Raw genomic sequence first — 54438 nt, 5'->3', positions numbered from 1 at the left:
TTCTGCCCCGATGCCAGTCCTTGGAACGACAGATCAGGCTGACAAGATCGACCTTGCCGCCCAAATGCAACGGGTCCGCAACGCGGGCGGTCCGGGCCCCTGGGGCCAGCTGGTTCAAATACTTCGGGCCCGGATCGGCATACGCGGGTTCAACCTTGTTGACTATTACATCAACGATTTCTGGGCCCACGGCCGCGACCGCAGTTTTCGGCGGGAATATCTGTCGAACGGGTACAAGACCCGCTACAACCACGCCCTGATCGAACCGAAGTCTGCGGATCAGACCGCCCTGATTGAAGACAAGCTGGCGACCGAGGCCCTGTTCCGGCAAAGCGGGCTGCCCGTGGTGGAAACCCGCGCCGTGATCGGCCCGGTTCCGGATGGGATGGACCTGCAAGCGCTTACCAGTGTCGAGGAGGTCGCCGACTTCCTTCTCGATCCCCGTAACCTGCCCCTATTCGCCAAGCCACGTACCGACAGTTTTGCGCGCGGCGCGGCCTCTATCCTGTCCGCGGACCCGAAAACCGGGGAACTGACGCTGGGTGACGGGACGACCTGTCAGGCCGCGGTGCTCGCGGGTGAAATGCAACAAACGGCCGGCGGTTACCTGCTGCAAACCCTTTATCGCTGCGAGGCGGGATTGCAGAAACACGCGGGCATCGCCACCCCTGCGCCGCGCATCTGCACGATCCGCACCAGTGTGGGCGTCCGTCCCTTCTATGCGGTTGTGCGCCTGCCAGCGGCGACCGCGATGCATGACGGCGGGTCAAAAGAGGAACGGGCCTGGGCCAAGATTGACACTGATACCGGGGAGGTGGGGCATCTCTACAAGCTGCTTGACCCGGTTGCGCCGACACGGACCCACTGGTGCGACCCCGACAGAGCCTTGACCGGGACCTGCCTGCCCCATTGGTCCGAGGCGGTGGCCGCCTGCGTCGCCGGGCACGACCTGTTTCCCGCGCATGGTATCCTTGGCTGGGATGTCTTCCTGACCGAAACCGGGGCCGTCCTGAACGAGGTGAATGCAAACCCGGCCCCGATCTACCAACTGGCCGCCCGCCGGGGCCTGCGGAACCCCGAGATGGAAGCAACCTATCAGGATGCCCTGAAACTCGCACGGGGGCGGGCACGTGGCACGGCATGACCTATCTTACGGCGGCTGAAACGGCCGGGAAATTCGACGCATTGAAAGAGGCGCAATTGGTGATCGCCAACGGCGGCCCATCCGTTTGGGGTCAATTGCGGCAATTGCTGCGCATGGCTTTACCACCCAAGAAATTCGAAGCACGGGACTACTACAAATACGCCCTGTATCGTCACGCGCGAAATGCGCAGGTCCTTGGCGAATACCTGTCGACCCCGCGCACACTCGCCTTCAATCTCAGCCTGCATCGCGACCCTGACGACAGCTGCCGGAAACTGGTGAATGACAAACTGGCGACCGAGCTATTCCTGAGGGAGAAGGGGATACCCACGACGCGAACCTTGGCTCTGTTTTCATTGACGGACCGCCCTGACGGGGTCCTTCACCTCGGCGACCGCCAAGCCTTGCGCAGCTACCTCTCGGACCCGGAAAACTATCCCCTGTTCTGCAAACCTCGCGAATCCTCGCATTCGATCGGCGCAGCGCGGCTGGATGGAATCGAGCCCGCGACCGGCAAGGTGACATTCGGCACAGGCGTGGTCGGAGATCTGGACACCTTGGTCGACGAGATCGTCGGCACATGGGGCGCGGGCTATCTGTTTCAAGAGGTCGCCCGGAACCATCCAGTGATTCAGCGTGTGGTCGGCAACCCCACTGCAACTTTCCGCGTGGTGACGGTCCAGTCCGAAGGCGGCCCCCGTCATTTCTATTCCGCGCATAAACTTCCGTCGCCAACAGCGATGTTCGATGCAATCTCGAAAAACAAGCGGGCCATCGGCTCCCTCGACCCCGCGACCGGCCGTTTCAATGTTGTCCGACACCTGCCCGCCAAGGGAAGCGCCCCGCTGACCCACTGGCGGGACATCCCGGAACCCTTGTCGGAAATTGCTTTCCCCTTCGTGCAGGAGGGGATCGACCTTGCCATTCAGGCGCATGCCCTGCTGCCACGGCTTGGGATCATCGGTGCCGATGTCTATCTGACCGAGGATGGGCCAATCCTGAACGAACTGAATGGGAACCCGGATCACATCGTTTACCAGACCGTAAATGATCGTGGCATCCTGAACCCGGACATGACCCCCCTCATAGAAGAAACGCGCCGCTATATGCAGGCGCGTTTCGGGAATTCATAGAACCGGGCAGCGCCCGTTTCGGCTGTGGTTCAGGAACTCAGCCGTGCGATCTCTTCCTTGAGGTGCAGCTTTTCCTTCTTCATCTTCGCGACTTCGAGGTCGTCGATGCCGGGGCTGCGCTGGGCGGCCTCCACCGCGTCGGACAGGGTTTGGTGCTTCTTCTTCAGTTCCTCGATATGCGAGCTTACGGTCATGGCATTCCTCCTGTCTTGCGTTGCGATAAGTTCAGTCGATCACAGTTCCAGCCAACTGTCACGCTGCAAGGCAGCAACAATCGGGCCCGCTAGGGTTGCCGGCCATTCCTTGCCAAGCCGTTAATCCCGGATCGGCAATTGGCCGGCGTTGCGCAGGATATCTTGCACCGCGGCGCTGTAGTCCTCGCCATCCTTCATATGTTCGGGACCATCATGCAAAATCAGCGGTGCCGACAGGTGAAAGGCAGCGCGCCCGCCCTGCCGCGCCTGTAGCAGAAACAAGCCCGGCGCGCGCCCGTTCCGCGCGGCAATCGGGCGCACCACCACCGAGCCAAGCCGTGCGGTGACGGCGGTCAGAACCTCGGGCAGGCGTTCGATTCGCTGGATCACAGAGAGATATCCCCGCGGGGCCAGCCGACGCGCCCCAACCTCGATCCAATCCGAGAGCGGGGTATCACCGCCAAGCGCGACGTCCCGTCCATCGTCTTCCGCCCGTGTGCTGGCCTGCCTGTCGAAATACGGCGGGTTCATCATCACGTGGTCGAACCGCTGCTGGCGCAGGTCAGGCGGCAGGGCGCGCAGGTCCGACTCGATCACGGTCAGGTTTGCGCCATTCTCCGCACCATTCCGGCGGGCAAGTCCGGCATAGAAAGGCTGCACCTCGACCCCGGTCAGGGTCAGCCCCGACACCCGCGCCGACAGGCACATGCTTGCCGCCCCTGCGCCGCATCCCAGCTCCAGAACCGACTGACCGGGGTGTGCGGGGATACTCGCAGCCAGAAGGACCGGATCAACGCCTGCGCGATATCCTTTGCGGGGTTGCCACAACCGGACCTTTCCCCCAAGGAAATCATCCTGCGTCAACGCGAGATCGGTCATAACCCAAGGTCAATCTGATTGTCCGTCATCACCGCCCGCGCCATGAACAGATCCGCATCCCGAACCATGATCCGGCGCGGCAATATGCCAAGGCTTCCGTCAAGGACGCTCATGTTTACGTCGAATTCGAAGCAGTCTATACCCTCCCCGTCCAGAAGGGCCTTGGCGAAGGCGATGACCGTTGGGTCCGTTGTGCGCAGAAGTTCCTTCATGGACAAAGACCTAAGGCGCACCCCCGCCTTTGTCCATCCAGATGACGGAGCCGTGCATGAGCCTTGATGTCGCCGCCACCAAGCCCCACGAGAGGCTGGCCGCCGCCCTTTCGGCGGAAATGGACGCGGTCAATGTCATGATCCGCGAACGGATGGCATCCGAACATGCCCCGCGCATCCCCGAGGTCACGGCCCATCTGGTCGAGGCTGGGGGCAAGCGCCTGCGCCCGATGCTGACGCTCGCCGCCGCCAAGATGTGCGGCTATGACGGGCCGTTTCACATTCATCTCGCCGCGACCGTCGAGTTCATCCACACCGCCACGCTGCTGCATGACGACGTGGTGGATGAAAGCGCCCAGCGGCGCGGCCGGCCAACGGCGAATCTTTTGTGGGACAATACCTCGTCGGTTCTGGTCGGCGATTATCTGTTCGCCCGGTCGTTCCTCCTGATGGTCGAGACCGGGTCGATGCGGGTGCTGGAAATCCTTGCCGGGGCCTCTGCCACGATTGCCGAGGGCGAGGTGCTGCAATTGACCGCCGCCCGCGATCTGCGCACGAGTGAGGAAACCTACCTGAAAGTAGTGCGCGGCAAGACCGCCGCCCTGTTCTCGGCCGCGACCGAGGTGGGCGGCGTCATCGCAAGTGCGCCCGAGGCGCATGTGCGTGCGCTTTATGACTATGGCGATGCGCTAGGCGTGGCCTTCCAGATGGTCGACGACCTGTTGGACTACGGCGGGACAAGTGCCACAGGTAAAAACATCGGCGACGACTTCCGCGAACGGAAACTAACCCTGCCGGTGATCAAGGCCGTGGCCAAGGCCGACGCCGAGGAACGCGCGTTCTGGCAGCGCACGATCGAGAAGGGCAAACAGGAAGAGGGCGACCTTGAAACGGCGCTGTCGCTTCTGGCCCGCCACAACGCGCTGGATGAGGTGCGGGACGAGGCCCTTCTCTGGATCGCCCATGCCAAGGCACAGTTGCAGCTTTTGCCGGAACACGACATCCGCGACATGCTGTCGGACCTTGCCGACTACGTCGTGGCGCGGATCAGCTAAGCACCGGGGCAGGCACCACCCACCAGCTCATTTCCTGCACCTGAATCGCGCGGGCCACCTGGCGGGCCGCGCCCATATCCTTGACCAGCGCCACGCAGGTCGCGCCAGACCCGCTCATCCCTGCCCATTTCACGGCAGGCATCCGGCGCAGCTTGGCCAGGGCGGTTTCAACTTCGGGCGCGATCTTGATCGCGGCGGCCTGAAGATCGTTGCGTTGCCGCGACAGCCAGGCGCAGAAGGTTTCGAAATCCGCGCCCTCGGGCATTGGTTCCATCGGCGGGTTTTGCTTGTTCGGCAGGGCGGTAAAGACTTGCCCGGTAGGCACTTCGACCCGCGGGTTCACCAGAACCATGGCACAGCGGGGCAGGCGCGGGGCCGGGCGCACGATCTCTCCGATTCCCTGCATGATCGCGGGGGCCGGGGCATGGGTGCAAACCGGCACATCCGCGCCAAGGGTCAGAACCTCGGGCGCGTTTGGCGGAAAGGGGGGGACGTTCCAGACCTCAGGCAGCATCCGCAAGACGGCCGCCGCATCCGCGGACGCGCTGCCCAGACCGGCGGCATGTGGCAGGTGCTTGTCCAGCGTGATCTGCGCCCCAAGGGTCACACCCCGGACAAAGCCCAAAAGCGCGGCGGCCTGCAGCGCGAGGTTCTTTTCATTCGTGGGCACGCCAGGAGCAAACGGGCCGGTCACCGTCAGCGACAGCCCTTCGGGGGCAACGTTGACAGTGATCACATCGGCCAGTTCTGTGAAGACAACAAGACTATCCAGCAGGTGATAGCCATCTTCCCGCTGCCCTGTGACGTGCAGGGTCAGGTTGACCTTCGCGTATGCAGGGCCCTTAACGGTCGTCACGAGCAACGGAAAGGGGCGCGGCCCCTTCTTCCTCCAGTACGATGTCCAGACCGACTTCCAGCTTGCGGCGGATACGTTCGGCCTCTGCCTCTTCGGGGTTGAAGGACAGGGCGCGGCGCCATTGGAACCGGGCTTCGATCTCGCGCCCGACCGCCCAAAGGACATCGCCCAGATGGTCGTTGATCACCGGGTCCAGCGGCTCCAGCGCGGCTGCGTGTTCCATGTGCACGATCGCGTCATCATAGCGCCCCAGCCGATACAGGACCCATCCCAGACTATCGACGATCGCCCCATTGTCAGGTTGGGCATCGACGGCCTGTTCGATCATCGACAGGGCCTCGTCCAGTTTGATCTGCTTTTCGACCAGCGAATACCCCAGATAGTTCAATACGGAGGGATGGCCGGGGTTGAGGGCCAGTGAGGCGCGGAAATCGGCTTCTGCCTCGTCCCAGCGGTCCATCCGTTCAAAGGTAATCGCGCGGGTATAAAGGACGAACCAGCGGGCCGGATCATTGTCAGACTGCAAATCCAGCGCACGCGTATAGGCGTCGTTCGCAGCAGCATAGTCTTGCGTCTGGCGCAGGAAGTCGCCCAGCGTTGCATGGACAAGCGACACCTCCCCATGACTGCGGGTCAGGGCCTGAAGAACCTCAATGGCGGCATCGACCTTGCCGCCGCTGCGCAAGGCATCAGCGCGTCCCATCTCGGCGGCGAAAAAGGCGGGGTCCTGCGGGCTGATCCGCGAAAACGCCTCGTTGGCCAACTCGTGGCGACCCAACCGGTCCAGCAGCCTGCCGGTCAGGATCAGCGCCTCTGCATGATCCGGGCGTAGCAGTTCCGCCGCGCGGGTATATAGCAGCAGAAAGCTCTCGTCGGCCTCTTCGACAAAGGCGCTGGCGACGGTAAAGAACACCTCGGCCACGCCGTCCTGCGGGGTCCGGACGAAACTGTAGGGGACAGGTTCGCCAGCCGCCAGACGGGCCCGCAGGGCGGACACCGTCGGCTCCGGATCACGGCCAAAGGTCGCGTCCAGCATCGCCACGGCATCGGGGTTGCGGCCCAGCTGGCTCAGCACCTCGGCATGGGCCAGCGCAGACCGTTTGGTGCGCTGCATCCCTTCGGTTGGCGGCATCGAGAAAATCGCGTCAGCCCCTTCGAAATCCCCGACCGAGGCAAGGGCAAGTGCCTTGTGGTACAGGCCAAAGGCGATCAGCCCTTGTGTGTCCGCGACTTCGTCAAAACTATCGAGCGCCCGGCTGACCTTGCCTTCCCCAAGGAAGGCCCAGCCCTGAATCAGCCCATCGACCAGCGGGCCAATGGATTGCCCGGATTCAAGCTGGCCGAACACGCCTTCCCAATCTTCATCCCGGACAAGCGCGGTCATCACCGCGACGCGGGCATAGACGCTTTCATGACCCAGTTCGTTCATCCGCCGCGCGGCGGGAAGGGCGCCGTCCAGATCGCCAAGGGCCATCCGCGCGATCACCAGGCTGTCCAGCAGGCCAGCATTGTCCGGGTCTCCGCGCAGGCTCTGTTCGAAATAACGGGCGGCGGCGGCGAAATCGCGGTCCATCCCGGCCTGTCGCGCCGCAAGGTAGGAACCCGCGTCCGCTTCGGCCTGAAGGGCAAGCGGGGGCAGGGCGGCGGCAAGCGTTGCGGCAAGGAGAAGCGTCCGGGCGGTCTTGAGGGGCAAGGGGCGGTCCTTCGGAAGGGGCGGGGCACTGTTCCCCCAATACCTAGTCCGCCCGCCGGGGCGCTGCAATCGCAGGGGACGGAAAAGGGCGGTTTCCCGCACATGAAACGGGGCCCCGCAGGGCCCCGATCCGGTCTGGTCTACATGTTGGGGTAATTCGGCCCGTCGCCACCCTGCGGAACTGTCCAGGTGATGTTCTGGCTGGGGTCCTTGATATCGCAGGTCTTGCAGTGGACGCAGTTCTGGAAGTTGATGACAAACTTGTCATCCACCACTTCGTAGACCCCGGCAGGGCAGTAGCGCTGTGCCGGTTCCGCGAATTTCGGCATGTTGACCGACATCGGGATGTTGTCATCGGCCAGACGCAGGTGGGCGGGCTGGCTTTCCTCGTGGTTGGTCATCGAGAAACTGACGTTGGTCAGACGGTCGAAGGACAGCGTGCCGTCGGGCTTGGGATAGTCGATCGGCTTGTGCTTGCTGGCCTCTTCGGTCGCGGCTGCGTCCGATTTGCCGTGCTTCAGCGTGCCGAGCAGCGACAGGCCGAACAGGTTGTTCGTCCACATGTCGAACCCGCCGATCCCAAGCGACGCCACCAACCCGTATTTCGACCACAGCGGCTTGACGTTGCGCACCTTCTTGAGGTCCTTGCCGACGGGGCCGGATTTCAGCGCGGTATCGTATTCGGTCAGCGTATCGCTGGCGCGGCCGGCCTTGATCGCGGCATGGGCGGCCTCTGCGGCATGGATGCCCGAGAACATGGCGTTGTGGTTGCCCTTGATCCGCGGCACGTTCACCAGCCCCGCGGAACAGCCCAGAAGACAGCCGCCGGGGAAAGCGGTCTGCGGGATCGACTGGAACCCGCCTTCGGAAATGGCGCGGGCGCCATAGGCGACGCGCTTGCCGCCCTTAAGCAGCTCCGCGACCATCGGGTGATGCTTGAACCGCTGGAATTCCATGTAGGGGAACAGGTGCGGGTTCTTGTAGTTCAGGTGAACCACGAAGCCGACGTAGACCTGGTTGTTGTCGAGGTGGTAGATGAACGACCCGCCCCCGGCATTGCTGCCCAGCGGCCAGCCCATTGTGTGGGTCACGGTGCCTTCGCGGTGCTTGGCGGGGTCGATTTCCCAGATTTCCTTCATGCCGACGCCGAATTTCTGGACGTCGGAATCCTTGGCCAGATCGTATTTCGCGATCACTTCCTTGGACAGCGATCCGCGCACGCCCTCGGACAGGAAGACATATTTGCCGTGAAGTTCCATGCCGGGTTCATAATGCGGGCCGGGGGTGCCATCGGCGTTCTTGCCAAACTCGCCCGCGACAACGCCCTTCACCTCGCCATTGTCGCCGAACACCAGTTCGGAACAGGACATGCCGGGGAAAATCTCGACGCCCATTTCCTCGGCCTGTTCCGCCATCCAGCGGCAGACATTGCCCATCGAAACGATGTAGTTGCCGTGGTTGTTCATCAGGGGCGGCATCGCGAAGTTGGGCAGGCGCATCTTGCCCGCTTCGCCAAGGACGTAGAAATTGTCTTCCTTCACCGGGACGGTGATCGGCGCGCCCTTTTCCTTCCAGTCGGGGATCAGAGCATTCAGGCCCGACGGATCCAGAACGGCACCCGACAGGATGTGCGCGCCCACTTCGGACCCTTTTTCGAGCACCACGACATTCAGGTCGGCATCAAGTTGTTTCAGACGGATCGCAGCGCTCAGGCCCGCGGGGCCCGCGCCGACGATGACGACGTCGTATTCCATTGCTTCGCGTTCGATCTCGGCCATGGCCATTCCCTTTGTTTGTCGACTGGGGCGCGCCCCGAAACATTCTTTCGTGACGGGTTACAGCACCTGTATTTCAAGGGCAATCACGACACGACGTTAAATGTCTCTGACGCGACCTTGTGACTGGCTTGCATGGGTGGGCCGGTTTTTCCGGGTTGCGGGGGGCAAAGGCCGCCCATCACCCTTGACTTTGATCCCGCCCGGCGGGTTATGAACGCCAGATTGTATCACAACGGTTCATTCGAAACGGGAAGGCGACATGGAAAAGATTCCGCTGACGCGCGCAGGCTATGACAAGCTCGACGCAGAGCTGAAACAGCTCAAGTCGGTCGAACGGCCGGCCATCATCAAGGCCATCGCCGAAGCCCGCGAACACGGCGACCTGTCCGAGAATGCCGAATACCATTCCGCCAAGGAAAAGCAGTCGTTCATCGAAGGCCGCATCAAGGAACTCGAAGGCGTCATTTCGCTGGCGGATGTGATCGACCCGACGAAACTATCGGGCACGGTCAAGTTCGGGGCCACCGTGGAGTTGGTCGACGAAGACACCGACGAGGAACGGACCTTTCAGATCGTCGGCGAATACGAGGCCGATATCGAGGCGGGCAAGCTTAACATCAAATCGCCTCTGGCCCGCGCGCTGATCGGCAAGGATGTTGGCGACAGTGTCGAGGTGCGGACCCCCGGCGGCGAGAAGAGTTACGAAATCCTTCAGATTTCCTATAACTAGTTTGAATGACCCGGCCCGAGGGGACACATGGCAGCGCGCGATGACAAGGCTGAAAGCGATCTGACCGCCGCAACCCGGCCCGAAGAACCGCGCTTTACCGGCACCGAGGTGATCGCCTTGGTGCTGAGCCTTGGCTGGCTGGCCGCGGCCGGGGCGTTCTTCATGTTCGTGCCATCGGAGCCGTTGGAAGGAGGCAGCGCCGGTTTTGATAGCCTGCGCTTTGTCATGACCCTGATGGCGGTCTTTCTGCCCGTCGCAATGATCTGGGTTGCGGCGGCCGCCGCCCGGTCCGCCCGGATTGTGCGCGAAGAATCGCGCCGCCTTCAGGTTGCCATCGACGCGATGCGCAAAACCTATGTGGCCGACCGGCAGGCGCGCGGCAGCGCGGTTCCCTCGCAAAGCTCGGTCGAGCGGAAACTGAACGAAATCGCCCGCTCTGCCCAAAAGACGGAATCGGCGCTGGCGACCTTTGCCACCAGCCGCACCGCCGTGGCGCGGCCCCCCGCAAACCCGCCCAGCCCGCCGACCGCTGCGGCTGACGACCAGCCGACCCTTGCGCTGGGCACCCCGGTTGAAGATTCGATCCCGCCCATCGACCGATCGGTCCTGATCCGGGCGCTGAACTTCCCCGACACCGACAAGGACGAAGAAGGGTTTGCCGCGCTGCGCCGCGCCCTGCGCGACCGCAAGGCCAAGCTGTTGATTCAGGCAGCTCAGGACATCCTGACCCTGCTGAGCCATGATGGCATCTACATGGACGACATGCGTCCCGACCGCGCCCGACCCGAGGTTTGGCGCCGCTTTGCCAAAGGCGAGCGGGGCCGGTCCGTCGCCGCGATGGGCGGCATCCGCGACCGGTCGTCGCTTGCCCTGACCGCCGGGCGGATGCGCGAAGACACGATTTTTCGGGATGCGGCACACCACTTCCTGCGCAAGTTCGACCAGATGCTGGTGGAATTCGAAACCGATGCAACGGACGAGGAAATCGACGATCTGGCAAAGACCCGGACCGCCCGGGCCTTCATGCTTCTGGGTCGTGTGACTGGCGCCTTCGACTAGGGCCCCGAGACAGGCCAGACCATCGTCGTGGCCCCGCGAAATCCGAACACATGGCGAAGCGCCCCGGTTCCGGTCCATCCGATGTCACGGAACCCCAGACGATCATACAGCGCCCGCGCCCCGTCGTTACCGTCCGCGACCTCAAGGCGCAGTTCATGGTATCCGCGACGGCCTGCCTCTTGCCGCATGGCGTGCAAAAGGGCGGTGCCCACGCCGCGCCCCCGCGCATGTGGCGCGACAATCAGCCCGTCGATCAGAAAGCGCTGGTTCTCGATGTCGGACTGAAGCCGCCAGATCAGCGCCACGCGCAGCACCGCCCCGACGATTCCGTAGACAGCAATGAAATCCCGGAACGATCCTCCGACAAAGGCGCCGTTGGGGGATTTGAACCCGATCACGCCCAGCAGGTCCCCGTCGGCGCCAATGGCGCACAGGGCATGATCCGGGTCCAACACCCGCGAGATGAACCCGGTTGCCCGCTGATCCGGGCCCATGACCCGCCCCAGCTTGCCCCGGAAGGCGGCCCAGTACAGCGCCGCGGCCTGAGCGCGAAGCTCGTCCGGCAGCCCGTGCCGGATTTCGAAGGAAAGAGCACTGTCATTCATTCCCAGAGTTTGCCGCCTCTTGCCCGGATTGCCAATGCCAGCGGACGCGGATACGGGTTGGCCGGAGCATGTTTGGGGGGCGAATGACTTCGCGCAAGGCATTCTGGCAAGGTGTAGGCCGATCCCTGCCTTTTCTTCTGGTCGTCGCGCCGTTCTCGACCCTGTTCGGTGTGGTCGCCACCGACGCGGGTCTGTCTTTGGCGCAGGCGATGGGCTTTTCTGTCCTTGTGATCGCGGGGGCGTCGCAATTCGCCGCCCTGCAAATGATGGTCGACAATGCACCTGTGGCGATGGTGCTTCTCGCTTCGCTTGCGGTAAACTTGCGGATGGCCATGTATTCCGCCTCGCTGGCACCCTACCTGGGCAAGGCGCCGCTGTGGCAACGGGCCTTGGTCGCCTACCTCAATTTCGACCAAAGCTATGCGGTCGGAGTGTCCCGCTACGAAGATGAGCCGGACATGCCGGTCCCGGCGCGGGTCGGGTTCTTTTTCGGGATCGCGCTGCCCATTGCGACGCTGTGGTGCATCATGTCGTTCGTCGGGATTGTTCTGGGCGCCGCCATTCCGGCGTCCTTCGGGTTGGACTTCGCACTGCCGATCGCCTTTCTGGCCCTGATCGCGCCAATGCTGCGGACTGTCGCCCATCTCGTGGCGGCAATGGTGTCGATCGTGGCGGCGCTGGTGCTGGCGTGGCTGCCATCGGGTGTAGGGCTCTTGATCGCTGCGGCACTGGCGATGTGTGCAGGCGCGGCCGTTGAAAGCTGGATGGAAAGGCGGGGCGCATGACCTATTCAGACGCGTCCATCTGGGGGATCATCGCGGCGCTGGCGCTGGGCACATACTTGATCCGGTTTTCCTTCCTCGGGTTGATCGGTGACCGGCCCCTGCCGCCCGTGATCCTGAGGCTTCTGCGCTACACGCCCGTGGCTGTCCTGCCGGGAATGGTTGCGCCGCTGGTGTTGTGGCCGGCGGCGACAGGCGGGCAGACCGATCCGGTGCGCCTGATCGCGGCACTGGTGACCTTCGGTGTCGGGTATTGGCGCAAGAATGTGCTTCTTGCGATGCTGGCCGGGGCGCTGGTGCTGACTGTGGGGCTTGCGCTTACTGCGCCTCGGTAAGGGCCGCGTTGATCGTCTGGGCGGCTTCTGTCCGATCGTCGCTGTCGTTTTCGCGGTATTCGCGGGTGCGGACACCGGGATAGGTCGCAAACTGGTCGGCAAGATTGTTCGGGAACAGGGTGACTTTGATGCCACCGAACCCCGGCAATCCCTGCATGATCTGGCTGGTGGCGCGGGTGCAGTTGGCCTTGGGCACGGCCCCATAGGCCATGACCGACCGAAGCGCGGCTTCGGCCACCTCGGGCGACACGTCCAATTCCTGGATCACCGTGTAGTACGTCACGCGTGAGTGGTAGGAGATGTAGAACTGCTCCACCAACGGCGTGATCCCGAACAGCACGTCGTTCCGTTCGGGAATTGAATCGCTCTTGAAAGTACCGGCCGGGTCCCAAAGAACCCGCTGGCTGGCATTGATCATCAACGCCGTATGGGCGCCGCTGTCCGATCCGGTGTTCTTCATCGTGATCAGGGTCAGGCGCGGCGGCCCGTCATGGCGATAGGCCTTGGCCGTCACGATCTCATCCGGGGCCCAAACCCGTTCGGCGCCACAGGCGGCAACGAATACGGGCAAACCAGCTATGAATGCGCGGCGTTTCATGATGACCCCTTCACCAGTCGGATCAGGCGTTGATCAGCGCCAGAAGAACCACAGCCACAAGGATCACGATGACCGAGCGAACGGTGAAGGTGATGAAGCCGTTAAAGGTCTTTTCCTGAACAGTGATGTCCATGCTGCCGTGCTTGTGTTCGGCCATTGTCGTGTTCCTTCGCAAGACAAGTTGTTTCGGGGTGAATAGACGATTCAGAGCGGCCTGTCACGCCCACCTTGCGGGTCAGCCTGTCGCATCCGGCCCGTCTTCCAGATCACGCGCAAGGCGGAACCCGATCCGATTGGGTTCCTGCTGCTCCTCCTCCGCCGGAAGCGCCATCAACATGACGTTGAGCTGAGACACATGCTGCACAAGCTGGGTCTTCATACCGTCGTCGGTGCTGCCATAGAAGGTCAGGATATCCGGGTCGAAATAGCCCATCCCTTCGATCCGGATGACCCCGGCATCGCCGCCGGTGAACCCCATCGCCACCTCCTGATCCGCGTCCAGTTGCTTTTCAAAGTTCTGGATATAGAGGATCAGCCGTTCATAGGCCCATTGGGCCGGGCTTTTCGCCTCGACCGGGGCCTGCATGGTGTTGGGCAGATCATCGGTGCAGGCGGGTTTCTTGTCGGGATCGGTATGCACCTCGTGAACCCGTGGCAGGATGGCATTCTCGACCGCCTCGGCCGAGGTTTCGATGGACAGGGTCGTTCGTTTCGGATCGGTCATCAGGGCTCCCCGGCGGTTTGGGGTATCCAATACCCTATGGGGTGCGCTGTCCAGTGACGGGCGCGACGTTCACCGGAATGTCAGTCCGACGCCGCCTGCCAAAGATAGGCCCCGTCGTCTGACAGCCAGCGGCGCGCGCGCCCGGTCTGGTGCAGATGGTTCAGGTGGGCCACGGATTCGACAAGGGCAAGGCCGTATTCACCACCGCCGATTTCCCGTTTGAACAGGGGCAGGAAGCAGTCACCGCCACGACGGGGTGTTTCGAGATGCTGTTCAAGCCGGTCAAGCGCCCCGTGATGGTTGTCGATCAACTGGCGCATCCGTGTCGGTAGGCCCGTGAAGGGCAGTTTGTGCCCACCCAGAACCAACTGCCCCTCGGTCGCAAAGGCGGACAGCCGTTCGCAGGCTTCCAGCCATTCGGCGACGGGATCGGCCTCGGGTTCGGTGGGGTAGACGCCAAGGTTGGGGCTGATCGACGGCAGGATCTGGTCGCCCCCGATGACAAGATCGCCGTCGACACTCCAGAAGGTTGCATGTTCCGGCGCGTGGCCGTTGCCCATGCGGATCACCCAGTCGCGGCCACCCATGTGGATCGTTCCACCCTCTTGCAGGCGGGTATAGCCCAAGGGCAACGGATGCACGCAGTCGGCAAAGTTGAAGGGGCGCTCGGTCTGCCGCTTTTCCAGAACCTCGGCGGCCATGCCCGACCGACGGTAAAAATCGACGGTCTCGGGCGGATAGGCGGGTTGTTCGTCCAGCGTCAGCATCCGCGCCATCAGCCAGCCGGTGCGCGGCATGACCAGTTCCGCGCCCCGCGCCACGAACCACCCGGCAAGCCCGACATGATCGGGGTGATGATGGGTGACGACAACCCGGTTCACGGGTTTGCCCGATAGCGGGCCGGACAGGGCCGCTTCCCAGATCGCGCGGCTCTTGCGGCTGTCAAACCCGGTGTCGATCACGGTCCAACTGTCGCCATCGTCCAGCGCATAGACATTCACGTGGTCCAGCGCCATCGGCAGCGGCAGGCGCAGCCACAGGACGCCTTCGGCCACTTCAACCGCCGTGCCCTGGTCCGGCGGTGTATCGAAGGGATAGCGGATGCCCGCGCCCGACATCAGGCCGACAGGTCGTCAGGGGTGATTGCCATAAGGTCCGCCGCGCCTTCGCGCACATGCGCCAGAAGCCCCGCATGTTCCGGCAGCAACCGGCGAATGTAGAAGGTGGCAAGCCGGTCCCGCGCACCGTCCGGTTCGGCCATGGCCGCGGTCAGGTGGTAGTGTCCGCCCAGAACCCGCGCGAAGGCACGAAGGTAGGGAACCGACCCGGCCAGCCGGTCCCCCATATCCTGCTCCACCAGCCACTCGGTCGTCTCACGTAGGGATTCGGTTGCCTGCCAGACTGCTTCGGCGAGGGCGCCGTGGGTGGTACGGGCGGCTTCCGCCCCGGCCTCGATCTCGTCAAGCAGGCGGCTTGCGGCCTCGCCCCCGTCCATCATCTTGCGGCCCACAAGGTCGATCGACTGGATGCCGTTCGTGCCTTCATAGATCGCGGTCACGCGCGCATCGCGCAGGTATTGGGCGGCGCCGGTTTCCTCGATAAACCCCATTCCGCCGTGAACCTGAATGCCCATGCTCGCGACCTCGCAGCCAATATCGGTGCCGAAGGCCTTGGAAATCGGGGTCAGCAGGGCGGCGCGGGCGGTCCAGCTGCCATCGCCCGTGGCATGGGCCATGTCGATGGCCACGGCGTTGGCCAGCGCGATGGATCGGGCGGTGAAAATCTCGGCCTTCATGGTGGCCAGCATCCGACGCACGTCTGGGTGTTCGATAATGGCGCCGGTGCCGCCGACGCGGCCCTGCTTGCGGTCCAACGCATAGGCCAGCGCGTGTTGATAGGCCCCTTCGGCGGCGCCAATCCCTTGAGTCCCGACGCCCAGCCGGGCGTTGTTCATCATGGTGAACATCGCGGCCATGCCGGCGTGGGGTTCGCCCACCAGCCAGCCGGTCGCGCCGGAATATTCCATCACCGCGGTTGGCGACCCCTGCAGACCCATCTTGTGTTCAAGGCTGACCACGCGCAGGGAGTTGCGCTCGCCCGGGTTGCCCTCTGCATCGGGGATCAGTTTCGGCACCATGAAAAGGCTGATCCCCTTGGTGCCGGGCACCCCGTCGGGCAGGCGGGCAAGGACAAGGTGGCAGACGTTTTCCGAAAAATCGTTGTCCGCCCAGCTGATGAAAATCTTCTGCCCGGTGATGGCATAGGTGCCGTCGCCGTTCGGCTCTGCCTTGGTACGCAGCGCGCCCACGTCCGACCCCGCCTGCGGTTCGGTCAGGTTCATCGTGCCGCACCACTCGCCCGATATCATCTTTGGCAGATACAGCGCCTTGATCTCGTCGCTGGCGTGGTGTTCCAGCGCTTCGATCTGCCCCTGACTCATCAACGGGTTCAGTTGCAGGGCAAGACAGGCGCCCGACATCATGTCGTTGACCGCCGTGGTCAGGGCCATGGGCAGGCCCATGCCGCCGTGATCGGGGCTGGCGGCCATGCCGATCCAGCCGCCTTCGGCGATGGCGCGATAGCCTTCCGCAAACCCGGGCGAGGTGCGCACGACCCCGTTCTCCAGAACCGCGCCCTGCTGGTCGCCATTGCGTTGCAGCGGGGCCAGAACCTCATCGCACATGCGGCCTGCCTCGGTCAGGATCGCATCGGCCATGTCCTCCCCGGCTTCGGCAAACCGGTCGGTCGCGGTGACCTGCCCGTATCCGGCAACATGGTTCAGGATAAAGCGATAGTCGTCGATCGGTGAACGGAACGGCATGGCGGTAATGTCCTGCGAATGGTTGCAAGTCTCTGGTGTGGAAACGGCTTTGAAGGTAACAACCCGGCCTGAGCCCGCAACAGGAACGCCACGTCATGACTTTGAAAGCAACCGAACATCTTGCCGCGGACGCGGCCGGGTTGGCGCGGGCGGCGGCGCTGCTTGGGTCAGGGGGCCTTGTGTCCTTTCCGACCGAAACGGTCTACGGGCTGGGCGCAGACGCACGGAATGATCGCGCGGTCGCCGGAATTTACGCCGCCAAGGGGCGGCCCAGTTTCAACCCGCTGATCGTGCATGTGCCGGATCTCGACGCCGCAGAACGCTTTGTCATCTTCAACCGCGAGGCGCGGATGCTGGCACAGGCTTTCTGGCCGGGCGCCCTGACCATCGTTCTGCCGGTGCGCGACAGCGCGGGCATCTCGAAACTGGTCACCGCGGGGCTTGATACCCTTGCGATCCGGGTGCCGGATCATCCGGTGGCCCAGGGGGTGCTGCGGGCCTTTGGCGGGCCTGTCGCGGCCCCCTCTGCAAATCCTTCGGGACGGGTCAGCCCGACCACGGCGGCCCATGTCCTGTCCGGCCTGTCCGGGCGGATCGACGCGGTGGTCGATGGCGGGGCCTGCGCCGTGGGGGTCGAAAGCACCATCGTCGATTGCGCCGGGTCGCCCCGCCTGTTGCGGGCGGGCGGTCTCCCGTCCGAGGCGATCGAGGCCTGCCTTGGAAAAGCGTTGGAGGCCGGGCCGATCAGCGACGATCACGCGCCCAAGGCGCCGGGGCTGCTCACGTCGCATTACGCCCCGCGCGGCGCGATTCGGCTGAACGCGACGGTGCCTGAACAGAGAGAGGTGATGCTGGGGTTCGGCCCCGTCGCGGGCGACCTGAGCCTGTCTGAGAGCGGCGACCTGACCGAGGCGGCGGCCCATCTATTCGATTGCCTGCACCGGCTGGATGCAATGGGGGCAGAGCGGATTGCTGTGGCCCCGATCCCCGACCACGGGCTGGGGCGGGCAATCAACGATCGGCTGAAACGGGCGGCGGCGCCGCGCCCGGCCTAGCCCATGTTGTTGCGTTCGATATAGCTGCGCAGTTCTTCGGCTTCATGCCGTGCGTCCCGCAAACCATCCATCGCGGCACGAAGTTCGGCCTCGGTCTGGGTCAGCTGGTTGGTGATCTCTGCCTCGCGCTGTTGCAGGTAGATGATCGCCTGATCGCGGGTTTCCTCGGCCTCGTGCAGAGATTGGGCCATGCGGTCCAATTCACCAATCTCGGCCTTTGTGACGCGGGTAAAGCGGTTCACCAGCCAGCTGGCAAACCACCCAAGGCAAAAGGCCACGAATAGGATGATGGCCATCGCAAAGATCGTTTCGGCTCTGTTCACGTCCCGTCGTCCCTTGTGTTATTCCGCCGTGCTTTCCGCATCTTGCGGGGCGTCTTCGCTGCTGTCCTCGGCTGGTGCGTCTTCCGCCGCTTCCAGCGCGGTCTGTTCTTCCGGGGTCGGCTCTGGCTGGATCAGGCGGAATTCAATCCGCCTGTTCGCCTCGCGGCCCTCTTCGGTTTCATTATCCGCAATCGGGTCCGCTTCGCCATAGCCATTGGCCACAAAGCCGCCGGTTGGCACGCGGCGCGCGCGCAGCGCGGTCAGCACCGCCTCGGCCCGGTTCTTGGACAGGGCAAGGTTCATTTCCTCGCGGCCCTGGCTGTCGGTATAGCCTGCGATCTCCATCGGGATGTCCAGACAGGCCCGCAACACCTCTGCAATATCGTCGATCACCGGCTGGGTGTCGGCTGTCAGCGAATCCGATCCCGGATCAAACAGGATCTTCCGTTCCGCCGTCACGATGCCGATCTGGGCGATACATTCTTCCGGCGTTGGCAAGGCAGCGATGGGGTCCAGCGCCTCGACATAGGTGACATCGACACTGAATTGCGCGGCTTCGCCCAGTTTCTCGATTAGCAGACGCGACACCTCGGCGCTGGCGTCCGGGTCGCCGGTATTGCCGCGCAGGGTCAGGTTTTCAGGGGATACCACGACCGATCCATTCGACAGGTAGGACAGCCCTTCGATACCGGCCAGAACACGCACGGCCCAGCCGCGGGGCAGGCCATCGGTCACAAGCGTTCCCATGCGCACCGCATCCCGGCCAAACCTCGCTTGGGCATAGTTCTCGACTGTCTGGTTCATCAGGTCGTCGGAAATCTTGCCGCGCAGTTGCACCAACCCTTCGGGGCTCAGGGTCGCGGTGAATTCTGGAGGGCCCTGTTCGTCGGCCTCGGGCGCGACCGGCAGGGTCGCGTCCAGTGCAAACAGGTCGGGAAGGTCATTGTCCAATGCGCCGACGACCCTGTCGAACAGCGCCTGATCGGTGCCTTCCGGCGCCACGAGCGCGATATCCGCGTCCGAGATCGTCACTGTGCCTCCGCCCAGTTCGGCAACCGCGCCGATGGACAAGGATACCGCGTCGGACCACGTGGCCGACGGCACGCCAAGCGCCAGCGTGCAGTTGACACGCCCCACCAGTCCGGCGGCGGTCGCGGCGGCAACGATCTTGCCCCGCGCCTCTTCCGTGTCGGCGGTGCAGCTGGCAAAACGGGCGCCGTCCGCATCCACGGTAAAGCGGGTGATATAGGGAGAGATGACCGGGCGCGGCGCAGTGATCTGCAGGGCAAGGCGCACACCATCGGGGGCTTCGCGGCTAAGCCGGGCTTCAAGCAGCCGTTTCTGGTCGGCACTGTCGGAAATCGCGGTAATTTCGACCCGGCCCGCCGCAACAGAGATCTTCGACCGGGGAAGCTGCGCCAATGCATCGACCGCATAGTTCAGCGCTGGCCGCCAGTTGTCCGGCATCGGGTAATCGGCGCTTTCCAGAAGATCGGTGACAGGCTGGCCGTCTGCGATCCGGGCAATGCGGGCCGACAGGGCGTCCCTGTCCGTGGCTGCCGGTATCAGGCCGATCAGGGAAACGCCGCTGTCGTTGCGTAGAATTTCGATGGCGAAGGACGGCGGTGCCAGCCCTTCGGGATCGGTCACATGCATGTTGTCGATGACGCGGCTGGCGTCGACGATCCGGCCGGAAATGGTCATGGCGCGGAACCGGGCGGCCTCGCTCGGGGCCTCGCCCTCAAGGATGATCTGCAACCCGTCGGCAATGACCGTGGGCCATTCCTGCCCCTCGTCCAGAAGCGCCTCTTGCACGGCAACCGTCGAACGCTGTTCCAGAACCGTCACCGAAACACGTGCAGCGCCCCAGGTAATGAGGGCAGCCGCGACAAAGACGGCGATACGAAGGAACAGGGCGGACAGGCGCATACGGACCAGCTTCTTGTTGGAACCAGCCATTCCTTAGGCCCTGCGGCCCCGGTGTGCAATCAAAGGAACCAGGCGGCGGCGAAAAACAGCACAGGGATCAATCCGGCGTTCCTGTTCGACCGGAATAGGCGCAACAATCCGGCACCATCTTCCGGATTGAAACGGGCCAATTGGGCCATCAGGTGCCAACCCATCGCCCATATTCCGCAGACCGCCACAACCAGCGACAGCACCGACCGGTCGATCGTCGCGGTCAGGGTCGCGGCACCCAACATGATAACCGTGCCGATCAGGAACCGGCGCAGCCAGCGGGGGCTGTTGTCGCCGAACAGGCGGGCGGTGGATTTCACCCCGATCAGGGCGTCATCCTCGGCGTCCTGATGGGCATAGATCGTGTCGTAAAACAGGGTCCAGAAGATGCCGCCAAGGTAAAGCCCCACCGCTGGCCAGCCCAGGCTGTTGGTATGCGCGGCCCATGCCAGCAAGGCCCCCCAGTTGAAGGCCAGCCCTAGGAAGATCTGCGGCCACCAGGTGAACCGCTTGGCAAAGGGGTAGATCGCGACCGGAAGAAGCGCCGCGATGCCCAGCCAGATGGCTGTCGGATAGAATGTAAGAAGGATCACAAAGGCGATAAGCGCCTGCACCACCATCCAGACCAGTGCCCCCCGGACCGTGACCTGACCGGACGGGATGGGCCGTGACCTCGTCCGCGCGACGGACCCGTCGATATTCCTGTCAGTAATGTCATTCCAGGTGCAGCCGGCCCCGCGCATGAGAAGCGCGCCCAGCCCGCACCCGGCCACCGTCCAAAGGTCATGCGCCCCGAACCGGCCCGTCGACAAGCTGGCCAGACCCAACCCCCAGAGGCAGGGAATAAACAGCAGCCAGGTCCCGATGGGCCGGTCAACCCGGCTCAGCCGCAGAAAGGGCCGGGCGGCGACGGGGGCCTTTGTGTCCACCCAGTTTCCGGCGACTGCATCGGCAACTTGTCCCTCTGGCGTCGGCTTTGCTTCGGTCATATGGTCCGCCTCATGGCATCGAAGGTTCGACTGTATGTAGATCAGCCCTTGGGCAAAGGGCAAACCGTTCTGTTGGAACGGGATCAAGCGCATTATCTGTTCGGGGTGATGCGGCTGGCCGTGGGGACGGTCCTGTCGCTGTTCAACGGGCGCGACGGGGAATGGGATGTCGAGGTGGCAGAGGCGGGCAAACGGGGCGGCGCGCTGACCTGTCTTGCCCAGACCCGACCCCTGCAAATGCCCCCGGACCTGTGGCTGTGTTTTGCGCCGATCAAGAAAGCGCGGACCGATTTCATCGTTGAAAAGGCCGCCGAAATGGGCGCGGCCCGCATCCTGCCGGTGCTGACCGATTTCACCAATTCGGAACGGGTCCGGGTAGACCGGCTTCAGGCCCACGCGGTCGAAGCGGCGGAACAATGCGGCGGCACCTATGTGCCCGAGGTGGCCGAGCCGGTGAAACTTGACCGCCTGCTGGCCGACTGGCCCGCGGGGCGGCAATTGATGTTCTGTGACGAGGCGCTAGTTGGCGCCGGGCAGGTGCTGCGCGATGCTGGGCCGGGCCCCTGGGCGATCCTGATCGGTCCCGAAGGCGGGTTTTCCGAGGCGGAGCGCAAGCGCCTGCGCGCGCAGCCCTTCGCCCACCCGGTCAGCCTCGGGCCTCGTATCCTGCGGGCCGACACGGCGGCGGTCGCGGCGCTGACCCTCTGGCAGCAGGCGCTGGGGGATTGGTGATGCAGCGGGCGACGCCGGCGGACCTGCCCGCGATCCGGACCTTTCTTGAACAGCGGATCACCCAGACGATGTTTCACCTGTCGAACCTTGACCGGTTCGGGCTGGATGGCGACCACCCCTATGCCCCGTCGATGTGGTTCACGGCCAAAGGGGATGAAGTCACTGGTGTCCTGACCATCGGCAAGGGTGGCATGGTGATGCCGGCCCTGCCGGGGATGGAGTTCGAAGATGCGGCCACTGTCCTGCGCGGTCGCGACATTGCCGGCGTCATCGGCCCCAAGGACCAGTCGCGCGCCTTGTTACGGCGGTTGGGCCTTGATGGGGTGCTGATGACCCTGAACCGGGACGAGCCCCATTTCGACCTGGATCTGTCCAGACTGACCGTTCCGGACGGAGCTGGACTGCTTCACCCGCTTCAAGATGCAGACCGGGACGAAATGATCGGCTGGCGCGCGGCATATAGTGAAGAGGCGCTGGGCATGGCGCCTGAGGCCGCACGGGCCGATGGTGAAAAGGCGGTGGACCAATATATCGAACACGGCTCGCACCGGGTCTTGATGCACGACGGCCGGGCGCTTTCGACGACCGGGTTCAATGCCTGGCAACCCACTGCCGTGCAGATCGGCGGCGTCTATACCCCGCCCGATCTGCGGGGACGTGGCCACGCTCGCCGCGCGCTGGCCCTGCATCTGGCCGAAGCACGCGATCGCGGTGTCCAACGCGCCACGCTTTTCGCCGCCTCGGACAGCGCCGCGCGGGCCTATGTCGCGATTGGGTTCGAACGGATCGGGGATTGGACGCTCGCCTTGTTTTCCAAGCCGGAGAGATGTGATGGCTGAGTTCCTCCGCCCCGAAGCCCGCGCGGCCCTTTGGCGCTGGCGCGAGTTGCTGACCGCACTGTCAGTGCTGGCGCTTGGGCTTTGGTGGGGCCTGACCAGTTTCGGCGTGCTGCAATGGATCGGCTGGGCGCTGACCCTCGCGGCGGTTCTGCTGGCGATTGCGGGGCTGCAAAAGGGACGGTTCCGGCGTGGCGGCGGCGGGGCAGGGATCGTCACGATCGACGAACGGCGGCTGGTCTATTATGGCCCCTTGTCTGGCGGGGTGATGGAAATGGGCGATTTGACCAGCCTTGAATACGACCCCACCGGCACGCCGCCGCACTGGGTTCTGCGCGCGGCGGGTCAGGAACCGCTGTTCGTTCCTGTCAACGCCGAAGGGGCCGACGATCTGTTTGACCTGTTTTCGGCCCTGCCGGGTATGCGGACACAGGATCTGCTGGATGTGCTTTCCCGCACAGGCCCTGCGCGTGTCGTCATCTGGCGCCGAACCGCCGCCCTGCTGCATTGACTTCCCCGCCGAACAGCGACACGACTTGACCCCCGACACAGCGCTTTTGACGGAGTATCCAGATGTCTATTCCCCAGTCCGGCGGCGGCCCGATCGAACGGCGCGAACAACTGGCCGAATTCCTTGAAAAAGGCTGCAAGCCCAAGGAAGACTGGCGCATCGGGACCGAGCACGAGAAGTTTGGCTATTGCAAGGATACCCTTCGCCCGCTGCCCTATGACGGGGAACGGTCGGTGAAGGCGGTGCTGGAAGGCCTGCGGTTCCGCTATGGCTGGGAACCGATCTTCGAAGGCGACCATATCATCGGGCTGAAAAAGGACGGCGCCAACGTTTCGCTCGAACCGGGCGGACAGCTGGAACTTTCGGGCGCGCCGCTGGAGACCATCCATCAGACCTGCGACGAGGTGAATACCCACCTGCGCGAGGTGAAGGACATCGCCGACGAAATCGGCGTGGGGTTTATCGGCCTTGGCGCCGCCCCGATCTGGAGCCACGAGGATATGCCGATGATGCCCAAGGGGCGCTATCGGCTGATGACCGACTACATGGACCGGGTCGGCACCCACGGCAAACAGATGATGTATCGGACCTGCACGGTTCAGGTGAACCTCGATTTCGGGTCCGAGGCGGACATGGTGCAGAAACTGCGGGTCGCGCTGGCGCTTCAGCCCGTGGCCACCGCGCTGTTCGCCAATTCGCCCTTCTTCGATGGCAAGGTGAACGGGCACAAAAGCTGGCGGTCGCGGATCTGGCGCGATCTGGACGCCGACCGGACCGGGATGCTGCCCTGGGTGTTCGAAGACGGTATGGGATTCGAACGCTGGGTCGACTGGGTTCTCGATGTGCCGATGTATTTCGTCTATCGCGACGGGAAATATATCAACGCGCTGGGCCAATCGTTCCGCGATTTCCTTGATGGCAAACTGCCCGCGCTGCCCGGCGAAACGCCGACCCTGTCGGATTGGGCGGACCACCTGACGACAGTTTTCCCCGAGGCGCGGATCAAGCAATTCATCGAAATGCGCGGGGCCGATGGCGGCCCCTGGCGGCGGCTGTGCGCCCTGCCTGCGCTGTGGGTCGGGCTTATGTATGACCAGTCGTCGCTGGATGCGGCATGGGACCTGGCCAAGGGCTGGGATGCGGAAACGCGCGAGGCTTGGCGGGTTGCCGCCTCGGTCGACGGGCTTCAGGCCACGGTCGGCGGGCGCAAGATGCAGGACCTCGCGACCGAAGTGCTGGATATCGCCCGCGCCGGTCTGAAGGCACGGGCGCGCCCCGGCCTTGGCGGGATGGTACAGGACGAACGGCACTTCCTGCACGCGCTGGAGGATAGCGTCGAAACCGGCAAAACCCCAGCCGACGAACTGCTGGACGCCTACAACGGCGACTGGAACGGCGACCTGACCCGGATCTACGGCGACTTCAGCTACTGACCCGCGGGTCGGCCCAACACGCGGCTCTTGTACAGGCTTCGTACCTCGGCCTTGCGGGCCACCGCTGCTTCGGCGGTCGGTTCATTGTGCATCTTGTCAAGGATCGCATAGGCCGCATAGGCCGACGATTTTTCCGGACGCGCCTTGCGGGGCTGCTGGTCCAGAAATGCAGCCTGCCCACGGGCATAGTCCGACGCGTTCAGCTTGGACGGGGCGACCATGAACAGGATGAAGATCATCATCATGATCGGCGGGCCGAAGATCAGGCCGCCGATGATCAGCATCCCGGCGCTGGCCATGCCCGGATCGACCGCCAACGTGTTCGATATATTGCCGGCAACCGTTGCCGGGCTGGGCCAGTCGATCCCCCGCAGGATGTCCAGAACGGTTGACCCATCCACGGTCTGCGCAAGGGCGAACATCGCGGGCCAGAAGGTGTCACCGTCGGTCAGGGCCATGATGCCAAGGGCAAAGGCAAGGCCGTCCATTTCCGACATGCTGCCAATCCCGGCGGTCAGGGCTGCCGACAGGATCCCCAGCGCCGCCCAGATCGCGACGATCGTCGCCTTGAGCGGCAACAATGCCCATTTCGGGGACCGCCCGGCATCGTTCAACCGGCGGACCGTCAGCGCATAGCGCGGAATCAGCGTGACGAAAAACAACAGGCCGGACCCATAATGCAGCGGGTTCAGCGACGGTTTTTCATTGTTTTGGAGGTTCTCCCAGATGTCGCCGAGATCAAGGTAGAGCATCGCAATGATGCCTGCCCACAGAAGCGGTAATATCCACCAATACTCGGACCGCTTGGCGCGATCCCAGAAATTGAAGCCACGGAAAACGAAATTCTCAAATGCAGTCGGGAAACCCATTGCTCGATACCCGGATTATTATGCGTGTTCCGGGAAGGATTACCTGCAACTTTGGCGGGAATAGGGCGGCGATGGGGAAGTTCGGTGCTACCCTTTCTGGCCGATCCGGCTTTCGGTTCCGTTCCGCAACCGCCGGATATTGCCCCAATGCCGGATATAGATCAGCACCGCCAGCGCGACCCCGAGGATCAGGACCGATCCGCCATCCAGAACGATCGACCAGATCGGGGCAAAACCGGCCGCCGCAAGGGCCGCGAGCGACGAGTAGCGGAACAGCGCGGCGATGAACAGCCATGTGGCGCAGGCGGCCAGCCCGACGGGCCAGGATACGGCCAGCATGGTGCCGATAAAGGTTGCCACGCCCTTGCCGCCGCGGAACCCCAGCCAGACCGGAAAACAATGGCCAAGGAAGGCGGCGAAGCCCGCCAGTTGAACGGCGTCTTCCGCCGCAAAAGCGCGGGCCAGAAGAACCGCCACGGCCCCCTTGCCCCCGTCCAGAAGCAGGGTCAGCGCCGCCGCCTTCTTGTTGCCGGTGCGCAGAACGTTGGTGGCCCCGATATTGCCGGACCCGATCTTGCGCAGATCACCAAGGTTCATGACCTTCGACAGAACCATTCCAAACGGGATGGACCCCAGCCCATAGCCGATCACGGCCCACAGGATTAGGATGCTGGCGCTGCTGGTCAGGTCAGGCATGGTTATTCTCCGTGCACCCGGGCCCCTTCGACCCAGGTTCCCACCACCTTGCCCTGCATCCGCGCGCCGTCAAAGGGGGTATTCTTGGACCGGGACAAAAGCGTGCCGCGATCCAGAAGGAAGGGCGCGTCCGGGTCGAACAGCACCAGATCGGCGGGCGCGCCCGCCTGTAACCGCCCGCAGTCAAGTCTCAACCGGCGCGCCGGGTTCAGCGACAGGGCGCGGAACAGTTCCGGCAAGGTCAGGTGATCCCCGTGAACCAGGCGCAAACCGGCAGGCAGAAGGGTTTCAAGCCCCACCGCGCCGCTGGCGGCCTCTTCGAAGGGCAGCCGCTTGGATTCCTCGTCCTGCGGCGTATGCATGGAACAGATGATGTCGATCAGCCCACTTTTCACCGCCTCGATCACGGCGATCCGGTCATCCTCGGACCGCAGCGGTGGCGTGAATTTGAAGAAGGTCCGGTAATCGGCCACGTCGAATTCGTTCAGGGTCAGGTGGTGAATGCTGACCCCGGCCGTGATGTCCAGCCCGTTGCGTTTCGCCCGTTCAAGGGCGGGCAGGGCGCGGGCGGTCGTGATCTGGTCGGCGTGATACTTTGCGCCGGTCATCTCCAGCATGGAAATATCCCGGTCCAGCCCCATGCGTTCCGCCATCGGCGACACGTCCGGCAACCCGCGAAGCGAGGCGAACTTGCCCTTGGTCGCGACCGCCCCTCTGGACAGGCCCGGTTCCTGCACATGGCCGATGACCAGTGCGCCAAGGCTGCGGGCATAGGACAGGGCGCGGCCATAGACCTTGGTGTTTTCCACCACCTGCATCCCATCGGTGAAGGCGACCGCGCCCGCATCCATCAGGAACCCGATCTCGGACATCTCGCGCCCGTCGCGGCCCTTGGTCAGCGCGGCCATCGGCAGGACGTGGACCGGGGTCTCCGATTGGGCCCGGCGGGCGACGAATTCCAGTGTTTCCGGCGTGTCGATCGGGGTGGCGGTGTCGGGCCGGGTCACCATCGTGGTTACGCCGCCCGCCGCCGCCGCGCGCCCGGCCGAACGGAAGCTTTCCTTGTGCCGTTCCCCCGGTTCGCCAATCTGGACGCCGATATCGACGATGCCCGGCGCAAGGCAGGCCCCGGCGCAGTCCACTACATCGCCTTTGGTCATGGGCGCCGCCCTGGTGCCGCTGTCGGCGATCCGGCCATCCCGCACCAAAAGCCAGCCGGCGCTGTCGGTCAGGGCCACCGGGTCAATCAGCCGGGCATTGGTGAAAAGCGTTTCGGTCATTCTTTGTTGTCCTTCTTGGCCCGATATCGGGGCCGGATAGTCATCATCACCGGGTCCATCACGCGATCCAGATCATCACCACGACCAGCAACGCCAGCAAGACCAGAACCGCCGTCGCAACCATTCCACCGATGCGGGCGTCCGACATGGGTTTGCGGGCAGGCTCGGGCTGTAGAATGCCGTCCGCGCCGCCGTCGGGCAGGGGTTCGAAAGTGACCGGCGCGCGGTCTTCTGAAAACTGGCCCAGATACCGCAGCGCGGCGGTGGGGTGCAGTTCTGCCACATCTTCAGGAAGCGCGGCGGAGGACAGGATCAGGGCGACCTTTGCATCCTCAACCTCCAGTTTTCCAAGCGCCTCGGATGTGATCCCGTATCCATCCCTCAGGTAGCCGGTCAGCCCTAACTCTCCCAGATCGGCAAGCGCGACAATTTCGACCCGGGCCTCGTCGAGTTCTGCCAGCCCAAGTGCCGTGGCCATTGGCCCAAGATCATCCGCCGGGCCGGTTAGGGCAAAGACCCAGACCTCTCCGGGTTTGCCGGGGGTGACGGGGATGGGCTCCGTCACACCATCACCTTCCGGTTCTCGGCCTTGGCGGCGCGCAGGTTGCGGGCCAGAAGGTCCATCGCGGCCATGCGCACGGCCACGCCCATTTCGACCTGTTCCTGAATCACGGACCGGTTGATGTCGTCGGCGATGGTCCCGTCGATCTCGACCCCGCGGTTCATCGGGCCGGGGTGCATGACAATGGCATCATCCTTGGCATGGGACAGCTTCGCCGCATCCAGGCCGTAGCGGTGGAAATATTCCCGCTCGGACGGGACGAAACCTCCGTCCATCCGCTCTTTCTGAAGGCGCAGCATCATCACCACGTCCACATCCTTCAGGCCTTCTTCCATATCGTCGAAGACCTCGACTCCAAGGTCGGCAACACCAGCGGGCATCAGCGTGGGCGGCGCGACCAGCCGGACCCGGTTTTCCATTTTGCCCAGAAGCATGATATTGGACCGAGCGACGCGGCTGTGCAGGATATCGCCGCAGATCGCGACAGACAGGCGATGCAATCGGCCCTTCGCCCGGCGAATGGTAAGCGCATCCAGCAGCGCCTGCGTCGGATGTTCGTGCCGCCCGTCGCCCGCATTCAGCACCGCGCAGTTCACCTTTTGCGCCAACAGGTCCACGGCGCCTGAATTGGGGTGACGCACGACCAGAAGGTCGGGGTGCATGGCGTTCAGGGTCAACGCCGTGTCGATCAGGGTTTCGCCCTTCTTAACACTGGACGTGCCCATCGACATGTTCATCACATCCGCGCCAAGCCGCTTGCCCGCCAGTTCGAAACTGGCCTGCGTCCGGGTGGAGTTTTCGAAGAACATGTTGATCTGGGTCAGCCCCGCCAGCACGTCCTTGTGCGACACCCGATCGCGGTTTTCATTGGCGTATCTGTCGGCCAGATCAAGCAGCGTGGTAATTTCATCCGGGGCGAGGTGTTCGATCCCCAGAAGATGCTGGGCGCGGAATGCCATGTGGGTCTCCTGCGGCGGTTTCGGGGGTTATAGGCGCAGCCAGCCCCGCCCGGCAAGGGAGGGTGGGTCAAGACCCACCTTACAATTGCGCGATCCTGTGTGGCAGGTCGTCGGGGCACCCGAAAACGGCTGGCAACCTAATGTGCAGTCACTGACAATGGACACTCACTTTCCCTCTGGTGCCGCCTTGATGACCATTGGGGTCCGAGGGGCAGCCTTGCGGAAGGAGCGGCCATTCATTGGCCCGGGCCGAATAGCACCGCAGGTGCCGGCCCATCGCCAGACCGCCCACGGGGCTGGCGATTTGGCGGGACTGTGTGCATCGCTTATGCGGAGCGCGGATGTGGCAGAGATAAAGCGCAAAGCACCGGCGTTGATCGCCATCCCGCGGTCTGGCGGTGGGCCTCCTGCCAAACGTCGGGCCTTTGTGTTCGGCGTCGAATACTGTGTCCACGTGTCCGGGGATTGCCTCTCCCCCTTTGGGGAGGTTGGCGCTAGGGTGCGGGCATGGAATCGGCGGTGGAATATTGGACGGCGCGGGCCTGGCTGGAATGGCAGGTCGAACTTGGCGCGGACGAGGCGATGCTGGACGCGCCGATCGACCGCTATGCGCTGGACCCGGAGCCAGCCCGACCCGCCCCCGCGATACCTGCCGCCACGGGGGAACGGGCCCGCCCCGCCCCGCCGCCTCCGCCCGAGCCGGCCCCCGCCATCGACGCGCCCGCCGAGGCAGCGCGGCTGGCCGCCTCGGCCAAAACGGTTGAAGAGCTGGCCGAGGCCATGGCCGCCTTCGACCTGTGCGAATTGAAGAAGGGCGCGCGCAATTTCGTCTTCGCCGACGGCAACCCCGCGGCTCGCGTGATGATCATCGGTGAAGCGCCGGGACGCGACGAGGACCTTGAAGGGCGGCCCTTTGTGGGCCGGGCAGGCCAGCTTCTGGACCGGATGTTCGCCGCCATCGACATGAGCCGCGATCACCCGTCAAGTCAGCAGGGCCTTTATATCACCAACGTCATGCCGTGGCGGCCGCCGTCGAACCGGACTCCGGACGCGGCCGAAATCGCCATGATGCTGCCCTTTCTGAAACGGCATGTCAAAATCGTGGCGCCCGACGTGATCGTGCTGATGGGAAACACCCCCTGTCAGGCGGTTCTGGGCCGCAGCGGGATCACCCGGATGCGCGGCAACTGGGCCGAGGCCTTTGGCAAACCCGTCCTGCCGATGTTCCACCCCGCCTACCTTTTGCGGACCCCCGCCGCCAAGCGCGAGACATGGGCCGACCTTCTGGCGCTTCAGGCGCGATTGCGGGAGGGCGTTTCGCCGTGATCGTCGACCCGCTTATCCTTGCCGCATTCATCCCCGCCGCGCTGGCGCTGAATGTGACGCCGGGCGCAGATATGATGTTCTGCCTTGCGCAGGGCATCCGGGGTGGCCCACGGGTGGCCGTGGCCGCCTCGGCCGGGATCAGCGCGGGGGCGATGGTCAATGTGCTTCTGGCGGGCATCGGGCTGGGCGCGCTTGTGGCCGCGCATCCAAACGTCTTCGAGGCGATCCGCTGGGCCGGGGTTGCTTATCTTCTGGTGCTGGGCTGGCGGGCGCTGCGCACCCCGCTGGGACAGGCGGACGCGCCGGTGCTGCGGCAAGTCACAGCCCGCCGTGCCTTTGCCGAGGCGGTAGTGGTCAATGTCACCAACCCCAAGGTGATCCTGTTCATTCTCGCCTTCCTGCCGCAATTCGTGGACCCGGCGCGCGGTTCGGTCCTGTCGCAATTCCTGATCCTTGGCGGTGTCTTCGGGATTACCGGGTTTTGTGTGAACGCCTGCGTCGGTATCTTCGCGGGCGGCATCGGGCGGACCCTGACCGGATCACCCTGGGTCGAACGGGTGGTCCGCGCCCTGTCGGCCACGGTCTTCGGGCTTCTGGCCCTAAAACTTGCGCTGGAGGCGCGCCCGTCATGAGCCGTATCGACGAAAGCCGCGAATTCATCCCGGTCCGGATTGCCGTCCTGACGGTCAGCGATACCCGGACCCTGGCCGAGGACCGGTCGGGCGACACGCTGGTCGGACGGATCGACGCGGCGGGACACACCCTTGCCGACCGGCGCATCCTGCCGGACGAGCGGGACCAGATCGCGGCGCAGCTTCGGGCATGGTGCGCCGATCCGTCCGTGGATGTGATCATCTCGACCGGCGGCACCGGCCTGACCGGGCGCGACGTGAGTGTCGAGGCGCACCGGGATGTCTATGAAAAAGAGATCGACGCTTTCGGCACGGTCTTCACAATGGTGTCGATGCAGAAGATCGGCACCTCAGCGATCCAGAGCAGGGCAACGGCGGGGGTCGCGCAGGGCACCTATCTGTTCGCCCTTCCCGGCAGCCCGGGGGCCTGCAAAGACGCCTGGGACGAGATCCTTGTGAAGCAGCTGGATTACCGGCATATGCCCTGCAATTTCGTGGAAATCTTCCCGCGTCTGGAAGAACACAAACAGCGGACCAAGGGCTAGCCCGCTGCGCAGCCCCGCAGGTCCACGGCCGTTCCATCCGACAGGATGGTAAAGCGCAGGCCGGACCGGTCGATCGACATCGGTGCACCCGCAAGATGGACAAGATCGGCAGAGGCGGTCAGGTGGTTGCCGTCACGTGATGTTGCCGCGCCCGACACCCAGATCTCGGGATCGGCGGTTTCCATCACCACGATCTCTTCACCGTGCCCGGCGGGAATCTGGACCGATGCCGTCAGGCGCAGCCCGTCGTCGGTCGGCGCGATCTGGCATGTGACAGGCCCGGCCCCGGCCTCGGCCCCGGTCAGCGGGCGGTCGATCAGGGCGGCGGCAATCTCGGGCGACCGGTGGCGCGCGTCACCGGGCAGAACCAGATCAAACGGGACCGAGACGGGGACGCAGATGTCGTCGCAGACCCCGATTTCCAGTGTGCCGCGCAGTGTAGCGTCGGCCCCGGCATCGGGGGTGTGCAATTCCATCGGGATCACGACCGACCCGTGATAGCCGATGGTCTGCATTCCGGCCGACATGAACACCTCGGGCACTGGCCAATGCAGGGCCGCGCCATCGACGTTTTCGGACCCCGCCCAGACAATGCGCGGCGGGATCCCCGCATCCCCCGGCGCGCGCCAATAGGTCTTCCAACCTTCACCCAAGTCGATGCGGATCGCGGACATATGGGTGCCATCGGCGGTGCGCCAGCCCGGCAAAACTTCGACCGTGACAGGCACCTCGATCCCCTGCGCCTGCGCGGCGGGAGAGAAGAGGGCACAAAGGCCAAAGGCAAAGGCGCGGATCGGTGTCATCGCCGTCAACATAGGCATCCCGACGGCAAGCGGAAGTCACGTTCCGGCGAGGGCGGCGCGAGCGGCCCCTTGAACGTGGCGGCCCGGCATCACATGATTAAAGAATGAAACCGTTTTCCTCTGACCTGACCGGCAAACTTCTTATCGCCATGCCCGGCATGGGCGACCCGCGGTTCGAACACAGCGTCGTCTACATGTGCGCCCATTCCGAAGATGGGGCGATGGGGCTGATCGTGAACAAACCCGCGCCAGAAATTCGGTTTTCCGACCTTCTGGACCAATTGGGGATCAGCCGGGGCGACGGGACCCGCGACATCCGGGTGCATTTCGGCGGGCCGGTGGAGCACGGGCGGGGATTCGTGCTGCACAGTTCCGAATACCGGTCTGATGTCGGCACGCTCGAAGTGGATGAGGACACATCCATGTCGGCAACGATGGATGTTCTTGAGGATATGGCGAACGGCAAGGGGCCGAACGCATCGATGCTGGCGCTGGGCTATTCCGGCTGGGGGCCGGGCCAGCTTGAGGGCGAAATCGCCGACAACGGCTGGCTGACCTGCGATCCGCGTCCGGACATCCTGTTTGGCCGCGCTGACGAACACAAATGGTCGGCCGCCCTGAAGACCCTTGGCATTGATCCCCTGCTTTTGTCCGCGCAATCCGGCCGGGCCTGAACTGTCAGGGCGCGGCGTCGCGGTCGGCCCAGATATCCGTCATCGCGCGATCGGTCAGGCGCCGCAGCCGCCAGAGTGTGGCGACGGTGGCGATCGTTTGCCCGTTCCCCGCGCAATCCCGAACAGCAGAGGCGGCCCGCGCGACCTCTGTCAGGCCGATCTGCTGGGCCACGGCCATGATCCGACGCGCTTCTTTCTGGACAAGGTCAAAGGCGCAGGCCCGATGTTCCGCCTCGATCCGGTTCATCCGGTTGGCAAGGTCTTCCAGCGCGCGGCAGACGACCAGATCCGCGGCCTCCTTCCCAAGGTCGGCATACAGCGCATCGACAAGGTCACTGTCGATCCGCAAGGTTTCGACCGGGGCCAACCGCGTCACCGGCGGTGGCGGCATGGACGGGTCGTGATATCTGCGTCTGTCTCTTTGCATGGGACCATCTAGCGCCGGTTTGGTTCCCAATCGGTTTATCGCAGGTGCAGAAATCTCTCGAAATTCCGGAAAATGCGCCATAATGAGGCTGCAACGAATGACACCTTGGATAGAAGGGCGCCATGAAACACGCAAAACCGCTGCCGGAATACCTTGCCAAACGCTACCATGGTTGGAAGGCGACCTCCTTCGCTGAGAACCGTGGCTGGTATCGGCACCTTGCGGAAATGGGCCAGCACCCGCGTGCGATGGTCATCTCCTGCTGCGACAGCCGCGTACATGTCACCTCGATCTTTGGTGCGGATCAGGGTGAATTCTTCATTCACCGCAATGTGGCCAACCTTGTCCCCGGCTATGACCCCGATGGCGAACCGCATGGCACCTCCGCCGCCGTGGAATACGCCGTGACCGCGCTGAAGGTCGCGCATCTGATCGTGCTCGGCCATTCCGGCTGCGGTGGGGTGAAAGGCTGCTATGACATGTGCAGCGGCCACGCCCCCGAGCTTGAGGAAGCCTCGAGCTTTGTCGGGCGGTGGATGGACATCCTGCGGCCCGGCTATGACAGGCTTGCGCCCGGCGACGATGCAACGCGCACCCGCGCGCTTGAGAAAGAGGCGGTTCTCGTTTCGCTGGAAAACCTGATGACCTTCCCCTTCATCAAACAGGCGGTCGATGACGGTTATCTGACGCTCCACGGTCTGTGGAACGACATTGGCGAGGGCGGGTTGGAAGCCTACGAGCCGGACAAGGGCACCTTCGTCGCGGTCTGACGCTAGCCTTTGAAGTCGGCGGCAAGGGCATCCGCCGCGCTGACCAGCAGGCCGATATCGGTGCCGACAGCGGTGAACGTCGTGCCCAGTTCGATGCAACGGCGGGCAAAGGCCCGGTCCAGCGTCAGAATGCCCGCGGGAACGCCCAATGCGGCCAGAACCGTAATAGCCGCCTCAATCGTTTTGCGCACGTCGGGGTGGTTCGGATCGCCCGGAAAGCCCATTGATGTGGCAAGGTCGGCGGGGCCAATGAAAACCCCGTCCACGCCCGGCGTGGTGGCGATCTCTTCAATCCGGCTCAGCGCCTCGACCGTCTCGACTTGAACCAGAAGGCAGATCTGTTCGTTCGCCTTGGCGTGATAGCCCTTGATCCGGCTATAGCCGCTGGCCCGCGTGCCGCCCGCAACGCCGCGCATCCCCTCCGGCGGATACCGGGTTGCTGCGACCGCGGCCTCGGCCTCCTCCCTCGTCTGGACATAGGGGACAAGTATGGTCTGTGCCCCGAAATCCAGAATACGCTTTATCGTCACCGGATCATTCCACGCGGGGCGGACGACCGGGCTGGTTTCCGGGTGATTGCCCATCGCCTGAAGGGCGGTCAGCACGTCAGGCACATCGGTGGGCGAATGTTCGGTGTCGATCACCACCCAATCGAATCCGGCCCCGGCCAAGGCCTCGGGCGCCATCGACCCGCCGATGATGTTCCAAAGGCCGATCTGTTGCTTGCCTGCCTTCAGGGCGGCTTTGAAACGGTTCTGGGGCAGGTCCATCTTTGGCTCCGATCAGGTCTGGCGTTGGGGTGACTTTGGGCGGTCTGCGGGACAAGCGCAACACCCTCTGACCCGCCGCCCGGAATCGCCGAGGGCCGAATATGACGAAAATCCTGTCACATTCGGTGTTCCGTGACGCTATCCTGTGCCCGGAAGAGAGTTATCACATTGATAAATAATGAAATAATATGAATTTCAGGTTTCATCAAACTGTTACATTCGTTTTACATAAGCATCACAGACCGGGGCTAGACCGGCGCCAAGGTCGCAACGACGCGACCGGCCACCGAAACCAGGAGCCACCTGTGATGAAACGCACCACCCTTTCCGTATCGGTCCTTGCCCTTGCCGCGATGACCGCCACCGCCGCCACTGCCCGTGACAACGTGCAGGTTGCCGGGTCGTCCACCGTCCTTCCCTATGCGTCGATCGTTGCCGAACTGTTTGGCGAAAACACCGACCTGCCGACCCCGGTTGTCGAATCGGGCGGCTCCTCGGCCGGTCTGGCCCGCTTCTGTGAAGGCGTCGGGGAAAACACCATCGACATCGCCAATGCCTCCCGCGCGATCCGCCAGAAGGAAATCGACGCCTGTGCCGAAAACGGCGTGACCGACATCATCGAAGTGCGCATCGGCTATGACGGGATCGTCTTTGCCAGCCAGAAAGACGGCCCGGCCTACGATGCCTTCCAGCCCGCCGACTGGTATCTTGCCCTTGCCGCCGAACTGCCCGTTGACGGTGCGATGGTTGCCAACCCGAACACCACCTGGGCCGAAGTGAATGGCGACTTGCCGGCCGAAGAAATCCTGGCCTTCATTCCGGGGACCAAGCACGGCACCCGCGAAGTGTTCGAGGAAAAGGTCCTGCTTCAAGGCTGCGAAGACACCGGCGCGCTGGCCGCAATGGAAGCCATGGGCATGGATGAAGATGCCGCCGAAGCCGCCTGTATGGCCGTTCGCGCCGATGGTCGTTCCATCGACATCGACGGCGATTACACCGAAACCCTTGCCCGCGTTGACGCCAACGCCAACGCGCTGGGTGTGTTCGGGCTGGCCTTCTATGAAAACAACACCGACAGCCTGAAGGTTGCCACCATGGGCGGCGTCGCGCCGTCGACCGAAACCATCGCTTCGGGCGATTACCCGGTGTCGCGCCCGCTGTTCTTCTACATCAAGGCCGCCCACCTTGGCGTGATCCCTGGCCTGAAGGAATACGCACAGTTCTTCATGGCTGACGAAATCGCCGGTCCCGATGGCCCGCTGGCCGCCTATGGCCTCGTGTCCGATCCGGAACTGGCCGCGACCCAGGCGATGATCGAAGCCGAACAGACCATGGGCAACTAAGCCCACACCGGGGCGGCGGCATGTGTCGCCGCCCCAATCTACGACCAACCGGACCGGAGCAACCATGCCCGCACAATGGACCCTGATTGCCGTGCTCGCCATCGCCGTGGCGGGCTATTTTCTTGGACGGTCCCGTGCGCTGAGCGGCGCGGGGGGCGACATAAGGCAGCTGCATTCTCTGCCCGGTTACTATGGCTACAACGTTGCGCTGACGGGGCTTGTCCCGGCGCTTCTGGTGCTTGGGGTCTGGTCCTTCCTGCGGATGCGTGGGGTCATGGCCGGGGGAACCCTTCTGCCGACGCTGCTGATCCTTGCGGTCTCGCTTGGCCTGACCTTCCTTGCCCTGTCGCGGACCGGTCCGGCCTTCCGGGCCCGCAACGCGGTTGAACGCGGCATTCTGTGGCTGCTGATCGGCGCGGCCTCGATCGCGATCCTGACCACGCTGGGGATCGTCCTGTCGCTGATCTTCAACACGGTCGAATTCTTCCGGCTCTACCCGGCGGCGGACTTTTTCTTCGGGACGGTCTGGCAACCCTCCTTCGGGGGCGGCTCCAGCCTTGGCATCCTGCCGCTGCTTTGGGGGACGCTCTATATTTCGGCCATCGCCTTGGCGGTTGCGGTGCCGATTGGCCTGTTCGCCGCCTTCTACCTGTCCGAATATGCGGGGCCAAAGTTCCGGGCCATTGCCAAGCCGCTTCTGGAAGTGCTCGCCGGTATCCCCACCATCGTCTACGGCCTTTTCGCGCTTCTGACGGTTGGTCCGCTGCTGCTGACTGTCTTTGGGCCGGACGGCGCGGGCTGGATGCAGGGCGGTACGGCGGTGATGACGGCCGGGCTGGTCATGGGGATCATGCTGATCCCCTTCGTGTCGTCCCTGTCCGATGACATCATCAACGCGGTGCCGCAGGCGATGCGCGACGGGTCGCTGGGCCTTGGCGCCACCAAATCGGAAACCGTGCGGCATGTGGTTCTGCCCGCCGCCCTGCCGGGGATCGTCGGGGCCATTCTTCTGGCTGCCTCGCGCGCCATCGGTGAAACCATGATCGTCGTGTTGGGGGCAGGGGCCGCCGCCCGCCTGTCGTTGAACCCCTTCGATGCCATGACCACCGTGACCGCCAAGATCGTCAGCCAGCTGACCGGCGACAGCGACTTTTCCTCGCCCGAGGCGCTGGTGGCCTTCTCGCTTGGGATGACCCTGTTCGTCATCACGCTGGGGCTGAACGTCCTCGCCCTCTACATCGTGCGCAAATACCGGGAGCAGTACGAATGACCGACACCGACGCAAATGCCCCGCGCCGCAAGTCGTCGTTGCTGGAGCTTGACGCCCGCACGCGCAAACGCAATGCGGCCGAGATCCGGTTCAAGGCCTATGGGCTGATCGCCATCGGCATCGGACTGGCCTTCCTGCTGGCGCTGATGGTGGCGATCATTTCGAACGGCACCCGTGCCTTTACCCAGACCTTCATCACCGTCGAAATGACCCTGACCGCCGAGGAGATCGAAGCGGCAGAGGCATCGGTTCTTAAGACCGGCAAATACAAAGAGATGGTCGGCACCGCGATCGAAACCGCGTTGACAGGCGCGGGTATTGAAACCGACATGGACCAGAAGACCCTGCTTCTGATGCTGTCCTCCTCTGCCGGGGCGGACCTGCGGGACTACGTGCTGGCCAACCCCGAGATGCTGGACCAGCCGCTGACCTTTGATTTCCTCGCCTCCAGCCGTGTCGATGGCTACCTCAAGGGCCGGGTCACGCGCGAGTCGCTGTCCGAGGACAAGAACCTTGATGCCGCGCACCTGGACCTTGTGGACCAGATGCGGGACGCAGGCATCGTGGACCGCCGCTTCAACTGGCGGTTCATCACCGGGGCTGACGCATCCGAAAGCCGACCCGAGGCTGCGGGGATGGGCCTGTCGATGATCGGTTCGCTGTTCATGATGCTTGTCGTTCTGGCCTGCGCCCTGCCCATCGGGGTGGCCGCATCGATCTATCTGGAAGAATTCGCTCCCAAGAACCGGTTCACCGACCTGATCGAGGTGAACATCTCGAACCTCGCTGCCGTGCCGTCCATCGTGTTCGGTATCCTTGGCCTTGCCGTGTTCATTCAGGTTGCGCATCTGCCGCAGTCTGCGCCGCTTGTGGGCGGGCTGACCCTGACGCTGATGACCCTGCCGACCATCGTGATTTCGACCCGCGCCAGCCTGAAGGCCGTGCCGCCGTCGATCCGCGATGCGGCGCTGGGCGTGGGTGCGTCGAAGATGCAGGCGACGTTCCACCACGTCCTGCCGCTGGCGATGCCGGGCATCCTCACCGGGACGATCATCGGGCTGGCGCAGGCGCTGGGCGAAACCGCCCCGCTGCTGCTGATCGGGATGGTCGGCTTTATCGCCACCAACGCGCCGGAAACACTGGCTGACGGGTTCCTTGCGCCGAATTCGGCCATGCCCGCGCAAATCTACGAATGGGCCAAGCGGGCCGACCCTGCCTATTACGAACGGGCCTGGGGCGGGATCATTATCCTGCTGGTGTTCCTGCTGGCCATGAACTTTGTCGCCATCCTTCTGCGCCGCCGGTTTGAACGGCGTTGGTAGGATTGGCAGGGACCGATACGATGAAAGACACGAAAGTGACGGAAAGGGCAGTCCAGATGGACGATATCAAGATCTCGGCCCGCGGGGTGCAGGTCTATTACGGCGACAACCACGCCATCAAGGATGTGAACGTGGACATCGCCGACAAGACCGTGACTGCCTTCATCGGCCCGTCCGGCTGTGGCAAGTCCACCTTCCTGCGCTGCCTGAACCGGATGAACGACACGATTGACGTCTGCCGGGTCGAAGGCGACATCCTGCTGGACGGCGAAGACATCTATGACCGCCGCGTGGACCCGGTGCAGCTGCGCGCCAAGGTCGGCATGGTGTTCCAGAAACCGAACCCCTTCCCCAAGTCCATCTATGACAACGTGGCCTATGGTCCGCGCATTCACGGGCTGGCCCGCAACAAGGCGGACCTGGACGAGATCGTGGAAAAGGCCCTGCGCCGCGGCGCCATCTGGGACGAGGTGAAGGACCGGTTGCACGCGCCGGGTACTGGCCTGTCCGGTGGTCAACAGCAACGCCTGTGCATCGCCCGCGCCGTCGCCACCGAACCCGAGGTTCTTTTGATGGATGAACCCTGTTCGGCGCTTGACCCCATCGCCACAGCGCAGGTCGAGGAACTGATCGACGAATTGCGCACCCGTTATTCCGTGGTGATCGTGACCCATTCGATGCAGCAGGCCGCGCGGGTCAGCCAGCGCACCGCCTTCTTCCACCTCGGCAATCTTGTCGAATACGGCGATACCGACCAGATTTTCACCAACCCCGAAGACAGCCGGACCGAAGCCTATATTTCCGGCCGGATCGGGTAGGAGTTCAGGACATGAACGACAGACATATTTCCTCTGCATATGACCGCGATCTTGAAGCCATTCAGGCGCTTGCCATGAAAATGGGCGGGCTGGTCGAGGCCGCGATCCTTGACGGGGCGCAATCGCTGGAAACCCGCGATGTGGAACTGGCCGACAAGGTCCGCAAGGGCGACAAGGCCGTTGACGCGCTGGAACAGCAGATCAACGACGAGGTGGCCCGCACCATCGCCCTTCGTGCGCCCGTGTCCAAGGACCTGCGCGTTCTTCTGACCGTGCTGCGGCTGGCGGCCAGCCTTGAACGGGTCGGCGACTATGCCAAGAACATCGCCAAACGCACCAGCGTGCTTGTCGATATGCGCCCCATCGCCGGGTCCGACGCCGCCATCCGCCGCATGGCCCGCGAAGTGCAGGGAATGCTGCATGACACGCTGGATGCCTATCTGCGCGGGGACGAGGTTCTGGCCGAAAGCGTCCGCCAGCGGGATCTGGACGTGGACCAGATGTATAACGCGCTGTTCCGGGAATTCCTGACCTTCATGCTGGAAGACGCCCGCAACATCACCCCCTGCATGCACCTGCATTTCATCGCCAAGAACGTGGAACGCATGGGTGATCTGGTGACCAACATGGCCGAACAGGTGATTTATCTCGTCACCGGCGAAATGCCCGAGGAAACCCGGCCCAAGGGCGACAACACGGCCTATGCCACCGGGGCCGAATAGTATGGCCGCCCTCGCACCCCATATCCTTGTGGTCGAGGACGAACCGGCCCAGCGGGAAATGCTGATCTACAACCTCGAAGCCGAAGGGTTCCGCGTGTCGCAGGCCCCGAACGGGGAAGAGGCCAAGCTGCTGGTGGCCGAGGATGCGCCGGACCTGATCGTTCTGGACTGGATGATGCCGAACCTTTCAGGGATCGAGCTCTGCCGCCAACTCAAGACCCGGTCAGAAACGCGGGCCATTCCGATCATCATGCTCTCGGCCCGTTCGGAAGAGGTGGACAGGGTGCGCGGGCTCGACACGGGGGCCGACGATTATGTTGTCAAACCCTATTCCGTCACCGAACTGATGGCCCGGATCAAAAGCCAGCTGCGCCGGTCCCGCCCCGCGACCATGGGCGAGGTGCTGACCTACGAAGACATCACGCTCGACGCCGAAAGCCACCGGGTGACCCGTGCAGGCAGCCCTGTGAAGCTTGGTCCGACAGAGTTTCGCCTGCTGGCCACATTCATGGAAAAGCCGGGCCGGGTCTGGTCGCGTGAACAGCTTCTGGACCGGGTCTGGGGGCAGGACATCTATGTCGATACCCGGACGGTCGACGTGCACGTCGGGCGGCTGCGCAAGGCGCTGGGCAAGGACGCGGGCGACCCGATCCGAACGGTGCGTGGCGCGGGCTACGCGCTGGGCTGATCGTCAGGCGCTGATCCGCGTGCCCGCATCGGGCAGGATGGCGCGGACATGGCTGGCAATCGCCGTGTCCTGCGCCCCGGTGCCGGTCAGATCGCAGATCGTGATATCATCCTCGGACTGGCGGCCGGCCTTGGCGCCGGTAATTACCTCGCCCAGTTCCGGCGGCGTCACCCCGGCCAGCAGCCCGGCCGCGCGGGCGGCTTCCAATTCGCCCGACACCTCGCACTGGCTGACCCGGTCGCAGACATACAGATCGGCGGCGGCGATGGCGGCGGGGTCGATCTCGTTCTTGCCTTCCTGATCGGACCCCATGGCGGTGATATGCAGCCCCGGATGCAGCCATTCGGCCCGCAGCACCGGGGTTCGGGCGGGCGTGGTTGTCACCACCAGCTGGCTTTGCGCGACCAGGTCCGCAGGATCGGCCATCGCCACGGCCTCTATTCCCAGCGCGTTGGACAGATCGGCGGCACAGCCGCGGGCCTTGTCCATGTCGCGGCCATGAACCAGCACGCGGTCAAACGGGCGGACCAGATGCGCGGCCTGCAGTTGCAGCCGGGCCTGAACCCCGGTGCCGATCACCCCGGCGGTTTGTACCAGCTTCGGGGCAAGATGCCGCGCCGCGACCGCCCCGGCGGCAGCGGTGCGGATGTCGGTCAGGTACCCATTGTCCAGATAGACTGCTTCGACCAGCCCGGTCTTTGCCGAAAACAGGATCATCAATCCATTCAGGCTGGGCAGGCCGATCTTCGGGTTGTTGAAGAACCCCGGGCTGACCTTGATCGCAAAGCCATCGAAGCCGGGGATATAGGCGGTTTTCACGTCCACCTCTCCGTTCGCTTGCGGCAGGTCCATCGACAAGATCGGCGGCATGACCACCTCGCCGGAGGCCAGCGCGGCAAAGGCCCGTTCGATCACGTCGACCGTGGTCAGGTCCAGGGATACAGCCGCGCGCAATTGCGCCTCGGTCACGATCTGGATGTCATGCGCCATAGGTCCGTCCTTTCACCGTCACATCCCCCAGAACTACATCGGCGCCGCCGATGATCTGGTGGAACCGCTGCATATCAAGATTTCGGCCGGTGATAATGGTTCCGACCGGCCCTGTGGGCTTGACCTTGCCCGACAGGATCGCCGCCAGCCCGACAACCGACGCGCCCTCGGCCACCAGCCGGTCCTCGAAGAACAGCACTTGCATCGCGTTACGGATTTCTTCTTCGGTGACCAGAACTGTCGCATCCAGCAGGTCGCGACACACCGGAAAGCTTAGCCGGTTTTGTAACCCGATCCCGCCGCCGAGGCTGTCGGCAAGGCTGGGCACCTCTGCCACCTCCACCGGATGGCCCGCAACAAGAGACGCGTGCATCGCCGCGCCCCGGTCCATCGTCACGCCGATTACCCGCACATCCGGGTTCGCGGCCTTTGCGGCCACCGCAACCCCGGCGGCCAGCCCCCCGCCCGACAGGGGAACAAGGATCGTGTGCAGGTCCGGGCGGGCTTCCATCATCTCGGCCCCGATGGTGCCCTGGCCCGCGATGACGAATGGATCGTCGAAGGGCGAGATTTCAACCAGCCCCTCCGCTTCGACCAACCGCTGGCTTTCGGCCATTGCTTCGTCCTGGCTCTGGCCAATGATGCACACCTCGGCCCCAAGGGCGCGGATGCCATCCACCTTGGCCTGCGGCACCAGTTCCGACATGCAGATCACCGCCCGCATCCCGCGTAGGGCGGCAGCATAGGCCACACCCCGCCCGTGATTTCCGGTGGAACAGCAGGTAACCCCCGCGGTGCTCGCGGGCAAGGACAGGACCGCGTTCATGGCGCCCCGCAGCTTGAAGGCCCCGATCGGCTGGGCGATTTCCAGCTTCATCATGAAATCATGCCCGGCCACGCGGGTCATGAAGGGGGAGGGGATGAATGGCGTTGCATCCGCACGGCCCTTCAGCCGGATGCGGGCATCTTCGATCATGGCGAGTAGCTCTGTCATGCCCGCACCATGCCGGGTTTGGCAGGCGGGCGAAAGGCACTGGGACGCCGTTCCGGGGGCGGTTTTCGACGCGAACGTGTCTTTGTTGACGCTAGGTGAAGGTCCCGCCCTGGACCCAAGGGGTCGCAATTATTTCCAGATCCCCTAGATTCCAAACAACCAACGGACAGAGGTACGCATGAAACTGATCGTCGATGGAATAGAACGTGAGGTAGATGTCGAACCCGACATGCCCTTGCTGTGGGTGCTGCGGGACGAGTTGGGCATCACCGGCGTGAAATACGGCTGTGGCGTTGCCCAATGTGGGGCTTGCACCGTGCATCTGAACGGCGAGGCCGTGCGATCCTGCCAGACCCCCGCCGCCGATGCCGAAGGGGCCGAGGTGCTGACGATCAACGGTTTGGGCACACCGGATGCGCTGCACGCGGTGCAAGAGGCGTGGATAGACCATCAGGTCGCGCAATGCGGCTATTGCCAGTCCGGTCAGATCATGCAGGCCGCCGCCCTTCTTGCGGAAAACCCGGACCCGACCGACGCCGATATCGACGACGCCATGTGGGGGAACCTGTGCCGGTGCGGCACCTACCCCCGCATCCGGGCCGCGATCCATACCGCCGCCGCCAAGCTGAAGGAGGCCTGAGATGAGCCGTTTGCGCACCATCACCCGGCGTGGGTTCCTGATCGGCTCTGCCGCCATCGCGGGCGGGGTCGCCTTTGGCGTCTATTCCGCGCGTACCCCCTATGCCAACCCGCTGCTTGATGGGCTGGCCGAGGGCGAGGCATCCTTCAACCCTTGGGTTCTGATCCGCGCGGACGGGATCACCCTGATCACGCCCCATGCGGATAAGGGGCAGGGGGTCACCTCGGCACAGGCGGTCCTGATCGCCGAGGAAATGGACCTTGAGATGGGCCAGTTCGACGTCAGCTTTGGCGCCCCCGATCCGGCCTATTACAACACGGCGCTGACGTCCGAGGCCGTCCCCTTCATGCCGACAAACGAAAGCTGGGGCGCGGAAACAGTGCGTGATGCGCTGGGCGGCGTGGCCAAACTTCTCGGGATGCAAGGAACGGGTGGGTCCTCCGCCATGCCTGACAGTTTCGACAAACTGCGCCGCGCTGGGGCGATTGCGCGGGAAACGCTGAAACTGGCCGCTGCGAAGGAAACGGGCGTCGCGGTCGAAGATTTGCGGACCGAAAGCGGCGCAGTTGTCCTGCCAGACGGGACGCGGCTGGACTATGCCGCGCTGGCCTCTGCCGCGGCAGGTGTTGACCCGGTGCAGGATGTCACACTGCGGGACCCCGCCGAATGGCGGCTGATCGGCAAACCGACCCAGCGGGTCGATATCGTCGCCAAGTCGACGGGGACCATGACCTATGGGATCGACCTGAAGGTCGACGGAATGGTGCACGCCGCCGTCCGCACCAACCCCCGGCAGGGCGGCGCCCTACTGTCCTATGACGACAGCGCCGCGCGCGCCATGCGCGGGGTCAGCGACGTGCTGGAAATCCCCGGCGGGATCGCGGTCATTGCCGACAATACCTGGCGGGCGATCCGCGCCGCCGAGGCGGTCGAGGTGGATTGGGGTCCGGCCCCCTATCTGGCCGAGCAGGATGACCATTGGACCGCGCTTGCCGACGCCTTCAACGACGACCAGCTCGACAAGACCTGGCGGGACGAAGGCGACACCAGCGCCACGATCGTCGCCGCTACGGACGTGGTTCAGGCGGAATACCGGTCGCCCTATGTTGCCCACGCCCCGCTTGAGCCGCTCAACGCCATCGTTCGGGTGAACGACGACAGCACCGATGTCTGGACCGGGCACCAGATGCCGCAGATCCTACAACGGCAGGTCGCCGCGATTACCGGACAAGCGCCTGACCAGATCCGGTTTCACAACCAGTTCATCGGCGGCAGCTTCGGCCACCGGCTGGAACTGGAGTATCTGAAACACGCAACCGCCATCGCCGTGCAGATGCCCGGCATCCCGGTCAAGCTGACCTACAGTCGGGAAGAGGATTTCGCCCACGACTACCCCCGCCATCCTGCCATCGGGCGCGGGCGCGGCGTGGTCGCAAATGGCCGGGTCGAGGCGATGGAGGTCGATATCGCCGCACCATCGGTCATGGCCTCGCAAATGGGGCGGATCGGCATGAATATCCCCGGTCCGGATTCCCAGATCACGTCGGGCGCATGGAACAATCCCTATGACATCCCCAACCTGCGCGTCCGGGGTTTTCGGGCCGAAGGGCTGGCACCCGTGTCGTCCTGGCGGGCGGTGGGCGCGCCGGGGGCCGGGTTCATCTTCGACAGTTTCCTTGACGAATTGATCCACGCGGCCGGAGCCGACCCGCTTGACGAACGGATCAGGCTGATGGGCCACGAGGCTTCGCGCAAGGTGCTCGAAACCGTGGGCGAGATGGCGTCGTGGTCCGGCCCGCTTGGCAACGGCAAGGGGCGCGGGGTAGCCTTTGTCGAAAGTTTCGGCGTGCCCTTCGCCCAGATCATCGAGGTCACAGCCACCGACCGGGGCATCAGAATCGATGATGTCTGGGCGGCCTGCGACGTGGGCACCGTGGTGGACCCGGTCAATTTCGAAGGGCTGGTGCAGGGCGGGATCGTCTTTGGCCTTGGCCATGCGATCAATTGTGAAATCACCTATGTCGATGGGATGGCCCAGCAGCAAAACTACTACGACCACGAGGCGATGCGGATCTGGCAAGCGCCGCGCATCCACGTCCGGGGGCTGGAGAACGGCACCAAGGTGCGCGGGATTGGCGAACCCATGGTCCCACCCGCGGCCCCGGCGTTGGCCAACGCGATCTTCGCGGCCACAGGGCAGCGCATCCGCGAGATGCCGTTCAACAAGCACATAGATTTCGTCTGACCAGGGGCCGCCATGACACAGAACATTCCTTCCGCTTCCGGCTTTGGCAGCCTCCGCTTCGGGGCGATGATGATGGGGGTGGCCGCCGTGCTGCACCTTCTACTGGTGCCCTTCGCAGGCCTGTCGGAACTGACCCTTGTGGGGCTGGCGCTTGTCGCGGGCGCGATCCTTTGGACCGGGTGGCGCGGGCCGGGCTGGCTGGTGATGCTGGCGCTGATCGTTGCGACGGGCGTCGAACTTTCTCGACTGGGCGGCGGCGTTGTCCACGATCTCCTGATCGGCGGGGTGGTTCTGGCCGATCTTGGCGCGATCTTGTCGGTCTTTGTCGCGCTCTGGAAAGGACGGGCGGCGCCGACGTGATCGCAGCGCCGCCCGGAAAACTGTTGAACCTCAGGTGAATTCGGGCTGCCGTGCCTGTTCCCGCAGCACGAACTTCTGGATCTTCCCGGTTGAGGTGCGCGGAATCTCGGTGAAGACGAACCGCCCGGGCACCTTGTAGGGCGCCAGTTGCGACCGGCACCACGCGCGCAGCGTTTCGGAATCCGCTTGCTGGCCCGGCTTTAACTCGACGAACGCGCAAGGCGTTTCACCCCATTTGTCATGCGGCATGGCAACCACGGCTGCCGTGCTCACGGCGGGGTGCCGGTACAGGGCCTCTTCCACCTCGATGGACGAGATGTTTTCGCCGCCGGAAATGATGATGTCCTTGGACCGGTCCTTCAGCTGGATATAGCCGTCCGGATGCCGGACCCCCAGATCGCCGGAATGGAACCAGCCGCCTTCAAAGGCCTTCTGCGTGGCCGTGGGATTGCGGAAATAGCCCTTCATCACGACGTTGCCGCGGAACATCACCTCGCCCATGGTCTGCCCGTCACGCGGGACCGGTTGCATGGTGTCGGGGTCCAGAACATCCAGCCCCTCCAGCGGCAGATAGCGGACGCCCTGACGGGCCTTCAGTGTCGCCTGTTGGTCCGCAGGAAGATCGGACCAGTCGCGGTGCCAGTCGTTGACGACTGCGGGGCCATAGGTTTCGGTCAACCCGTACAGGTGGGTCACATCGAACCCCGCCTCTTTCATTGCTGCCAGAACGCTTTCGGGCGGCGGGGCGGCGGCGGTGAAGAACTGCACCGTATGCGACAGGTCGCGCTTGGCGTCGTCGTGGGCGCCGATCAGTAGCGACATGACGATAGGCGCACCACACAGATGGGTAACTTCCTCTTCCGCCAGCGCCGACCAAATCGGCTCGGCCCGGACCTGCCGCAGGCAGACGTGGGTGCCCACGATGGCCGACAGGGTCCAGGGGAAACACCAACCGTTGCAATGGAACATCGGCAGGGTCCAAAGGTAGACCGCGTGCTTTTTCATCGACGTGGTCAGCGCGTTACCCTGCGCCAGCAGATAGGCCCCCCGGTGGTGAGACACGACCCCCTTCGGGTCGCCAGTGGTGCCCGAGGTATAGTTGATCGAAATCGCGTCCCATTCGTCTTCTGGCATCAGCCAGTCGAAGTCGGGGTTGCCCCGGGTCAGGAAGACCTCGTAATCGGCGACCTCTACTTCCACGCGGGGCCCGTCATATTCGGGATCGTCCACCTGAATGACCAGCGGCGCAACCTGGGCCAGTGCCAGCGCCTCTTGCAGCAGGGGCATGAATTCGCTGTCGACGATGACGATCTTCGCCATCGCGTGATCCAGTTGGAACGCGATGATTGCGGCATCCAGACGGGTGTTGATCGAATGCAGAACCGCGCCACACATCGGCACGCCGTAATGACATTCCAGCATGGCCGGGGTGTTGGGCAGAAGCGCCGAGACCGTGTCACCACGGCGGATTCCGTTCTTCGTCAGGGCCGAAGCCAGACGGCGGGACCGGGCGTAGAATTCGGCATAGCTGCGGCGCAGGGCGCCGTGAACAATGGCGGTGTGATCGGGAAAGACGGTCGCGGCCCGTTCCAGAAAGGTCAGCGGCGTCAGCGGCTGGTAGTTGGCGGGAGTCCGGTCAAGATCGGTGTTGTAGGGGTTTGTCATCGGTCAGGCGTCCTGCCACTGGGGGCTGCGTTTTTCGATGAAGGCACCGATGCCTTCTTCGGCGTCACGGGCCAGCATGTTGTCGACCATCACCTGGCTGGCATAGTCATAGGCATCGGCCAGACCCAGTTCCCGCTGGGCGTAGAACGCGCGCTTGCCGGTCGCCAGCGTCATGCTGGATTTCGACGCGATCTTGGCGGCCATCTCCATCGCGGTCCGGGTCAGGTCTTCGGCCGGGACAACCCGGTTCACCAGCCCGATTTCTTCGGCCCGGGCGGCAGTTGTCATATCGCCGGTCAGCAGCATTTCCATCGCGTGCTTGCCAGACACGTTGCGCGACAGCGCGACCATCGGGGTGGAACAGAACAGCCCGATGTGGACCCCCGGCGTGCTGAATTGCGCCTCTTCGGCTGCAACCGCAAGATCACAGCTTGCGACCAGCTGGCAGCCAGCGGCGGTGGCGATCCCGGCAACCTCGGCGATCACCGGCTTGGGGCAATTGACGATCGCCTGCATGACGCCGGAACATTGGGTCATGACCTTGGTGAAATAGGCGCGGCCGCGGTCCGGCCCGGCGCGACCGGCGGTCATTTCCTTCAGGTCGTGGCCTGCGCTGAACGCCGGACCATTTGCGGCCACGACGATCACCCGGACCTTCGGGTTTTCCCCGGCCTCGGCGAATGCCTCGCCAAGGCTGGTCAACATCGCCTCGGACAGCGGATTGCGCCGCCGCCCGTCGTTCAGGGTCAGACGCAGGATGCCGGTGTCATCAAGGTCACGCAGCAGGATGTCGCTGGTTTGCACGGGGAAAATCCTTTTCAGGGTCAGAGAACGTTGACCTCGACGCTGTCGGCCAGCGTATTTGCGATAAAGCAGTAGCGGTGCGCACGGTCCTGCATCTCGGCCATCTGGTCATCGCTGACCGAGAATCCGGTGTCGAAACGGACGACCGGATGCAGGTCGATTTTCGTGACCGACATCTGCCCCTTGGGGTTCTTGCCCAGATGGGCGACCGCGTGGTCGTGATAGCTTGCCACCGGCCAACCGGCCTTGGCGCAAAGCGCAAGGAAGGTCATCATGTGGCAGCTGGACAGGGCCGAGGCCAGCGCCTGTTCGGGGTTGGTGTTGGCGGGATCGCCGCCCCAATCAGGGGCGGCATCCACCATCACGTCGAAATTGCTGTTGTACTGAACCGTGTGTTCGGCCGAATAGGCGTTGGGCTTGAATTCGGCTTCGGCACGGTGCCAGTGCAGCTGGATCGAAAGATCGGACATGTCGTGATGGTCCTTGTTCTGGATCAGGCCGCGGCGAGCGACTTTTTCGGGTCGTAGAAGGGCACTTCGACGATGGTTGCCCGCGCCGGACCGGAGCCGGTGACGACCTCGATTTCGGTGCCCAGTTCGGAACATTCGACGGCGACCATGGCCAGCGCGATGTTCTTTTCCAGACGCGGCGAATAGACGGCCGATGTGACCTTGCCGACGGTTTCGCCGTTCTGATTGATCGGCCAGAAGCGGGTGTTGGGGCCTTTCAGCGGATCGCAGTCGATGACCAGACCGACCTGCTTGCGGGCGACGCCCTCTTCCTTGATGCGGCGCAGCGCGGCCTTGCCGATGAATTCGGCCTCCATGTCGAGGTTCACAAGACGGTCAAAGCCCAGTTCGAAGGGGTTGGTCTTGATGTCGGCATCGGCGTGGTAGGACAGCATCCCACCTTCAATCCGCCGGATCGAGGAGGTGTGGCCGGGCTTCAGGCCGAATTCGAGACCGGTTGCCATGATCTTTTCCCACAGCTCGTCGCCGCGCGACCCGTCCTGAAGGTACAGTTCATAGCCCAGTTCGCTGGACCAGCCGGTGCGGGACACGATCAGCGGAATCCCGTCCAGTTCGACCGCGCGCAGCCAGTAGTATTTCAGGTCCATGATCTCGTCGCCGAACAGGGCGCGCATGATTTCGCCCGACTTCGGGCCCTGAAGCTGCAGCGGCGATACGTCGGGTTCGCCAATGGTGACGTCGAGGCCCGAGTTGATGGCCACGCCCTGTGCCCAGAGCAGGATGTCGCTATCGGCCAGCGAGATCCAGAAGTGGTTCTCAGCCAGACGCAGCAGGATGGGGTCGTTCAGGATGCCGCCGTCGGCGTTGGTGATCAGGATGTATTTGCACTGGCCCACGGCCATCTTGGACAGGTCGCGCGGGGTCAGCATCTGCACGAATTTGGCGGCGTCCGGCCCGGTGATCTCGACCTGACGCTCCACGGCCACGTCACACAGGATCGCGTCGTTCACAAGGTTCCAGAAGTTCTGTTCCGGGTTCCCGAAGTCGCGCGGGATATACATGTGGTTGTAGACGGAAAAGCCGGTCGCGCCCCAGCGGACGGTCGCGTCGAAATAGGGGGATTTGCGGATCTGGGTGCCGAAGCCGAAATCGTCTGCGTTGGTCATGTCTGTCGCCTTCTTTTCGCGGGACCGGTCTGGTCGTCAGCGGTGAAAATCTGGCGAGGTTCTATTCCGGGAAAATGCCTGTGTGCGGTCTGGAAATATCGGCTTGGACAGCCCAAACGGACCGATTTTTCTGGCCTTCAAAGTCTGTTCAGACGCAGGTGGTCAGTTCGCGCCACGTGCGATCAGTTTTCCGACATTGGGCTGAATCGATTTGATTCTGCGGGTCGCGATATAGGTCATGTAGCGATCCACCTCGACATCGGCCGCCAGCAGCCTGTCCATCAGCTCTTGGAATGCCGCCAGGCTGGGCGTGTAGACATGCAGGACATAGTCCATCCCGCCGCCGGTCGCGATGCACAGGGTGATCTCATCCATAGTCTGGATCAGGGCCTCGAACCTTTCAAAGTCGGATTTCCGATGCCTCAGAAGCGAAACCGTAACGATTACCTGGGTGAAGTCGGCGATACGCTCTAGCGCCAGATCGGCGTGAAACCCACGGATATACCCGGCTGCCCGCAACCGATCCAGACGCGCCCAGCAGGGGGTGGGTGACAGGTTGACCAGCTCTGCCAGTCGTGACTTGCTCAGCTGACCATGAAGTTGCAGCGCCGTAAGAATGCGAATGTCGGCCGCATCCAGTCCCGTGGATTTCATTCTTTCCTGCCTTCAAACCGTTTCAGGGCGCACCGCGATGGGGTGTCATGCCTGATCCCACCAAGCTGCGATATTCCGGGGACGCGGTAAAGTAGGTGTTGCTGGCCCGGATCGACCAGACGCCATCTGGTGGCCCTGGATTGCATCGTTCCGGAACACCGGTCCATGTGACCATGTTTTGGCGGGTTTGGGCGGCTCGGGTGCTGCGCCAAAGTATCTGATTGATGCCCCCAACCAACATGGATAAACGGACCTTGATGCTATCCATGATAGCTTTCAGGCCGCAAAGGCTGAACGACTGGGCGGTTTTGCCGTGGAGAAATCGAGAGCCGATGTGACCGCAGGTCTCTCAAGGATATGCCCGGGCAGCCCGGATGGATTGACATGATGCAAGCCGGCATTGGCCTTGAACCGGACCCGACAAGCGCAGATCTTCTTCTGCACGATGGGCTTATGTCGGTCAGACTTGCGGAACGGTTTGGGGTGATGGTCTCTCGGCCGTCGGAACAGTTCGACGAAGGCGACTGGATTATTCGCCGGTCCAGCCTCCACCAGCGGGCAACCGGCGCCAAGATCCTTGATGCCAATCTCCGCATTTCGAAGAAGGGCCTTCCTGACGCACTCCTCACCGCATTGTTCGATTCCCAGTCGCTTCTGGGTGACTTGCTGGGTCGGTTTGGCATCTCGGTCGAGCTGACAGATCGGATAATCTATTGGGTAGAGGATCCCGGCGGTCAGCTTCGCTGGGGACGGCGGCACAAGATGCGATCGACCCTTAGCAACGAGGTCATTTGCGAGGTTGACGAGCTGCTGAATGCCGCCGCTCAGTTGGAAGACCTGTTGCTGGAGAAACGCCGGAAACCGTAGGTCCCGATCGCCCAACCCTCTCCCGGCCCTCGTGACCGCTATTCCGCGACGATGATCCGGGTCTTCCACGCCTCGCAGGATGCCGCCAGATCGTCACGTAGGGGCTGGTCGGTGATGAAGGTATCGATATCCGCAAGCGATGCGATACGGGCCGGCGCGCTGCGGCTGAACTTTGAATGATCCGCCACCAGAAAGGTCTTGCGGGATTGGCGCAGGATCGACTGGCTGACGCTGACCTCCTGAATATCAAAATCCAGAAGGTCGCCATCTCGATCAAGCGCGGAACAGCCGATAACCGCCATGTCGAACTTGAACTGCCGTATAGTGTCAGTAGCGAGGTTGCCGACCAACCCGCCATCGGCGCGGCGCAATTGGCCACCGGTTACAATAATCTCGCAGCTGCTGTTTCCGGCCAGAATATTGGCCACGTTCATATTGTTGGTGACGACCATCAGGTTCTCGTGGTGCAGAAGCTCCCGGGCGACGGCCTCGGTCGATGTCCCGATGTTCAGGAACAGGGAAATGCCGTTAGGGATGTGCCTTGCGCAGGCGCGGGCCATGGCGCGTTTCGCCTCGGATCGCAACGAACGGCGTTCCTCGTATCCGATATTCGTCACGCCAGAGGGCAGCACCGCACCGCCGTGCACCCGCTCAAGACGCCCCGCTTCTGCAAGGTCCGTCAGGTCGCGCCGAATAGTCTGAAGTGTCACGTCAAAATGCCGGGCAAGCCCTTCGACCGTCACCTTTCCTTCGCGGCGCGCGATTTCAAGGATCTCGGGATGACGGAATGTTTGTGACATGATCGACGTTTCTCCGGGGTTCCCTCGCGGTCAAAGCTGCGCCGCATTGGGACAGGAGAGTCATGAAAGCCGAACAAAAAGGCAATCAAAAACCGCCAGTAGTCAGTCAAACGAGCGATAACGCGTGAAAAGGGGCGACCGTCGGGCGGCATGCCCCGGAGAAATATCGAAAACGAACACATACGAACATATATGTGTTGCGAAATACCCGATTTCGCGCCAAAACACCGTCGCAACCGCACCCGAAGGAGAATCGCGTGGGGCACTCGGTAAACAAGGACATCACGGACCTTTTCATCATCGGCGGCGGCATCAATGGCTGCGGCATTGCCCGGGATGCGGCTGGCCGTGGGCTGTCGGTGGCGCTTGCGGAAATGAACGACCTTGCATCGGCGACATCCTCGGCCTCCACCAAGCTGTTTCATGGCGGTCTGCGCTATCTTGAATATTTCGAATTTCGGTTGGTACGCGAGGCGCTGATCGAACGCGAAACCCTGCTAAAGGCGATGCCTCATATCAGCTGGCCGATGCGCTTTGTTCTTCCGTATCATAAAGATATGCGGTTCGAGTCCGATACTCCGACCTCAAAACTTCTCGGGCTGTTCATGCCCTGGATGAAAGGGCGCAGGCCCGCGTGGCTGATCCGGCTGGGGCTGTTCCTGTATGACAATCTGGGCGGACGAAAGATTCTGCCCGGCACATCGACCGTGGACCTGAGCGCGTCGAAGGAAGGCGCCCCGCTACAAGAACGCTTTGTCCGGGCCTATGAATATTCCGATTGCTGGGTCGAAGATTCGCGGCTTGTGGTGCTGAATGCCCGCGATGCCGAGGCGCGCGGTGCGCGTATCATGACCCGCACGCAGGTTGTCAGCGCACATGCCGAAAACGGAACCTGGCGCATTGAAACGCGCAATACCGAAACCGGCCAGACACAGACCTTCTACGCGCGGATGCTGGTCAACGCCGGCGGCCCGTGGGTCGGGGACATCATCCAAGCCAAGGTGCGGTTGAATTCGCGCGAAGGCGTCCGGCTGGTTCGGGGCAGTCACATCGTGACCCGCAGGCTCTACGATCACGACAAATGCTACTTCTTTCAGGGAACGGATGGCCGCATCATCTTTGCCATTCCCTACGAGACGGATTTTACCCTGATCGGCACGACCGATGCGGAACACGACGATCCGTCGGTCAAACCCGTATGCACGCCCGAGGAGCAGGACTACCTGCTGGGCTTTGCCAACCAGTATTTCAAACGGCAGCTGACCCGTGACGATGTGGTCTGGACCTACTCCGGCGTGCGTCCGCTTTATGATGATGGGGCAAGCAGCGCTACGGCGGCGACCCGCGACTATACGCTGAAAGTGGATACCAGCGCGGGTGCGCCGGTGCTCAATATCTTCGGCGGCAAGATCACCACCTATCGCCGCCTTGCCGAAAGCGCGATGGAGAAGATCAGCAACCATCTGCCTTTGGCCAAGGGCAAATGGACCGCAGGCGTGCCCTTGCCCGGCGGCAATTTTCCGGTGGACGGTGTGGGCCAACTGGTTGCCGATCTGCAATCCCGGTTTCCGTTCTTGGGCGATTTCTGGGCCCGGCGACTGATCCGCGCCTATGGCACGCAAGCAACCGACATTCTGGGAAATGCGACGCAACCGACTGACCTTGGGCAGGATTTCGGCGCCACGCTGACCGAGGCCGAGATTAACTGGCTGATGTCACATGAATATGCCCGTACAGCAGAGGACGTGGTCTGGCGGCGCAACAAACTGGGGCTGCGGCTGACGGCCGAACAAATCAAGACACTTGACGACTGGATGGCGCAACATCACCACAGCGCATAACCGGGTCCAAAGGATCAACGCGGAAAAGGC

At 63.5% G+C, this 54438-nt stretch carries 59 protein-coding genes; 28 read left to right on the top strand and 31 right to left on the bottom strand.

Annotated features, from left to right (window positions below; translation table 11 throughout):
• Window positions 1–10 precede the first annotated feature (10 nt).
• Both U3648_RS13445 and U3648_RS13440 read left to right on the top strand, forming a co-directional pair.
• Window positions 11–1144 carry a sugar-transfer associated ATP-grasp domain-containing protein gene (locus U3648_RS13445; RefSeq protein ID WP_420859746.1) on the top strand — a complete coding sequence of 378 codons (1134 nt, stop codon included), beginning with the start codon at window positions 11–13 and terminating at the stop codon, window positions 1142–1144.
• Window positions 1141–2277 carry a sugar-transfer associated ATP-grasp domain-containing protein gene (locus U3648_RS13440; protein ID WP_420859745.1) on the top strand — a complete coding sequence of 379 codons (1137 nt, stop codon included), beginning with the start codon at window positions 1141–1143 and terminating at the stop codon, window positions 2275–2277. Before U3648_RS13445 ends, U3648_RS13440 begins: the two co-directional genes overlap by 4 nt.
• Before the next feature lie 29 nt (window positions 2278–2306).
• On the opposite strand, the gene U3648_RS13435 is transcribed toward U3648_RS13440, so the two are convergent.
• From U3648_RS13435 to U3648_RS13425, 3 genes are all read right to left on the bottom strand, one after another.
• A complete protein-coding gene (locus tag U3648_RS13435; RefSeq protein WP_420859744.1) occupies window positions 2307–2471 on the bottom strand; it encodes a YdcH family protein in 165 nt (54 codons plus the stop codon).
• Between the two features lie 120 nt (window positions 2472–2591).
• The gene (locus U3648_RS13430; RefSeq protein WP_420859743.1) at window positions 2592–3350 is read right to left on the bottom strand and encodes a tRNA1(Val) (adenine(37)-N6)-methyltransferase; all 759 of its coding nucleotides are present in this window, start codon (window positions 3348–3350) and stop codon (window positions 2592–2594) included.
• Window positions 3347–3562, bottom strand: coding sequence for a putative signal transducing protein (locus tag U3648_RS13425; protein WP_129684155.1), 216 nt, complete (start codon window positions 3560–3562; stop codon window positions 3347–3349). Before U3648_RS13425 ends, U3648_RS13430 begins: the two co-directional genes overlap by 4 nt.
• 56 nt (window positions 3563–3618) lie before the next feature.
• On the opposite strand from U3648_RS13425, the gene U3648_RS13420 reads away from it, so the two are divergent.
• Window positions 3619–4617, top strand: a complete 999-nt coding sequence (locus U3648_RS13420; RefSeq protein WP_420859742.1) for a polyprenyl synthetase family protein — start codon at window positions 3619–3621, stop codon at window positions 4615–4617.
• Here the strand turns inward: U3648_RS13420 and U3648_RS13415 are convergent.
• The 3 genes from U3648_RS13415 to U3648_RS13405 all read right to left on the bottom strand — a co-directional run bounded on the left by U3648_RS13415 (window position 4610) and on the right by U3648_RS13405 (window position 8944).
• A complete protein-coding gene (locus U3648_RS13415; RefSeq protein WP_420859741.1) occupies window positions 4610–5473 on the bottom strand; it encodes a 4-(cytidine 5'-diphospho)-2-C-methyl-D-erythritol kinase in 864 nt (287 codons plus the stop codon). The two genes, U3648_RS13420 and U3648_RS13415, sit on opposite strands and share 8 nt — an antisense overlap.
• Entirely contained in the window at window positions 5460–7166 is a 1707-nt protein-coding gene (locus tag U3648_RS13410; RefSeq protein WP_420859740.1) for a tetratricopeptide repeat protein, read from the bottom strand. Before U3648_RS13410 ends, U3648_RS13415 begins: the two co-directional genes overlap by 14 nt.
• 140 nt (window positions 7167–7306) lie before the next feature.
• Entirely contained in the window at window positions 7307–8944 is a 1638-nt protein-coding gene (locus U3648_RS13405) for an electron transfer flavoprotein-ubiquinone oxidoreductase (protein ID WP_420859739.1), read from the bottom strand.
• Between the two features lie 259 nt (window positions 8945–9203).
• On the opposite strand from U3648_RS13405, the gene greA reads away from it, so the two are divergent.
• Window positions 9204–9674 (top strand): transcription elongation factor GreA, encoded by a 471-nt coding sequence (greA, locus tag U3648_RS13400; RefSeq protein ID WP_420859738.1) that lies wholly within the window; start codon window positions 9204–9206, stop codon window positions 9672–9674.
• A 27-nt stretch (window positions 9675–9701) separates the two neighbouring features.
• Window positions 9702–10733: a hypothetical protein gene (locus U3648_RS13395; protein WP_420859737.1), complete on the top strand. Its 1032-nt coding sequence runs from the start codon at window positions 9702–9704 to the stop codon at window positions 10731–10733.
• On the opposite strand, the gene U3648_RS13390 is transcribed toward U3648_RS13395, so the two are convergent.
• Complete coding sequence (locus tag U3648_RS13390; RefSeq protein ID WP_420859736.1) at window positions 10730–11338, bottom strand: GNAT family N-acetyltransferase; 609 nt, start codon at window positions 11336–11338, stop codon at window positions 10730–10732. The two genes, U3648_RS13395 and U3648_RS13390, sit on opposite strands and share 4 nt — an antisense overlap.
• Window positions 11339–11421: 83 nt before the next feature.
• Between U3648_RS13390 and U3648_RS13385 the strand changes: the two genes are divergently transcribed.
• Together U3648_RS13385 and U3648_RS13380 are read left to right on the top strand one after the other, a co-directional pair.
• Window positions 11422–12123: an AzlC family ABC transporter permease gene (locus U3648_RS13385; protein ID WP_420859735.1), complete on the top strand. Its 702-nt coding sequence runs from the start codon at window positions 11422–11424 to the stop codon at window positions 12121–12123.
• Window positions 12120–12455, top strand: coding sequence for an AzlD domain-containing protein (locus tag U3648_RS13380; protein ID WP_420859734.1), 336 nt, complete (start codon window positions 12120–12122; stop codon window positions 12453–12455). The genes U3648_RS13385 and U3648_RS13380 overlap by 4 nt, the downstream gene beginning before the upstream one ends.
• Here the strand turns inward: U3648_RS13380 and U3648_RS13375 are convergent.
• The 5 genes from U3648_RS13375 to U3648_RS13355 all read right to left on the bottom strand — a co-directional run bounded on the left by U3648_RS13375 (window position 12439) and on the right by U3648_RS13355 (window position 16598).
• Window positions 12439–13053, bottom strand: a complete 615-nt coding sequence (locus U3648_RS13375; protein WP_420859733.1) for a hypothetical protein — start codon at window positions 13051–13053, stop codon at window positions 12439–12441. The genes U3648_RS13380 and U3648_RS13375 overlap by 17 nt on opposite strands.
• A 22-nt stretch (window positions 13054–13075) precedes the next feature.
• The gene (locus U3648_RS13370) at window positions 13076–13210 is read right to left on the bottom strand and encodes an aa3-type cytochrome c oxidase subunit IV (protein WP_420859732.1); all 135 of its coding nucleotides are present in this window, start codon (window positions 13208–13210) and stop codon (window positions 13076–13078) included.
• A 78-nt stretch (window positions 13211–13288) separates the two neighbouring features.
• Window positions 13289–13777: a DUF6173 family protein gene (locus tag U3648_RS13365; RefSeq protein ID WP_420859731.1), complete on the bottom strand. Its 489-nt coding sequence runs from the start codon at window positions 13775–13777 to the stop codon at window positions 13289–13291.
• Between the two features lie 80 nt (window positions 13778–13857).
• Complete coding sequence (locus U3648_RS13360; RefSeq protein WP_420859730.1) at window positions 13858–14895, bottom strand: MBL fold metallo-hydrolase; 1038 nt, start codon at window positions 14893–14895, stop codon at window positions 13858–13860.
• A complete protein-coding gene (locus tag U3648_RS13355) occupies window positions 14895–16598 on the bottom strand; it encodes an acyl-CoA dehydrogenase (protein ID WP_420859729.1) in 1704 nt (567 codons plus the stop codon). The genes U3648_RS13360 and U3648_RS13355 overlap by 1 nt, the downstream gene beginning before the upstream one ends.
• Window positions 16599–16693: 95 nt before the next feature.
• Between U3648_RS13355 and U3648_RS13350 the strand changes: the two genes are divergently transcribed.
• Window positions 16694–17653, top strand: a complete 960-nt coding sequence (locus U3648_RS13350) for an L-threonylcarbamoyladenylate synthase (protein ID WP_420859728.1) — start codon at window positions 16694–16696, stop codon at window positions 17651–17653.
• Here U3648_RS13350 and U3648_RS13345 read toward each other — a convergent pair.
• The 3 genes from U3648_RS13345 to ubiA are packed head-to-tail and all read right to left on the bottom strand — an operon-like array spanning window position 17650 to window position 20924.
• A complete protein-coding gene (locus U3648_RS13345) occupies window positions 17650–17976 on the bottom strand; it encodes a hypothetical protein (RefSeq protein ID WP_420859727.1) in 327 nt (108 codons plus the stop codon). The genes U3648_RS13350 and U3648_RS13345 overlap by 4 nt on opposite strands.
• A gap of 18 nt (window positions 17977–17994) precedes the next feature.
• Window positions 17995–19935 (bottom strand): OmpA family protein, encoded by a 1941-nt coding sequence (locus U3648_RS13340; RefSeq protein WP_420859726.1) that lies wholly within the window; start codon window positions 19933–19935, stop codon window positions 17995–17997.
• 29 nt (window positions 19936–19964) lie between these two features.
• On the bottom strand, window positions 19965–20924 hold the full coding sequence (ubiA, locus tag U3648_RS13335) for a 4-hydroxybenzoate octaprenyltransferase (protein ID WP_420859725.1): 960 nt from the start codon (window positions 20922–20924) through the stop codon (window positions 19965–19967).
• A gap of 12 nt (window positions 20925–20936) precedes the next feature.
• Between ubiA and U3648_RS13330 the strand changes: the two genes are divergently transcribed.
• From U3648_RS13330 to U3648_RS13315, 4 genes are all read left to right on the top strand, one after another.
• On the top strand, window positions 20937–21656 hold the full coding sequence (locus U3648_RS13330; protein WP_420859724.1) for a 16S rRNA (uracil(1498)-N(3))-methyltransferase: 720 nt from the start codon (window positions 20937–20939) through the stop codon (window positions 21654–21656).
• A complete protein-coding gene (locus tag U3648_RS13325; protein ID WP_420859723.1) occupies window positions 21656–22495 on the top strand; it encodes a GNAT family N-acetyltransferase in 840 nt (279 codons plus the stop codon). The genes U3648_RS13330 and U3648_RS13325 overlap by 1 nt, the downstream gene beginning before the upstream one ends.
• The gene (locus U3648_RS13320; protein ID WP_420859722.1) at window positions 22488–23003 is read left to right on the top strand and encodes a hypothetical protein; all 516 of its coding nucleotides are present in this window, start codon (window positions 22488–22490) and stop codon (window positions 23001–23003) included. Before U3648_RS13325 ends, U3648_RS13320 begins: the two co-directional genes overlap by 8 nt.
• A gap of 62 nt (window positions 23004–23065) precedes the next feature.
• Window positions 23066–24436: a glutamate--cysteine ligase gene (locus U3648_RS13315; RefSeq protein ID WP_420859721.1), complete on the top strand. Its 1371-nt coding sequence runs from the start codon at window positions 23066–23068 to the stop codon at window positions 24434–24436.
• Here the strand turns inward: U3648_RS13315 and U3648_RS13310 are convergent.
• The 5 genes from U3648_RS13310 to U3648_RS13290 form a co-directional block, all read right to left on the bottom strand.
• Window positions 24430–25305 (bottom strand): DUF805 domain-containing protein, encoded by an 876-nt coding sequence (locus U3648_RS13310; RefSeq protein ID WP_420859720.1) that lies wholly within the window; start codon window positions 25303–25305, stop codon window positions 24430–24432. The genes U3648_RS13315 and U3648_RS13310 overlap by 7 nt on opposite strands.
• Window positions 25306–25392: 87 nt before the next feature.
• On the bottom strand, window positions 25393–26001 hold the full coding sequence (gene plsY, locus U3648_RS13305) for a glycerol-3-phosphate 1-O-acyltransferase PlsY (RefSeq protein ID WP_420859719.1): 609 nt from the start codon (window positions 25999–26001) through the stop codon (window positions 25393–25395).
• Window positions 26002–26003: 2 nt separating this feature from the next.
• Window positions 26004–27281 (bottom strand): dihydroorotase, encoded by a 1278-nt coding sequence (gene pyrC / locus U3648_RS13300; protein ID WP_420859718.1) that lies wholly within the window; start codon window positions 27279–27281, stop codon window positions 26004–26006.
• A 58-nt stretch (window positions 27282–27339) separates the two neighbouring features.
• Window positions 27340–27846, bottom strand: coding sequence for a hypothetical protein (locus tag U3648_RS13295; RefSeq protein ID WP_420859717.1), 507 nt, complete (start codon window positions 27844–27846; stop codon window positions 27340–27342).
• Window positions 27843–28802 carry an aspartate carbamoyltransferase catalytic subunit gene (locus U3648_RS13290; RefSeq protein WP_129684103.1) on the bottom strand — a complete coding sequence of 320 codons (960 nt, stop codon included), beginning with the start codon at window positions 28800–28802 and terminating at the stop codon, window positions 27843–27845. Before U3648_RS13290 ends, U3648_RS13295 begins: the two co-directional genes overlap by 4 nt.
• 507 nt (window positions 28803–29309) lie before the next feature.
• Between U3648_RS13290 and U3648_RS13285 the strand changes: the two genes are divergently transcribed.
• Genes U3648_RS13285 through moaB form a run of 3 tightly spaced genes read left to right on the top strand, consistent with a single transcriptional unit; the run spans window position 29310 to window position 31305 of the window.
• Window positions 29310–30128 (top strand): uracil-DNA glycosylase, encoded by an 819-nt coding sequence (locus U3648_RS13285; RefSeq protein ID WP_420859716.1) that lies wholly within the window; start codon window positions 29310–29312, stop codon window positions 30126–30128.
• Window positions 30125–30760, top strand: a complete 636-nt coding sequence (locus U3648_RS13280) for a LysE family translocator (RefSeq protein WP_420859715.1) — start codon at window positions 30125–30127, stop codon at window positions 30758–30760. The genes U3648_RS13285 and U3648_RS13280 overlap by 4 nt, the downstream gene beginning before the upstream one ends.
• On the top strand, window positions 30757–31305 hold the full coding sequence (gene moaB / locus U3648_RS13275; RefSeq protein ID WP_420859714.1) for a molybdenum cofactor biosynthesis protein B: 549 nt from the start codon (window positions 30757–30759) through the stop codon (window positions 31303–31305). The genes U3648_RS13280 and moaB overlap by 4 nt, the downstream gene beginning before the upstream one ends.
• On the opposite strand, the gene U3648_RS13270 is transcribed toward moaB, so the two are convergent.
• On the bottom strand, window positions 31302–32108 hold the full coding sequence (locus U3648_RS13270; protein WP_420859713.1) for a protein-disulfide reductase DsbD domain-containing protein: 807 nt from the start codon (window positions 32106–32108) through the stop codon (window positions 31302–31304). The two genes, moaB and U3648_RS13270, sit on opposite strands and share 4 nt — an antisense overlap.
• A 104-nt stretch (window positions 32109–32212) precedes the next feature.
• Here U3648_RS13270 and U3648_RS13265 point away from each other — a divergent pair, with 104 nt between their 5' ends.
• Window positions 32213–32782, top strand: coding sequence for a YqgE/AlgH family protein (locus U3648_RS13265; RefSeq protein WP_420859712.1), 570 nt, complete (start codon window positions 32213–32215; stop codon window positions 32780–32782).
• Between the two features lie 4 nt (window positions 32783–32786).
• Here U3648_RS13265 and U3648_RS13260 read toward each other — a convergent pair whose 3' ends face one another.
• Window positions 32787–33173, bottom strand: coding sequence for a hypothetical protein (locus U3648_RS13260; RefSeq protein WP_420859711.1), 387 nt, complete (start codon window positions 33171–33173; stop codon window positions 32787–32789).
• Between the two features lie 158 nt (window positions 33174–33331).
• Here U3648_RS13260 and U3648_RS13255 point away from each other — a divergent pair, with 158 nt between their 5' ends.
• Window positions 33332–33979, top strand: coding sequence for a carbonic anhydrase (locus U3648_RS13255; RefSeq protein WP_420859710.1), 648 nt, complete (start codon window positions 33332–33334; stop codon window positions 33977–33979).
• Window positions 33980–33981: 2 nt separating this feature from the next.
• Here the strand turns inward: U3648_RS13255 and U3648_RS13250 are convergent, their stop codons facing one another.
• Window positions 33982–34749 carry an aldolase/citrate lyase family protein gene (locus tag U3648_RS13250; protein WP_420859709.1) on the bottom strand — a complete coding sequence of 256 codons (768 nt, stop codon included), beginning with the start codon at window positions 34747–34749 and terminating at the stop codon, window positions 33982–33984.
• Between the two features lie 308 nt (window positions 34750–35057).
• Between U3648_RS13250 and U3648_RS13245 the strand changes: the two genes are divergently transcribed.
• The 6 genes from U3648_RS13245 (at window position 35058) to phoB (ending at window position 40912) form a co-directional block, all read left to right on the top strand.
• Window positions 35058–36092: a substrate-binding domain-containing protein gene (locus U3648_RS13245; protein ID WP_420859708.1), complete on the top strand. Its 1035-nt coding sequence runs from the start codon at window positions 35058–35060 to the stop codon at window positions 36090–36092.
• A 64-nt stretch (window positions 36093–36156) separates the two neighbouring features.
• Window positions 36157–37362: a phosphate ABC transporter permease subunit PstC gene (pstC, locus tag U3648_RS13240; protein ID WP_420859707.1), complete on the top strand. Its 1206-nt coding sequence runs from the start codon at window positions 36157–36159 to the stop codon at window positions 37360–37362.
• Complete coding sequence (gene pstA, locus U3648_RS13235; RefSeq protein ID WP_420859706.1) at window positions 37359–38684, top strand: phosphate ABC transporter permease PstA; 1326 nt, start codon at window positions 37359–37361, stop codon at window positions 38682–38684. The genes pstC and pstA overlap by 4 nt, the downstream gene beginning before the upstream one ends.
• Before the next feature lie 20 nt (window positions 38685–38704).
• Complete coding sequence (gene pstB, locus U3648_RS13230; RefSeq protein ID WP_420859705.1) at window positions 38705–39502, top strand: phosphate ABC transporter ATP-binding protein PstB; 798 nt, start codon at window positions 38705–38707, stop codon at window positions 39500–39502.
• 11 nt (window positions 39503–39513) lie between these two features.
• Window positions 39514–40224: a phosphate signaling complex protein PhoU gene (phoU, locus tag U3648_RS13225; RefSeq protein ID WP_129684073.1), complete on the top strand. Its 711-nt coding sequence runs from the start codon at window positions 39514–39516 to the stop codon at window positions 40222–40224.
• A gap of 1 nt (window position 40225) precedes the next feature.
• On the top strand, window positions 40226–40912 hold the full coding sequence (phoB, locus tag U3648_RS13220; protein WP_420859704.1) for a phosphate regulon transcriptional regulator PhoB: 687 nt from the start codon (window positions 40226–40228) through the stop codon (window positions 40910–40912).
• A gap of 3 nt (window positions 40913–40915) precedes the next feature.
• Here phoB and U3648_RS13215 read toward each other — a convergent pair whose 3' ends face one another.
• On the bottom strand, window positions 40916–41902 hold the full coding sequence (locus tag U3648_RS13215) for a cyclodeaminase (RefSeq protein WP_420859703.1): 987 nt from the start codon (window positions 41900–41902) through the stop codon (window positions 40916–40918).
• Window positions 41892–42896 carry a hydroxyectoine utilization dehydratase EutB gene (gene eutB / locus U3648_RS13210; protein ID WP_420859702.1) on the bottom strand — a complete coding sequence of 335 codons (1005 nt, stop codon included), beginning with the start codon at window positions 42894–42896 and terminating at the stop codon, window positions 41892–41894. Before eutB ends, U3648_RS13215 begins: the two co-directional genes overlap by 11 nt.
• Window positions 42897–43074: 178 nt before the next feature.
• On the opposite strand from eutB, the gene U3648_RS13205 reads away from it, so the two are divergent.
• The 3 genes from U3648_RS13205 to U3648_RS13195 are packed head-to-tail and all read left to right on the top strand — an operon-like array spanning window position 43075 to window position 46141.
• On the top strand, window positions 43075–43536 hold the full coding sequence (locus U3648_RS13205; RefSeq protein ID WP_420859701.1) for a (2Fe-2S)-binding protein: 462 nt from the start codon (window positions 43075–43077) through the stop codon (window positions 43534–43536).
• 1 nt (window position 43537) lies between these two features.
• Window positions 43538–45781: a xanthine dehydrogenase family protein molybdopterin-binding subunit gene (locus tag U3648_RS13200; protein ID WP_420859700.1), complete on the top strand. Its 2244-nt coding sequence runs from the start codon at window positions 43538–43540 to the stop codon at window positions 45779–45781.
• Between the two features lie 12 nt (window positions 45782–45793).
• Complete coding sequence (locus U3648_RS13195; RefSeq protein WP_420859699.1) at window positions 45794–46141, top strand: hypothetical protein; 348 nt, start codon at window positions 45794–45796, stop codon at window positions 46139–46141.
• Window positions 46142–46171: 30 nt separating this feature from the next.
• Here U3648_RS13195 and U3648_RS13190 read toward each other — a convergent pair whose 3' ends face one another.
• From U3648_RS13190 to U3648_RS13170, 5 genes are all read right to left on the bottom strand, one after another.
• Window positions 46172–47806, bottom strand: coding sequence for an acyl-CoA synthetase (locus tag U3648_RS13190; protein ID WP_420859698.1), 1635 nt, complete (start codon window positions 47804–47806; stop codon window positions 46172–46174).
• A gap of 3 nt (window positions 47807–47809) precedes the next feature.
• Window positions 47810–48610, bottom strand: coding sequence for an enoyl-CoA hydratase (locus tag U3648_RS13185; protein WP_420859697.1), 801 nt, complete (start codon window positions 48608–48610; stop codon window positions 47810–47812).
• A 20-nt stretch (window positions 48611–48630) separates the two neighbouring features.
• Window positions 48631–49080 carry an OsmC family protein gene (locus tag U3648_RS13180; protein ID WP_420859696.1) on the bottom strand — a complete coding sequence of 150 codons (450 nt, stop codon included), beginning with the start codon at window positions 49078–49080 and terminating at the stop codon, window positions 48631–48633.
• 23 nt (window positions 49081–49103) lie between these two features.
• Window positions 49104–50246 (bottom strand): glycine cleavage T C-terminal barrel domain-containing protein, encoded by a 1143-nt coding sequence (locus tag U3648_RS13175; protein ID WP_420859695.1) that lies wholly within the window; start codon window positions 50244–50246, stop codon window positions 49104–49106.
• 162 nt (window positions 50247–50408) lie between these two features.
• Window positions 50409–50900 carry an Lrp/AsnC family transcriptional regulator gene (locus U3648_RS13170; RefSeq protein WP_420859694.1) on the bottom strand — a complete coding sequence of 164 codons (492 nt, stop codon included), beginning with the start codon at window positions 50898–50900 and terminating at the stop codon, window positions 50409–50411.
• A 387-nt stretch (window positions 50901–51287) separates the two neighbouring features.
• Between U3648_RS13170 and U3648_RS13165 the strand changes: the two genes are divergently transcribed.
• Complete coding sequence (locus tag U3648_RS13165; protein ID WP_420859693.1) at window positions 51288–51767, top strand: hypothetical protein; 480 nt, start codon at window positions 51288–51290, stop codon at window positions 51765–51767.
• A gap of 38 nt (window positions 51768–51805) precedes the next feature.
• Here U3648_RS13165 and U3648_RS13160 read toward each other — a convergent pair whose 3' ends face one another.
• The gene (locus tag U3648_RS13160) at window positions 51806–52567 is read right to left on the bottom strand and encodes a DeoR/GlpR family DNA-binding transcription regulator (RefSeq protein WP_420859692.1); all 762 of its coding nucleotides are present in this window, start codon (window positions 52565–52567) and stop codon (window positions 51806–51808) included.
• 257 nt (window positions 52568–52824) lie between these two features.
• Here U3648_RS13160 and glpD point away from each other — a divergent pair, with 257 nt between their 5' ends.
• Window positions 52825–54408, top strand: coding sequence for a glycerol-3-phosphate dehydrogenase (glpD, locus tag U3648_RS13155; RefSeq protein ID WP_420859691.1), 1584 nt, complete (start codon window positions 52825–52827; stop codon window positions 54406–54408).
• Window positions 54409–54438 lie beyond the last annotated feature (30 nt).

It is taken from the genome of Marivivens marinus (assembly GCF_035969385.1).
Lineage (GTDB): Bacteria > Pseudomonadota > Alphaproteobacteria > Rhodobacterales > Rhodobacteraceae > SELP01.
Note: the sequence above shows the minus strand (reverse complement) of the source record. Positions and strands in the feature narration are given on the sequence as shown.

Bases quoted from the DNA above. Each gene is read 5' to 3' on its own strand.
- U3648_RS13205 (WP_420859701.1), top strand. From the start codon at position 43,075: ATGAAACTGATCGTCGATGGAATAGAACGTGAGGTAGATGTCGAACCC.
- U3648_RS13165 (WP_420859693.1), top strand. From the start codon at position 51,288: ATGCAAGCCGGCATTGGCCTTGAACCGGACCCGACAAGCGCAGATCTT.
- U3648_RS13180 (WP_420859696.1), bottom strand. From the start codon at position 49,080: ATGTCCGATCTTTCGATCCAGCTGCACTGGCACCGTGCCGAAGCCGAA.
- ubiA (WP_420859725.1), bottom strand. From the start codon at position 20,924: ATGACCGAAGCAAAGCCGACGCCAGAGGGACAAGTTGCCGATGCAGTC.
- U3648_RS13270 (WP_420859713.1), bottom strand. From the start codon at position 32,108: ATGACACCGATCCGCGCCTTTGCCTTTGGCCTTTGTGCCCTCTTCTCT.
- U3648_RS13265 (WP_420859712.1), top strand. From the start codon at position 32,213: ATGAAACCGTTTTCCTCTGACCTGACCGGCAAACTTCTTATCGCCATG.
- U3648_RS13395 (WP_420859737.1), top strand. From the start codon at position 9,702: ATGGCAGCGCGCGATGACAAGGCTGAAAGCGATCTGACCGCCGCAACC.
- U3648_RS13435 (WP_420859744.1), bottom strand. From the start codon at position 2,471: ATGACCGTAAGCTCGCATATCGAGGAACTGAAGAAGAAGCACCAAACC.
- U3648_RS13405 (WP_420859739.1), bottom strand. From the start codon at position 8,944: ATGGCCGAGATCGAACGCGAAGCAATGGAATACGACGTCGTCATCGTC.
- U3648_RS13285 (WP_420859716.1), top strand. From the start codon at position 29,310: ATGGAATCGGCGGTGGAATATTGGACGGCGCGGGCCTGGCTGGAATGG.
- U3648_RS13315 (WP_420859721.1), top strand. From the start codon at position 23,066: ATGTCTATTCCCCAGTCCGGCGGCGGCCCGATCGAACGGCGCGAACAA.
- greA (WP_420859738.1), top strand. From the start codon at position 9,204: ATGGAAAAGATTCCGCTGACGCGCGCAGGCTATGACAAGCTCGACGCA.
- U3648_RS13340 (WP_420859726.1), bottom strand. From the start codon at position 19,935: ATGGCTGGTTCCAACAAGAAGCTGGTCCGTATGCGCCTGTCCGCCCTG.
- U3648_RS13255 (WP_420859710.1), top strand. From the start codon at position 33,332: ATGAAACACGCAAAACCGCTGCCGGAATACCTTGCCAAACGCTACCAT.
- U3648_RS13290 (WP_129684103.1), bottom strand. From the start codon at position 28,802: ATGGCATTCCGCGCCCAGCATCTTCTGGGGATCGAACACCTCGCCCCG.
- U3648_RS13385 (WP_420859735.1), top strand. From the start codon at position 11,422: ATGACTTCGCGCAAGGCATTCTGGCAAGGTGTAGGCCGATCCCTGCCT.
- moaB (WP_420859714.1), top strand. From the start codon at position 30,757: ATGAGCCGTATCGACGAAAGCCGCGAATTCATCCCGGTCCGGATTGCC.
- U3648_RS13250 (WP_420859709.1), bottom strand. From the start codon at position 34,749: ATGGACCTGCCCCAGAACCGTTTCAAAGCCGCCCTGAAGGCAGGCAAG.
- U3648_RS13390 (WP_420859736.1), bottom strand. From the start codon at position 11,338: ATGAATGACAGTGCTCTTTCCTTCGAAATCCGGCACGGGCTGCCGGAC.
- eutB (WP_420859702.1), bottom strand. From the start codon at position 42,896: ATGACAGAGCTACTCGCCATGATCGAAGATGCCCGCATCCGGCTGAAG.
- pstA (WP_420859706.1), top strand. From the start codon at position 37,359: ATGACCGACACCGACGCAAATGCCCCGCGCCGCAAGTCGTCGTTGCTG.
- U3648_RS13325 (WP_420859723.1), top strand. From the start codon at position 21,656: ATGCAGCGGGCGACGCCGGCGGACCTGCCCGCGATCCGGACCTTTCTT.
- U3648_RS13170 (WP_420859694.1), bottom strand. From the start codon at position 50,900: ATGAAATCCACGGGACTGGATGCGGCCGACATTCGCATTCTTACGGCG.
- U3648_RS13200 (WP_420859700.1), top strand. From the start codon at position 43,538: ATGAGCCGTTTGCGCACCATCACCCGGCGTGGGTTCCTGATCGGCTCT.
- phoU (WP_129684073.1), top strand. From the start codon at position 39,514: ATGAACGACAGACATATTTCCTCTGCATATGACCGCGATCTTGAAGCC.
- pstB (WP_420859705.1), top strand. From the start codon at position 38,705: ATGAAAGACACGAAAGTGACGGAAAGGGCAGTCCAGATGGACGATATC.
- U3648_RS13350 (WP_420859728.1), top strand. From the start codon at position 16,694: ATGACTTTGAAAGCAACCGAACATCTTGCCGCGGACGCGGCCGGGTTG.
- U3648_RS13420 (WP_420859742.1), top strand. From the start codon at position 3,619: ATGAGCCTTGATGTCGCCGCCACCAAGCCCCACGAGAGGCTGGCCGCC.
- U3648_RS13425 (WP_129684155.1), bottom strand. From the start codon at position 3,562: ATGAAGGAACTTCTGCGCACAACGGACCCAACGGTCATCGCCTTCGCC.
- U3648_RS13365 (WP_420859731.1), bottom strand. From the start codon at position 13,777: ATGACCGATCCGAAACGAACGACCCTGTCCATCGAAACCTCGGCCGAG.
- pyrC (WP_420859718.1), bottom strand. From the start codon at position 27,281: ATGACCGAAACGCTTTTCACCAATGCCCGGCTGATTGACCCGGTGGCC.
- pstC (WP_420859707.1), top strand. From the start codon at position 36,157: ATGCCCGCACAATGGACCCTGATTGCCGTGCTCGCCATCGCCGTGGCG.
- plsY (WP_420859719.1), bottom strand. From the start codon at position 26,001: ATGCCTGACCTGACCAGCAGCGCCAGCATCCTAATCCTGTGGGCCGTG.
- U3648_RS13245 (WP_420859708.1), top strand. From the start codon at position 35,058: ATGAAACGCACCACCCTTTCCGTATCGGTCCTTGCCCTTGCCGCGATG.
- U3648_RS13380 (WP_420859734.1), top strand. From the start codon at position 12,120: ATGACCTATTCAGACGCGTCCATCTGGGGGATCATCGCGGCGCTGGCG.
- U3648_RS13440 (WP_420859745.1), top strand. From the start codon at position 1,141: ATGACCTATCTTACGGCGGCTGAAACGGCCGGGAAATTCGACGCATTG.
- U3648_RS13310 (WP_420859720.1), bottom strand. From the start codon at position 25,305: ATGGGTTTCCCGACTGCATTTGAGAATTTCGTTTTCCGTGGCTTCAAT.
- U3648_RS13195 (WP_420859699.1), top strand. From the start codon at position 45,794: ATGACACAGAACATTCCTTCCGCTTCCGGCTTTGGCAGCCTCCGCTTC.
- U3648_RS13370 (WP_420859732.1), bottom strand. From the start codon at position 13,210: ATGGCCGAACACAAGCACGGCAGCATGGACATCACTGTTCAGGAAAAG.
- U3648_RS13330 (WP_420859724.1), top strand. From the start codon at position 20,937: ATGGCATCGAAGGTTCGACTGTATGTAGATCAGCCCTTGGGCAAAGGG.
- U3648_RS13190 (WP_420859698.1), bottom strand. From the start codon at position 47,806: ATGACAAACCCCTACAACACCGATCTTGACCGGACTCCCGCCAACTAC.
- U3648_RS13260 (WP_420859711.1), bottom strand. From the start codon at position 33,173: ATGCCGCCACCGCCGGTGACGCGGTTGGCCCCGGTCGAAACCTTGCGG.
- U3648_RS13160 (WP_420859692.1), bottom strand. From the start codon at position 52,567: ATGTCACAAACATTCCGTCATCCCGAGATCCTTGAAATCGCGCGCCGC.
- U3648_RS13215 (WP_420859703.1), bottom strand. From the start codon at position 41,902: ATGGCGCATGACATCCAGATCGTGACCGAGGCGCAATTGCGCGCGGCT.
- U3648_RS13430 (WP_420859743.1), bottom strand. From the start codon at position 3,350: ATGACCGATCTCGCGTTGACGCAGGATGATTTCCTTGGGGGAAAGGTC.
- U3648_RS13375 (WP_420859733.1), bottom strand. From the start codon at position 13,053: ATGAAACGCCGCGCATTCATAGCTGGTTTGCCCGTATTCGTTGCCGCC.
- U3648_RS13320 (WP_420859722.1), top strand. From the start codon at position 22,488: ATGGCTGAGTTCCTCCGCCCCGAAGCCCGCGCGGCCCTTTGGCGCTGG.
- U3648_RS13360 (WP_420859730.1), bottom strand. From the start codon at position 14,895: ATGTCGGGCGCGGGCATCCGCTATCCCTTCGATACACCGCCGGACCAG.
- U3648_RS13445 (WP_420859746.1), top strand. From the start codon at position 11: ATGCCAGTCCTTGGAACGACAGATCAGGCTGACAAGATCGACCTTGCC.
- U3648_RS13175 (WP_420859695.1), bottom strand. From the start codon at position 50,246: ATGACCAACGCAGACGATTTCGGCTTCGGCACCCAGATCCGCAAATCC.
- phoB (WP_420859704.1), top strand. From the start codon at position 40,226: ATGGCCGCCCTCGCACCCCATATCCTTGTGGTCGAGGACGAACCGGCC.
- U3648_RS13355 (WP_420859729.1), bottom strand. From the start codon at position 16,598: ATGCCGTTCCGTTCACCGATCGACGACTATCGCTTTATCCTGAACCAT.